We start from the raw sequence: 57,671 nt of genomic DNA on the forward strand, positions 1-57,671 counted from the left end.
GATAAGGCAGTCGCCGGGCAGCCACGCCGTTGTGGATAAGAGCTGAAAGCATCTAAGCTCGAAGCCTCTCCCGAAAAGAGGCAGCCATTCCAGTTTCACTGGACGAAGGCTCCCATAAAAGATGGGTTTGATGGAGCCGGGGTGTAAGCTAGAAGACTTCGGTCGACTAGTTCAGCCTGCGGCCACCAATCGCCTGAGATGTCGAGTCAATGTAGTGTCTGAGCGATATTTGACTGAGACACATATTGCCTCAAAACGGTGTTTGTCGCTGTATATGTTTGGTCTGTGCATGGTTAACCGTTTGTTTGTTTATGTTCAATTTAGCGGCTAATGTTTTGTGGTTTAAAAGAGGAAATCCTGCCTCTTTATTTAAAGAACCACGCGACGTCTCAGGGCAGAGGTCCCCTCCCCTTATTTAAAGGCACAATATCGCCGTTTTGTTGCTCTGTCAATCCCCCCATTCTTTATATATAGAAATGCTAAAGGTGGCGTTTTTAGCTTCTTTTTTAGACGTGTTTGCCTTAGTGTGTTCCTTTCCGGTTGTTGTTTTTTTACATTTTTCAGTAATGCTGTATATACTCTGCAAGTTGCTGTCCTAAAGCCTCGGCTTAACCGCCATCTTTCATGGTTGAAAAAGCGAATGTAACAGGTGCCACACACACAGCCATATCACTGTTTTCATGCTTAATTGTGGGTGTAAGCCTCGAGAGGTTGCAGGACTCCGACATCTCCCCCAATGTGTGCCGTTAAGGGTTTAGCATTTTTCCCTTTTCTCCTGGGAGCCTGCAGCCTCCCATCCTCCAAACACACCGGTTTTAGTGCGCAATATTTCTGGTTAAGAAACATCCCTTATTTAAACGCTAAAAAACTTGAACATGGAGAGACATACAGGTTGCAGCAAGGCAAGAACCGTGATGGCATAGGTTTTGAAGCCATTTTGATAGCCTTGTTCTTTGTTTTCGGCTTTGTAGGCTTCGTTTGTGGCGGAGTGTGGTTGTACACCTCAATGGCTTGCTGGTGCGCAACGATTTTTGTGTGGTTCTTCGTTGGTCAACGGTGCAAAGGCAAATCTGAAAAGCACACTTAAATCGCGTTTTTTGGCGTTTAACAAAAGTGATAATAGAGTGTTTGTGCCTTTGCGGTTTTATGAGTCAACCTGTGCCTGTACCGAAAAGTGAAATAAAATTCTCCCTTGCGCTCATTGCTGTACTCGTTATTGTCGTGGCTGTGAGTTCTCTTCTGATGCTTACCCCGTATTGGTATCTATGGCCTGTCATACTCGGTGTTGTTCTGGTTTTGGTTGCCTATTTTTCTGCCTTAAAACACCTTTACCGTTGCCCGAATTGCGGTGAAGAATTTCGTATAAGTGCATTGCAGGACTTTTTTGCACCGCACGGCATCAGCAGAAACCCAGACGGCGAGTTACTAGAATGGAAACTCCTTAAATGCCCTTCCTGCAGCAAAAGAGAGAAGTGCTACCGCGTAAAAAATAACCCTTAACCCGCCTGTTTAACAGTTAGCTTTTTTTACTATCATAGCGTTCTAAGAGTAGAGAGCCCAGAAGGTAGCGCTGCCAGACCAAACTTGCAAATTTGGTCCTTGTGATCATTTTGGTAGCGGCAGAGTTGCCAATTTCTGCTTTTACAAGGGGAGAACACAAAATGATAAACAATGATGAGCGCGTAGTAGTTAGAGGTCTCAAAGATGTTGCCGCAGCCGAAACCAAAATCAGCTACGTAGACTTCAATGGGTACCTTTACTATGTAGGCTACAACATCGATGACCTAGTGGGACGAGTCATTTATGCAGAAATCGCATACCTGCTGATTCATAGGCGCCTTCCAAATAAGCAGGAACTAGAAAACTTCAAAAACGAATTAATCTCAGCCATGAAGTTACCCGATGCGGTGGTTGAAAGCATAAAAAAGACTCCGAAAACCTGTCATCCCATGGATATATTGCGCACCGAGGTTTCCCATTTAGGTGAATATGACCCAGAAGGTAGCGACTTCTCCCCTGAAGCTAACTACCGACGTGCAACACGGCTTGTTGCTCAGGTTCCTGTTATTGTGGCAACTATACATCGAAGTCGCCTAAACCAGCCTGTTCCTGAACCCAAGCAAGAGTTCGGGTTTGCCCAAAACTTCCTCTACATGTTCAAAGGCGCAGTTCCTGAAGAAAGCGAAACTAACGTGTTGCATCGATACATGACGCTTCATGCTGACCACGGCTTTAACGCTTCCACTTTTGCGGCTCGCGTAACCGCATCCACTAACTCAGACATGTACAGTGCAGTAACTTCTGCTATTGGTGCACTCAAAGGTCCCTTGCACGGTGGCGCAAGTGAGAAAGTTATGGATATGCTTGATGACATTAACCTAGAAGAAGAGGTGGAAGAATACATTAACGGGTTGTTGGGTGATCAGAAAAAAGTCATGGGTTTCGGTCACCGAATCTACCGGGCGCAGGATCCAAGGACCAAGCATCTTAGAGGTATGGTGGAGGATCTTTGCCACCGCGACAGAACCTTGAGTTTGTACAATAAATGCATAAAAATCGAAGACATAGTTTTTAAGCGCAAAAAAATCTACCCCAACGTCGATTTCTATGCTGCAGTCACCATGGACGCATTAGGCGTACCTAAAGAGTTCTTCACACCCTTCTTCGCCACAGCTAGGATATCTGGCTGGGTTGCGCATGTGATTGAGCAGTATGAAGATGCGGTTCTTCTACGTCCAGAATCAAAGTATATCGGCGAATTCAACAGGCCTTTTGTTCCAATCGAGAACCGATAAAGAATCGCGGTAATAGCCGTTCAGCTTTCTTTTTCTTTTTTTGTCATTTAGCGTTTGTCGAGTTTGATTACCAAATTTAGCTTGAAATCGTTTTTTAACTGTTGTAGTGGCTGTTAGGTCGGCGGTTTCTTGTGTGGGGTATAAATTTGGTATTAGTTGGGTAACATTTGGGTAAACGCTAATATTGATTTTCCATAACGGATTCGTTTACCAACATAAAAAGGAAATAAAAAGACATGAATCAAAAAATAGTTTCAATTTTGTTACTTGCAGTTCTAGCAATCGGAACAGTGGCATCTCTGCAATCAATCAACGTCGAAGCAGCAACATCGATGAAGACTTATGCAATCTCTGACGCAATTCCTAGCACCATAGGCTTAGGTGAAGAAACTCTCCTCAAATGCGGTATCACTGAAGCATTAGCCTCCGCATCTTACGGATGGACAGGAATAAAAATTGTCGTAACAAAACCTGATGGTAAAACCGAAACACTTGGCCCCTTCACAACTGACTCAACAGGCTCAACATACACACTCTACACACCAGACCAAGTCGGCAGATACAACATTACAACATACTTCCCAGAACAGGAAATGCCAGTCGATACCTACTCAAATGAAAGAGGCTCCTATGTTTACAAAGGAACAATTATGCTTGCAAGCGAGGCATCAAGCTACTTCATCGTAACCGAAGAAGCCTCAGCAACATACCCAGGTCATGCATTGCCCTCTGAATACTGGAGTCGCCCAATCGACGCACAACTACGTGAATGGTACAGCGTATCAGGCAACTGGCTTGCCCGACCCGACAACGGCTTAGCACTCTACAACGATGACGCACCAGACACGGCACACGTACTATGGGCTCAGCAATTGACCACCGGCGGATTAACTGGCGGCGTAACGGCAGATACCCTAGTTGCTTCTGAATCTGGTGATGCATACGAAGGCAGATTCACAAATTCAGTCATACTCAACGGAATATTATACTACAACACTCAAGGCTCAGGAACATACGGCACTGTCGGAACAAACCAAATCAGAGCAATTGACTTGCACACAGGCGAACCCTTAGACTGGTACATAAACAACACTTGGTTGTCCTTCGGTCAAGCACTATACTTCGACGGCTACAACGTTGACGGCGTATACACCTACTTATGGTCAGTATCTGGCACAACCTACACGGCATATGATCCTTTTGACGGCTCTTGGGTTTATACAATGACTAACGTGCCCTCAGGCGTAAGAACCTTCGGTCCACATGGTGAAATCCTCATTTACCAATACAACTATGCAAAAGGTTGGATAGCTCTTTGGAACTCAACAGAATGCGGTCTACAGAACGCAGCAGTCGGCACACCATACCATGGTAGCTGGGCTTCTAACGTAGGTCTAAGAACCTTCAACGCCTCTTTGCCTTCATGTTATTCATGGAACGTTACAATTCCAGAAGGCACAGTCGCTTCCGGCTCATACATCATTGCACACAAATTCTACACTGAAGACAGAGTTGTCGGTATACAATACAACCAAACAAAAGTACGTGTCTGGGCCCTTGACATCAGCGATCTAGACAAATCATCAACTGCCATAACTAGCTACATATTCGACAAATGGTGGGATGCACCAACCGAATGGTACAACGGAACAAACACTATCCACTATGTCGGCGCAACAAACTACGTTGAAGACGCTACATACGGCGAAGGCGTAATCGGACTCTGGTCAAAAGAATTAACAACCCATTACGGATTCAGCGTTAAAACAGGCAAATACCTCTGGGCAACTGAATCAGAAAACTACCTAGATGCATACGGTTGGGGTAACATGGAGCACACCTGGTACTATGCTTACGGCAAACTGTACTCAGTCGGTGTCGGCGGAATCCTATATGCCTATGACCTCTCGACAGGTAACACTGCATGGACCTACAACTTGACCGATGCTTATGGTGAACCCGTCACTGGCAACAACTGGTGGGGCTGGATTGCGCTAATTGCTGACGGCAAAGTCTATGTCGGCACCTTAGAGCACTCCGCTGAAAACCCGCTGCCAAGAGGCGGCCCATACGTCGCTGTTAACGCAACCGATGGAAGTGAAGTCTGGCGTGTTAACGGTATGTTCCGTTTAACTCGCTGGGGCGGAAACAGCGTCATCGGTGACAGCATCATCGCAACCATGGACACCTACGACCAACGCATATACGCAATCGGCAAAGGTCCAACACAGACCACAGTTGTTTCACCCACATCCTCAGTTGAATACGGCAAAACCATCATAATCCAAGGCAGAGTCACAGACATCTCTCCAGGCACATCTACCACCGCTATGCAGTTGCGGTTCCCCAACGGCGTTGCAGCAGTCTCTGACGACAGCCAAGGCGGATACATGCTCTATGTGTACAAGCAATTCGAATGCCCAACCAACACAACAGGCGTTCCACTATCTATTGACGTTGTAGATGCAAACGGCAACTACCGCCACATCGGCACAACCACCAGCGATGCAAGCGGAGCATACAGCTTCGCATGGCAACCTGACATCCCCGGACAATACACAGTCTACGTAACCTTCGCAGGCTCTAACGCGTACTACGGCTCCTACGCACAAACCGCCTACTACGTCGAAGAAGAACCCGCAGCAACAGCAACCCCCACACCCCAACCACAGTCAGCAGCTGACCTCTACTTCGTGCCACTCTCTGTTGGCATGATAGTAGCAATAATCGCCATCGGCGCGATTCTTGTAATGCTGCAACTCAAGAAACGACCATAAAGGTGCAAAAAATGCAAAAAACAAATTCCCCCTCTTTTCTTTGTTTGGATCTGGCTTTAGAAGCTGGGGCTGAGTGGGCTTCTGGGTTTAAAATTACGAAGTTGCGATCGTGGTTTTCATTTTTCTTTTCTCCTTAAAGAAAACTGACCCAGAGCCTCAGCAAACCCATATTCTTTGTTAGGCTTTTAAATTTTGTTATAGAACAAGATGCCTGCTTTTTTGTCTTTCATCGTTGGGTGTTGCTTTATTGTGTGTTTTCGTTATTTTAGGTATTCAAAATGAATGCTGTGGTTAAAATTATGGGAAAGAGAGTTGTTGTTTATTTTATCAGGAATAGGTAGCATATGTAGGAGCCGACGGTGAAAACTACGCATACTCCGATTGCGGCTAATATGGCTTTTATTGAGTCACATACATGCATTTTTCCATCTCCATTTTGTTGAGATTGGTATCGTGTGAAATAATATAAGCAAAATTTCTTTTCCATACTTATATCAAAAATCGAAACTATGCCAAGCTCGGTATATGCCAACTATTTTTTGTGATAAAACAATTCCTCATTGAATGTTGTAGAGAAAGAATATGTGGTTTTGTCTTTATTTAGATACATCTTTTTGATTACTGCATACGAATTAGTAAATTAAATGAAATATAGAAAAAAATTTAGATTTTTTACTTTTTTACTGGTTATTTTTGATTATTTGTCGGATTCTGAAAAACCTTATATAGTAAAACCAAAAGACCCCTACTTCGATTCGCCAAAATCGGTGAATCTTAAGGAGAAAGAATATTTGAATTATACCCACAAACTAGCAATTTTGTTAATAGCAATATTTGTCGCTTCAATCGTAACCTCGATACCCATACTAAACATAAACGTCCAAGCAGCAACAACAATGAAAACCTACCCAATTGTCGACGCCATACCCAACCCAGTCGCAGTCGGCCAAGAAACCCTACTCAAAGCAGGCATCTCCGAAGCCCTCCCCTCCGCATCATACGGGTGGACAGGCATCACCATCACCGTTAAAAAACCAGACGGCACAACAACCACCCTGGGACCCCTAACCACTGACTCAACAGGTTCAACATACGCAACATACGTACCTGACCAAGTAGGCAACTACACCGTAACAACCAACTTCCCCAACCAAACCTACCCAATAACCTATACGCCCTCCGGAAGAACTCAACCCATCCAAGCAGGCACCATAATGCTAGCAAGCAGCAAATCCATGACCCTAGAAGTAGTCGAAGAACTCTCCATACCCTTCTATCCAGGACACGCGTTACCAACCGAATACTGGAGCCGACCCATCGACCCACAACTCAGAGAATGGTACAGCATCTCCGGCAACTGGGTAGAACGACCCTTCAACTCAGTGGTACAATTCCAAGACGATGCACCAGAAACGCCCCACATCCTTTGGGCTACCCCCTATGAACAAGGCGGCATATCAGGCGGCTTATACGACGGCGAAAACAACATAATCGCAGACATGTACGGCGGCGACGCATACGAAGGCAGATTCGCAAACGCAGTAGTCATCAACGGCGTACTATACTACAACACCCAACCAAACGGCTTATACGCGCAAGTAAGCATACCTGGAATTCAAGCAATCGACCTCCACACAGGCGAGAAACTTTGGTTCCTAAACAACACCTTCCTGTCATTTGGTCAAACGATGTTCTACCCAAGCTACAACGTAAACGGCGTCTGGAACTACCTCTGGTCAGTAAATGGCAACAACTACACCGCATACAGCACAAACGATGGCTCATTCCAGTTCATGTTCTACAACGTACCCACAGGCACAAGAATCTGGGGACCAAACGGTGAAATCCTCATCTACCAAATCAACTACGCCGCAGGCTGGATGGCACTTTGGAACTCAACCCTTGCAGGCCTACAAAACGCGGTCATGGGTCAACCCACCTATGGCAGCTGGTCTTTCGGTACCTTAGGCATGGATGCAAACGGTAGAGGCTCACGCGACGTCGGCGGTCCAACAAACCCAACTAACGCCATAGGTCAGCAGATAAACTCAGCTTTCCCAGTGACTAGATGCCTCAACGGTTCACTAGCCAAATGCTACTCATGGAACGTAACCATACCCAAAACCTTAGCCGCAAACTCTCTTAGGGCCTATGAAGGCGACAGAATCGTCGGTATTGCCTTCAACCAGACCATGGTGCGTGTCTGGGCTTTGCCACTCAATGGAATAACCGCAACAAGAAACGCATCCATAAGTTCAGGCTCAATATCGCCCATATTCGATAAGACCTGGACTCCGCCGTCTGAATGGCTCGAAGGATCAAACATACTATACTACACAGGCGCATCAAACTACGTTAAAGACCCCATCTACGGCAACGGTGTCATCGCAGTATGGTCAAAAGAATTAACAACCCACTACGGCTTCAGCCTCGTCGACGGATCTTACCTTTGGGCTACCGAACCTGAGCACTATCTTGACTTATACGGCGCAGGAGCAGGAGAACATACTTGGTACTTCGCTTACGGCAAACTCTACTCAGTTGGCCTCGCAGGCATACTCTACGCGTACAACCTCCAAACAGGTAAAACCGATTGGACATACACACTCAAAGACCCCTACACTGAGCCCGTTACTGGTGAGAACTGGTGGGGCTGGATTAGTCACATCGCTGCAGGCAAAGTCTACATCGGCACACTAGAACACTCAGCTAACAGTCCAATGCCCAGAGGCGGACCTTATGCTTGTGTTAACGCAACCGACGGTAGCGAAATCTTCCGTGTAAACGGTATGATGCGTTTGACTCGTTGGGGTGGTAACCCTGTTATGGGTGACAGCATCATCGCAGGCTACGATACATATGACCTACAAATCTACGCAATGGGTAAAGGCCCAAGCAAAATCACTGTCTCCGCTCCAAACCTCGGAGCCGCACAAGGACAAAGCGTACTCATCTCAGGCCGCGTAACCGACATATCACCGGGCACCACGGACCCACGCATTGCAATGCGGTTCCCCAATGGTGTTGCAGCTGTATCTGATGCAAGCCAAGGCCAATATATGCTCTACGTCTACAAGCAGTTTGAATGCCCAACCGACGCCACAGGTGTCCCAGTTTCCCTTGCAGTTATCGACGCTAACGGTAACTATCGTGAGATTGGCACTACTACAAGTGATGTTACTGGCTTCTACAGTTTCAGCTGGATGCCCGATATTCCAGGCAAGTACACTGTAATTGCAACCTTCGCTGGCTCTAAAGCATACTACGGCTCATACGACCAAGCAGCCTTCGTCGTAGACGAAGCACATGCAACTGCTCCTCCGCAGGCAACACCTGAACCCTCAGCAGCAGACCTCTACTTCGTACCTGGCATAGCAGGCGTAATCATAACCATCATCGCAGTCGGCGTAGCCATAATACTGCTACAAAGAAAACGCCCATAAAGCGAATACAGACACAAATCCCTCTTTTCCTTTTTTTGTTTAATTAGCCAATTCTTTTCCCGAAAGCGGATTCGAAAATTCTGCCTTTCGATAAAAACCAAATCTATTTCAAAAATGCCTAAAAAAATCAAAAAAGTGTGCTTGTTGTGTGGTTTCGGCTGGTTTGATCTATAGTGACTTTTACTGAATTATCTGACCAGTGGCGGTTTTCTTGTCAACTTGGACTTGTGTAACCCTAATTTTTACACGCTCTCTTGGCTTAGCCTTCGGCACAACAATAACGTAGCCTCGAATTCTTGACATCCCATCCCCGCTTGGGCACCTGTCGATTATGTTGACTTCTAATTCGTCTCCTACCTCGACAGGGGCAGGTTGACCAGCGTAATTTATCTTGTATTTTCCGCCTCTTACTCTTCTATGAACCATTGAGAAACCTGCTTTGGTTTATTTGATTTTGATGTTTAAAATCTTTCGAATGCTAATTTGTAAGTTTTGCTTGTAGCCGAAGGACTTGAAATTTCTGTGTTTTAATATCCGCGGTCTTTTTTGAAGGGGGTTAAGATTGTAACATTTGAAATCTCGTTAGGTATTGTCATAACAAAACGCACCCCTTGCCCACACATCCCCCGCTCCTGAACCGACCACCCATACAAGTCGCATATGCGGCGAATTAGCCAAAGCCCATACCCTGTCCCTTTGGTGGTTACACCCTTCTCAAAGAGCCTGTTTTTAATTTGGGTATCAATCCCGTTTCCGTTGTCCTCGTAGACGAGTTCGGTTGCACCTTCCGCGTTGACCTGTGCGTATACTTTAATTTCGGTGATTTTCGGCGGCCCATACTTGAGGGAGTTGTCAATCATGTTGTGGAACAGTTCAAGCAGCATCGAGTTAGCGGTGACGTTAACTTCTTCGCATTCGTTAATCACTGTGACGCCTTTGAGGTCCACAAACAACGACACAGCCTCGTCAACCATTTTGCCGACGTTTACCGACGTTAATTCTTCTGTGCCTAGTAACTCGTAGGTTTTGGCGAATTCGAGTAATCTGGCTATATTTTTGCTGATGGCTTCAATGTCTCTGAGGCAGTTGAGGACTTCAGGGTTGTCTTTTGAGCGATTCTTAGCTAAATATGCCTTGAACGTTAAGGCAGTGAGCTTGTTTCGTATGTCATGTCTGGTTAAACCGCTGGTAACGCATAACTGTTCATTTTGCACTCTGGTTTTTTCCAATGACAAATTCTGTTCCTCAAGCAGTATGTTTAGTTCTTCTCGGGCAGCCATGACCTCTGTGATGTCTTGAAAAATCAAAACATATCCAGTGACGTTTCCATCTACTGAGGTGGCTGCACCATACAGGGACACGTTGATTTCTTGCTGGTCTGGTCTTTGACGTTTGGTTTGGCATGCCACGTGCCCTGATAGGAGTTGCTGTTTTATCTGAATATTTTCTGCCATGAAGTTTTTGGGTGTGAACATGTTTATGGCGTCTTGACCTTTTATGGCGGCGGCGGAGCAACCGAATAAGCGCGTAAAACTCGGATTAACCTCTATTACGCGGAAGTTCTTGTCACATATGGCGATGGCTTGAGGGTTTTCAGAAAACAAAATCGTGTATTCACGTGATTTTTCTTGGGCTCGCTTTGTCTTGGTAAGGTCAACTATGCTTTCAACAATGTATTCCTCACCTGACACGCTGACTTTTTTGGCGAGTCTAAGAATCGGAATTTGTCTGCCGTTGTTTCGGGAGATAACTTGCTCTTCTTCGGACACTATCTGATTCCAATCTATAATTGGGCATTGACCTATTGGGGCGCAACATATTGCCGTTTGGCAAATTGTCCCGACTAGTTGTTCCCTTGTGGCGTTAAACAATTCTAAGGCGGCTTTATTGGCGGTGACGATCCTGCGCGTTGCAACCTTAATGACTATCACTCCTACGGCTCCGTTTTCATAGACTTCTCTTAGTAAACCTGTGTTTTCAAGCAGGTCATCTTTGCAGGGAGAATTCGGGTTCTGTGAGGTTGACGTAGCCATTGTTTTCACTGGTGAATGGTGTTGGGCGTGATTGAATTGGAAGTTAGGTGGGTAAATTGTTTGTGAACGCAGAATCTATCTCTAAAAAGTGTATTTTGGAGTATGGCGGGCGGGGAGGGATTTGAACCCTCGACCCCCAACTTAGGAGGCTGGTGCTCTATCCAGCCCAAGCCAGAAAATCCGAGTACCCCCCACTTGTGGAGACACAAAGGAAAGCGGCTTGAGTATCCGTACTGAGCTACTCGCCCACACCGAATGCAACTCATAAAGTCACTTAAATATACAAACCCTTCTGAAAAGCAATAAGCTAACCTCCCGTTTAGAAAGCTTAAAGCTAAGCCTCAACAACAGAACATTTGAAGAGAATGAATTCCCACATCCCAAAAACCCCTTCTGGGCAACCAAACAAACTACCTCAAACAGGTCAACCCAGTTCAGCCACCCCGCTTGAGCGATTCAAAAAGAGCATGGTTTTGGATTTTGATAAGTGGCATGACGGCATCGGATACGACTTAGACGCAATAAGGTCGGCTTCCCCAACGGAACGCGAGGCAATTGAGCAGATGCTGATCAGTCATAGTCCGCGTGACTGGCGAGACATCGAAGCCCTCGCCGAGCTGAACACGGAACGCGCCCGCCAAGCCATCAAGGAGGCGATAAGCGACCCCAACCCAGACGTTCGAGTTGCGGTAACAAGGTATGCTCCCGACTTGGTAACCGACCGAGAGCGGACCCGCTCAATCGTGGATGGCTTGCAGAACGCGGAACTCTTCGGGGGCCTCTCCCAAGTGCTCGACGACGTAGCGGAATATCATCCCCAAGAAGTTAAAGAAGCACTCATCACTGGTTTGCTGAAACGGAAGGGCGACGTGGCGGTTCTGTTTGCTGCGATGCTCTTCTACATTTTCGGCAAAGCAGACGAACCCTTTGACATGGCGCAGCGACCTTTCTTTTTGCGCTTCAACACCGAGGACAGGGCTGAGCGGGAGGCTGTTTTTCGCGAGTTGTGCGAGAAATTGGGCATCAAAGCCGAGAAATATCTGCAATAACTCTGAAGTTTTATGGGAAAAGTGCTTGCTGGAGACAAAAGTAGTGGTGCGTTTAAAAATGGATAAAAAGATGAGAGAAGCGCTTACTGTTGCGCTTGGGTCTTCTCTTCTTCTTTAGCTGGAGCCTTTTCCTCTGCAGGCGCGGCTGGTTGCGGTTTAGGTTCAGCTTTGAAGGTTTCCACAAACTTGGTTTCTGCGATGTCTGGCAGGAACTTTTGGATGTCCATGGCGATGCCGCGTTTCGCGATTTGGATGCCTTCAACGTAGAAGGTGTCTTCTGGCATGTCGATGGTTAAGTTTTTGTCTTTAACGGTGATTTTGAATTTATCTTGCTCAACTACTGGGACACGGCGGTGGATGAGGGCGCTGATTTTTTCTTCCTGTGCGTCAAGTTTCTTTGTAACTGTAAAGTCATAGATTAGGGTTCTGCCAGCCAATGGAGGATTGAAATCCAAAAGCACACGTCCTGCACCGATGGAGCGGATGGTTGCCATTTTACCTTGGAATTCGATGCGTGCACCAACGACGGGGTTGATTTCTTTAGCGTAGAGTTGCTTGATTGGGACGCGGCGGATTTTTTCTGGGTCACGTGGACCGAATGCTTTGTCGCTGGGGATTTCTATGGTTGTGGCTTTGGCGACTTCTGCTTCGAGCAGAGAGTCGTCGAGGGCTTTTAGCACCCAACCTTCGCCGACAACGACGAGTTTAGGTTCATAGATTTCTCCTTGTTTGTGGAGGTGCTCTTTTTTGGCGACTTCTTCTTGTGTGGTGTCGAAAACTTCGTTTGTTTCTTTAACTTTAGCGACATAATCGATTAGTATGAAATCTCCTTTTTGTAGGGTCATCTTGAAATCTTCCTTTGTATATTCGGGGAAGGTAGAGCTTCAAAGGAGCATAAAAACTTTTATCCCTAACCGTGGAATTTGAGCCGTTTTTGGGCGGTTACTGCTTGTTTTATCTGTTTTTATGGGTTTGTTTCCGCCTTTTTCTGCAGTGGTGGGTGCAGTTGAGGTTTTTCTTTAGGCCCCCTTTTTAGCGTCGCATACGAAACCCTAACCGCATGGGCTGCTGCTCTGCAGTCCCTCTCCCCTCCCTTATATATGCGGGACTTGCTTTAGGAGCGGGGAACCTTCAGTTTTACTCCCAAAATTGCCCATCGATGACACAATCAATAAAAGCCGCTTTTTGTGGTTTACTTCCTCAAATTGGTGCTAACCTTGAAGGCTCTCGTCGTTTATGGTACACGCTGGGGCGGCACAGTTGACGTCGCCCAAACCATCGCCAAAGCATTAACGCAGGAAGGCTTCTCAGTGGACGTTGTGGACGCCAAACAGAACCCGCAAAACATCGACGGTTACGACTTAATTTTAGTCGGAAGTGGACTGCGGGCGGATAAGTGGACTAAAGAGGCGCAAAGTTTTCTGGAAACCAACGCCCCCACGCTTAGGACCAAGAAAACCGCGTTGTTTGTAAGTTGCTCTATGGCTGACCGAAAAGATGCGGGCTACGAGGTGGGCAAAAAACGTTACCTCACCGATATCGCTGCGCAATACGGTTTGACACCGATCTCTTTGGGTTACTTCGGTGGGTTGATGGATTTCAGTTACAGCCACGGTTTACTCGTTGACATCATAGTGCGGGTTAATCGGCGGAATCTGCGCAAGAACGGTTTAGACACAGCCAAAGTCCATGACACCCGCGATTGGGCAGCCATCGAAACATGGGGCAGAGAAACCGCCAAGCTCGCTTTAGGGTGAGTTATGGTTAGGCTTTAATTATGTGAAAATAGTTATTAACAAGAAACATGTACGCATAGCATACAATAACTTAACCCTGAGGAAAGTAACATGAACACCAGCAAAAAACTATCACTTCTAACATTGGTCACTTTACTGGCGCTTTCCATGTTTGGCTTATTCGCCAACCCAGCAACCGCCGCCGCACAATTCACAACCTCCATAACGGCCACCAACCCCACAGTCGGCGAATCAGCCACCTACACCTTCACTGTGACCAACACGGGCACCATAAACATAGCTGCCATAAATGTGACTGTGCCGCTGGGTTATGTTGATGTGGAAAATGTGGCGTTGACTCAGCAACCCCCCGCTCAGACATGGGCTATAAGCTACAGTTCCCCAGAAGAATCCAACTCTGGAGTAATAATGCTTGTTAACCAAACAGGCGGGGGCTTAGCCAATGGACAAACTATCCAGTTTACGTTTAACGCCGTCAACGCTCAGGTAGCAGGAAACTATGTCTGGAGCACTAAAGCCTTTACCTCAGGCGATTCGTCCCCTTCAACTGTGGACACATCTTACACTCTTCTTATTACTTCACTGTTGCCTGCTCTTGCGATTTTAGGTATCGCCGCAGGTATTGCCTTCCTGAACAGTGGCATTAACAGAGTTTTAATCAACTACTTTATCGGCTGGGAACAATATCGCGTTATGCAAAAAGAGATGGCGGAGTTCCGCGCCGAAAGCATGGCTGCCGCACGGTCAGGCGACAAAAAGCAAATGGAGAAAATCAAGAAAAGGCAGTCTCAAATTAACAATATGCAGGCAAAAATGATGAAACCACAAATGCTACAAATCGGCATCTCCTTCGTTTACTTAATCGTATGGTTCATCGTTTTGATTCCCACTTTCCAGAGCAAAAGTATGGCTTACCTCCCCGGAGTAGGCCCAATCCCAGTTGCATGGCTATACCCCATATTCTCAATATTCCTCGGGCTGTTAGCTTCCAGAATAATCGGTATAATGCCCATAGATCAATAAACTCATAAAACTGGATGACAAAGCAATGCCTAAACCCACCCAAACCTCGCCACCAACCAAAACAACGGTAATCTGCATCTCAGGTATGGCTGGGACAGGCAAAAGCACTCTTTCTAAAAAACTTGCAGAAAAATACGGGCTCCGCTACTACTCGGGCGGAGATGCCTTAAAAGAACTCGCCAAACAGGAAGGCTACGACACAACCGTTGAGGGTTGGTGGGAAAGCCCCGTTGGCCTCAAGTTCTTACAGGAAAGAGTCAACGACCCCAAGTTCGACAAGGCGGTTGACGATAAACTCTTGGAGTACGCTAAGCAGGGCAATGTGCTTTTGGATAGTTGGACTATGCCTTGGCTGCTCAAAGGCGGCTTCAAAATCTGGCTGGAAGCCTCTTTCGAGAAGCGGGCCACACGTGTTGCTCAAAGGGACAAAATGACAAAAACCGAAGCCATTCAAGTGTTGCAGGAAAAAGAGGGGCGAACAAAAGCCATCTATAAAGCACTCTACGGGTTCACTTTGGGCGAAGACTTGTCGCCGTTTGATTTTGTTTTAGATACAGATAATTTGAATGCTTCTGAAGTGTTTGAGGTTCTTTGTCGTGTTTTAGAAAACGTTGTTCTCTGTAACCCAGAGAATTGATTTTGAAATAGAACTATCTTATATAGAAGTGTTCCAGACGTTTTAAAAACCAAACTGGTAGAAAAGCGTTTTTCCCGGATCGAATTGGGGTTAAGGGGAGAGGAGAGAGTGGATATCATCAAACGGTTAGTTATGATTCTAATGTTAGAATTGACTGCTTTGAGTGTGCTTGTTACCTACTGTTGGGTTGATGTCCAATCAGGCGCAATACTGACAATATTCAACATCTTATTTTTTTCGTTGTTCTCTCAATTAAAAGGTGACCTCTGCCTAAAACTTTCACTCTTAGTAGTAGGCAACGTCTTCGGTTTGATCTGGAGTTACAGTTTCCACATGCTATTTCTCTATGCCAGAACATACGAGGTAGCTTCAACAACCACATTACACACAATCTACACCATTTTGTACCCGTTGCTGAACGCTTTTTGGGTTATCGCGTTTTGGTCTCTAAGTTCCACCGCTTTGCATAGTGCTAGAAACCTGCGCTGGGTGACCTATGTTGATTGAAGTTGTTGAGTTTTTGTTTGTTTTTTTGCTTGCTATTCTGGTGGCTTACCTTGTGAGACACAACATATTCACTTTCACGGTTCTGCGCAATGCTAACAGCACTAAAAAAACCGAAAGCACACCCGTTGCAAAGTTTGAGCCTACAGTAAGCATCCTCATCCCTGCAAGAAACGAAGAAAACGTCATCGGACGACTACTACGGCGACTAACCGAGTTAACTTACCCCAAAAAGAAACTGCAGGTGATAGTCATAAACGACGCTTCAACCGACCAAACCGGAAAAATAGCCAGCGACTTCCACAAAAAATATCCATACATAGAAGTCATCCACCGCGACAAAAAAAGCGGAGGCAAAGGAAAATCCGCCGCCATGAACCACGGGTTTAGCAAGGCAACAGGAGAAATCATCCTCTGCTTCGACGCCGACTATTACCCTCAACAAGACATAGTGGAACGGCTCACGGCTCCTTTCGTTGACCCTAAAGTTGGGGGCGTGCAGGGTAGAGTCGTGGTTTTGAATGAGCCGCAAAACATGATTACCCGTCTGATAGCGTTGGAGCGTGTGGGCGGCTACCGTGTTGATCAAGAGGCAAGAGACAACTTGGGCTTAATAGTGCAGTTTGGGGGGACAGTGGGTGGTTTTCGGCGTAGTGTGCTTGAAGCTTTGCATGGCTGGGACGAAAGCATGCTCTCAGAAGACACTGACCTCACTTTGCGCACTTACCTTGCAGGCTATAAAATAAAGTATGAAGTCACTGCCGAATGCTACGAGGAAGCGGTGGATAACTGGGGGGCTTATTGGAAGCAGAGGTACCGTTGGGCTAAAGGTCACATGCAATGTTTCTACAAGCACATCTGGAAGCTTTTGGCAACAAACAAATTGACCTTTATACAGAAAGTAGATGGGCTGCTTCTGTTAAGTGTCTACTTCTTGCCAACTATCGTTTTGTTTTCTTTCATACTTGGTTTGTTTTTGCTTTTGCAGTTGCCTGCTGAGGGTTACGGGTTAGCTTTTATAGGTCTGGTTCCTGTTTCCTGCTACAGTTTTGTCGGCAACTTTGCCCCGTTTTTTGAAGTCGGCGTCGGATTATATTTAGACGGCCGAAAAAGGAGTCAATGGCTTCTCCCACTCTCGATTCTAACGTTTGGTTTTAATCTGTCAATTTGTGGTCTGGCATATTTGAATGTGACAATGGATAAAATTAGGCGCAAGAAAAAACATTCGTGGGCTAAAACCGTTCACTCTGGTAGCGGAGACCACTACGTTAACCGATTAATAACGGTAGGCGAACAACTTGAGCAGTGATATCAATGTTATACAAATGTTTGTGGCGGGGTTAGCTGCTTTTTCGTTGATGTTTTTGCCCTCGCTGGTGGAGCTTATGTACCCTAAAGATGCTGGTCCAAGAGTGATATGTGGAGGCAGCGAAATCGTAAACCTGATGCACCTCGCGAGTTTGGAGGAAAACTATCGCTTAGACAGCTTAGAGCAGAAAAAACTTTCTGGCGCATTGGGGTTCCTTCCGAATCTGGAGCAGTTTATTTGAAGAGGTACTTGGCGTTTCTCCACTGGTCACCGACAAGCGAGACGAGTCCTTTGGGGCTGCCATACATAGAGTAAGCCACATAGCAGAGGTAGTTGCACTGCGTGCAGTCATGGTACATTTTTCGCAGTTCCTTAAACTCTTGGCTCTTCCACTTTTTGGGCAAATCGAAAATTGAACCTGCAAAGTTGTGGTTGTGGCACCCGGAGATGCGACCTAAATGGTCAACGACTAAGAAGAGGTTTAGGGCTTGGCATTTCCAAGTGCGTTCCTCTTTTTCCATATAGAGACTCCGCAGAGCCCTAAGCAAGCCTTTTGTCATGAGTATGTTTTTGTTGGTTTTCATCATAACCATGATTTCATCGCAGAGGTTCACCATGGCTTGTTTGTCTGTTATGACGAATTCATCGTTGGCTTTACCTATCCGGAAAAGTTGTTTATCATCTACTGAAGTGTCATAGGAGTAGAGACAGTACCAAACTGGGATGCCCTTTGCTGTAAAATGCTTAGTTATATCCACGATTTCGTAGAGGTTCTTCTGTGAAATGGTAGGAGTAACGGCGACTCTGATGCCCTCTTTCTGCAAGGTCTCAACCGCATGCAACGCATTCTTCAACGCTCCGGGCACAGCTTTGATGGCGTCGTTCTTTGCTGCGTCCAAGCTGTCGATTGATATCGCAACAAAATCCACTTTGCGCAACGCATCAAGCTTCTTTGCCGCCATACTGCCGTTATCGTAGACTGTTGTGACGAAGCGGTCGGCTGCGTAATCGAGAATTTCAGCAATGTCAGGACGCAGCAGGGGGTCTCCGCCAGAGATGACCAACTCCACGATCCCGGCTTCTTTTAGGATGTCGAGGCCTTTTTTGATTTCTTCAGTGGAAAGCTCGTTTTCGTCCTGCTCTTTCCAGACGTTGCAGCCTACACAACGGTAGTTGCATTTTCTTGTGATAAGCCACTGCGCGTGGTGGGGTTTGCCGGGAGTCATTGAACGTCGTGCTATGGATGCTGCTTTTTTCCAACCTGAAGTCAAACTGTTCGTCACGTGCCGCTAATTATGCTTAGAAGTATTCAGAAAGCGACTATAAAAACAATTACAAGAATCCCTCCCTAATTATGGCTTAATATAGAAGCAGACCACACCACAATAATTGCAGAAAAACCAATGCCATACGAGCAAACCTACTTTACCAAATGCAAATACCCCAAAAAACAACAATTGATCGAACGCCACGTACTGGAAGTCCTCAAATGGGCAAACCAAACCTTCCAAATCAACCTCTTAAACGGCAAAGGCAAACGTGCGTTAGATGTCGGTTGCGCTCTAGGCTTTACCAGCCGGGTGCTGTTGGGGTTGGGATACGAAACTTACGGAGTGGATATTTCAAGTTGGGGCGCAAAACAAGCCAAACTAGCGGGCGGCGGCGAATTTTTGGTCTGCGACGCCCAAACAGCTCTACCCTTAAAAACTGAAGCATTTGATTTGGTGACTTGCTTTGATGTATTGGAACATATGTCTGATCCCGAAAGGGCACTTTTAGGTATGCTTGAAGCCTGCAAAGACACACTTGTCTGCACCACACCCAACCGAAGAGTAGAGAAACCCCTCCGCAAACTGCTCTGCGACTATGACCAAACCCACATCAGCACCAAAACCCCCAAAGAATGGCAAACCGCCGCAGCCCAATTGCCTGCCCAAAGCCGCAGGGTTGAGGCGTTCTATGATTTGGCTGTGAGGTTTGGGGGCAAGCTGTTTTTTAAGTCGTTTAGCCTTCCAACGTATGGATTAACGGTTAGGATAGCTATCAGGAAGTGACTGCGGTGGGGGAATCTGTGGATGTTGTGTTGCTGACTAAAGACAGCGAACGTGTCCTCAGGCGATGCGTAGAATCTATCTACCGAAACGTTCCCGTCGCGCAACTAATCGTGGTGGACGGCTACTCCAAAGACAACACGCTCCAAATCATCACTGAATTCGACAATAAATACCACAACGTCAAAGTCGTCATGGACCGAGGCAACCGCGCCACCGCCCGCCAAAAAGGCATAGAGCACGTCACCGCGGAGTGGTTTCTCTTCGTAGACAGCGACGTGGTGCTGTGTCGCGACTGGTATAAAAAAGCCCAAAAATATATCCAACCCGACGTCGGCGCCGTGTGGGGCATAGAAGTCTGGTCTACAATAACAAACCCCAAAACCCTGCGCCTCTTTTTGACGACAACCCGCAAGATTTTTGAGGTCCGCGGCGGAACCCACGACACCCTCATCCGCACTAGCACAATCAAAGACATCAAAATCCCGCCTGACCTGCATGTGTTTGAGGACTCCTACATTAAAGACTGGATCGCGGGCAAAGGCTACCGCGTGGTCGCCTGCTACAGCCCATTTTGCATCCACTACCGACCTGAGCAAGTGTGGACACTGCGGGGCAGCTTAGGTTTAATCGCGGAAGCTTTCGAATACGGTAGTCCGCAGTTGATTAGCAGGTTGCTGTTGGCTTACGGTTTCTACACTGTGTACTCAGTTTACCAGATGCTTAATTCCTGATTGGGGCGGGTTTTGGGTTTAGGTTTTTAAGCGCACCTTGCCATAGTTTGCTAAGGATTACTTTGAGGGAACCATCCGAAGTCGACGTGGTCATTCTGACAAAGAACAGCGAGCATTTGCTCGCTAAATGCTTGGGTTCAATATACCAAAATGTGCCCGTCAAAAACCTCATCATAATTGACGGCTACTCCACAGATACAACCCTCAAAATCCTCGAGCAATTCAACCGCAAACACCACAACATCCAAATCCACCAACTCAACGGCTCCCGTGCCAAAGCGCGCACCGAAGGCATCCGCAAAGTCACTACCGACTGGTTCCTTTTCGTTGACAGCGACGTGGTACTGTGCCGGGACTGGTTTAGGAAGGCAACTGGGGATTTAGCTGAGGGGGTGGGTGCGGTTTGGGGTTTAAACGTGGATTTGTTGCCTAATGTGAAAAACGGGCGTGTTTTGAAGTTGCAGAGTATGGTTGCTCGGCAATGCTTCAAGCTGCGTGGAGGGATGCATGATACCTTGATTTTGCGTAAGGCGGTGGAGGGCATCGTGATTCCTGAGGCGCTTCACGCTTATGAGGACGCTTACTTGGTGCAGTGGATCGAGGAACACGGCTATCGGGCGGTTATTGGTAGCGGCATCTATTGTCTGCATTGTAAGCCGCCTGAGAACTGGAACCTCAAAAACGGCGTAGAACAAGCCATCGTCGAGTTACGCTGCGGACTGCTATATTCACACATTTTCGAGTACATGGTGTTCTATCCAGTGTTCTTCCTCTACTGGGGACTGCAGCTGCCGCTCAACGGATTTAGAAATGGTTCATCGCGATAATGCTATCCAGAGGTGGTCTGAGGTTGGTCTTGGCAGCATCTCCGCAGACTCATCTCCATGCACAAGGATGCGTTTGTTGGGGTTGGGGTTGAATTCGCCGATGATGTTTGAGTAGATGTGCTCGCGGCTTAGGTTGTTGACGATGTTGTCTGCTTCCGCTGGGTCCGCAGCGATAAGGAGTGCGCCTGAACTAATCAGTTGGAGCGGGTCGATTTCGTAGAAGCGACAAATTTTTGCAGTTTCGGGTTCCACTGTGATTTTCTCTTCCAAAACCCTCACCCCCAAACCCGCCGCATCCGCCAATTCGTGTATGCCGTTTAAGACTCCGCCCTCAGTTGGGTCATGCATCGCGTGCACGCCGCCCGCGCGGTAAGCGATTAAGGCGTCTTTGACGACGCTGATTTGACTGTAAAAATGCTTAGCACCCTCAAGAACCGCTGGCGAAAACACCTTTTTCAACTGTTCTTCGCGGTCTGTTGCTAAAATCGCGGTGCCCTCTATGCCTGCGGTTTTGGTTAGGATGATCTTGTCGCCTGCCTTGGCGCCTGCAGCCGTGACATATTTGCCTTTCTCCGTTAAACCCACTGTGCAGCCCACCACAATCGGGTTAGCTAAGCCGGGGGTGGATTCGCAGTGGCCGCCAACTATGGCTATGCCGAGTTCTTTTGCGGCTTGATGCATCTGTGTGCTTATGGTTTCAACGATTTTGCTGTCCGCACCCGAGGGCAGCATGATGCAGCTAAAGAAGAACGCGGGTTCCACGCCGAAGGTGGAGACGTCGTTAGCGTTGATGTTTATGGCTTCCCAACCGATGCGTTCCACGGCGCCCGTTATGGGGTCCATGGAGACGATGGCGTGTTTGGTGCCTACATCTATAATTGCGCCGTCCACACCTGCCGCTGGTCCGAGAACAACTTCGCTTCGGTCTGCGCCGAGATTTTTGAAGACAACGTCTTTTAGGATGTCTATGGGAATTTTTCCAGGTGGCAGCTTCATGACTTATTCTCTGTTAAAGGTTGCTTTTAAGTTGTGGGAAAACCTTCAAAACCGCAATCATCACTGGAACTGCAATAACCAAACCGATGAGCATCTGGATGAAGTTGAAGGGCACCTCAACCAACGCCAGCGCTAGTGGATAACCCAGTATAAGAGTTTCGTAGAGCAGATATCCAGCAACCATCTCTAAACCGCCCACTGTAACCGCTATGGTGGCGCTCAACGCGATGCTTTTGGTTCTGTGATAAATCTTCCCCATCAACACTCCAACTATAAGACCTTCCACAGCTTTTATGGTAAATGTACCTGGAGCGAATTGTGCCGCGACGAGGGCATCTGCGATTGTAGCTCCTGCACCTGCCGCTGCCCCAACCAGTGGACCAAAAAGCAGGGCCGCTATATAGATGAGGGTTTCGCCGAGGTTGAAGTAGCCGCTTGTCGCGGGGATGGGAATTACAAAGAGCAGGGTTGCTACTGCAACAAGCGCCGCGAATACTGCTGCCGCTGCGATTTTGAAAGCGGTTGTTTGATCGTGTTTCGGTGTGTGTTGCGGTTTTTGTGCTTCAGTCATCCCTATCACGCTGTTATTTTCTTTGTGCAATAGATGTGGCTCCAAAATAAAAACACCAACGCTTCTCTGCCTACTACAACAGCCCAAGCCTTAGTGCTGCAGAGGTAGGGGAAAATTCTAAATCTTAGTCCAACCAAATATTTGCTGTTGATGATTATGAGTGTAAAAGAAGACCCGATTAAGCTCCACAAAGACGCTAACGCCTTAATGGAAAACGGCAAATACGCGGAAGCTCGCGACCTCTTCGTCAAGGTCGCCGAACTCTACTACAAAAATCAAAACTATTTTGGCTCCGCAGAAATGAACTATAAAGCAGGCGAATGCAGCTTTAAACTAAAAGAGTACCAAAAAGCAGTTGAACTCTTCACAAAATCCGCAGACGTCTCCTTCGCCAAGGGCTTTGACCGCTACGGGCTCAGCGGTCTTGAAAATGCACGGGACAGCCAAAAAGAGCTGGGTAACACCGCAGAAGTTGAGGCACTCAACGCAAAAATCGCGGAGATCAAAAAGAAACTGGAGCCTCCAGAAGAAGAATCAACGTTCTCTGTGTTTGGTTAAAACCCGCTTGAACCGCGTTTTTTTGGTTCTGCCTTTTTCTTTGCTTATGCCTTTTTTGAGCGTATCTCTTAGCTGGGGCAATCGTTTTTGGTTTGGCTTTGCGTGATTGCAAGTAAACTTGTACCTCGCTTATAGCAAGGCTTAAAACGTGAAAGCCCATTTTTATTCCAACCCAGTTGGGCGAGTAGCTCAGTACGGATAGAGCATCAGCCTTCTAAGCTGAGGGTCAAGGGTTCAAATCCCTTCCCGCCCGCCATACAATCAATTTACTTTTACAAGTTAATTCTGGATTTTCTTTGTTATCAAGACTGGCAAACTTGACCTTAACACTTCACCATCACCCCTTCAACCATAAAAATAACAAATGGCAGGTCAAGTTTCTGTAACAGGAACCATTTTGGCTGTAATTACTGTTAGTGACTTACAAGGTCATAGCGGCAAAAGTCATCCTTTAGATATTTACGCGCCCAATCCATCTCCTATAGTATCCGAGTTTCCCAAAACTGTGCTATTGAGTACACTCTTTGCTGCTGTAAGTCTACTTATATCGATTGGCGGGCGAAAGCTAACAACGATAACTATTTCAAACTAGTTTTAGCACTGTCACTTTTTTCTTCAGTCGATAGTAGAAAAATACGTTTACAATTACCATCATGATGAATATCATCAGTGGGTAGTTTGGTATCGGATAGGGTAAGGCGGTTGGTATTGGGGTGCCGCTTGGATTAAGTGGATATTCATAAAATATTTGGGTGCCTACACTGACCAGTTTGTATCCTGTTATTCTTAAAAGGATTAGTTCGCTTGTGGCAAAAAGAAGTGTCACCATTACCAAATTGAAAACGATGATAATAGATGTATACGTCTCAGTCTTCAATATTACTTTGCTCATCGCTGTTCATCTGTATGTTTTCTCTTTTTAAATACACAATCAAGACGGCATTTCCAACTACGGCGAAGATGAATACAGGTATTGGCCAGTTTAGAATGTCACTGCGCGCATAGGTGGGGGTTAATTCTATCGGCCCAACATAGCGTGTGTCGATGGTTAGGCTTATTTCTCCTACTACTTCTCTTCGTTGCTCTATGGAGTACAAGACAAACTGGTTTGATAGTAGTAGCAAAAAAGCCGTTAAAACATTGAAGGCAATGATGTAGGTTACCTTTTTGGTTGCCATAATTACTATTCGCTGTTATTTTAATATAAAATTAAACTGTTGTTTGGTTGTTTTTACTGTGCGTTTGGGGTTTCAAAGTGAAGTTGTCTGTTTGTTTTTCAATTTCAGTTGATAAACTTTTGTTTAACTTTAATTAAATTAAAGTTTATAGGGTTGGATGGATAATCCACCACTAATGGGGACATGCATGAAAACACCAACAAAAACCGAACAAACCTCACTATCTCATCTGAAATCAGCCTTTTACAAACTCGCAACCAGAGGTCACTTACGTTGAAGAAACCTATCATAGCCTTTATCCTTGCAGCATTGATCCTTGCCTCCTCTCTTTATGGCGTCTACAGCCTGATTTACATGGCATCCCCTTCTACATCATCCCCTCCGCTATCCAACTCAACACCCACCCCTACACAAACCCTGCCAACGACAGCTCCAACACAATCTGCGACATCAAACCCAGCAGCCGCGCCCACAACACCACCAACCAAGACACCTGAATCTACCACATCGTCAAGGTCAACGTCTTCGTTTTATCCGATTGAAACAATTATCACTGAACAATCGCCATCATATGTTATTATAAAAGATGTATACGGCAACGATGTCAATGTCACCCTTCCAGTGAACCGTGTTGTTTCCATTACCAGTGGTGTTACAGAAATAATCTACGCAATCGGTGCAGGAGACAAAGTAGTGGGCCGCGATTCATATTCTGTTTTTCCTGATGCCGCCTTGCAAGTGCCCATCGTGGCGCAATCCTCCGCAAGCCCAAATACGGAACTAATAGTAGACTTAAAACCTGACCTGATAATTGCGGACACTATGCTAAGCAACAGCACTAAAGCCTCTCTTCAAGCATACCTCGGTGTGCCCGTGCTCATCCAAAGTGCAACCCAATCCGACCTTGTTGTGCCATTGGTAAAAGCCCTCGGTGCAGTTATGCAAAAAGAGCAGACCGCACAAGAGTTGGTTAATTTTATGAATGGTGTTACTAATCTTGTTGCAGACCGCCTCAAGAATCTGTCAGAAAGTCAGAAACCCCTAGTTTACTATGAATGGAATAAGGCTTGGTATAGCACTAGCAGTTTGGGTTTGCCTCATCAAATGATCGTTGACGCTGGCGGGATCAACCTCGCTGCAAATGGGACCGTAGCTTATCCGACTTTGAGTCCTGAATATGTTTATGAACGCAATCCAGACAAAATCATCCGTATTTTAAGCGACAAAGCCCACAACATCACGGACTTTCAAGTTCTCCGCCAAGAGGTAATGACCCGCACTGGATTGGTTGGAACAAAAGCAGTCCAAAACCAGGAAGTATACATTCTGAGCAGCGCTTTACGAACGGGGATACGAAACCCCATTGGTTTGCTGACTATGGCTAAATGGCTCCATCCGACCCTCTTTGCCGATGTAGATCCGGTTGCGTTGCATAGTGAGATGATTCAAAAATTCTTTAAAGAATCCTTGACGGGAACATATTCGTACCCCTAAATCTATGAAACCCCGCGCGGCAGCTACGAGATTTCCCCTTTTTATTTGAATTTCTACCGATAAAAAAACTAAACACTGGGACTTGCTGGATAGCGACCTAAAGCTTCCAAAATCTCTTCGCTTGTGGTCTTTTTGCCCACGTTGCGTACAAAATCTGAGGCTGCGACTATGCCTACGAGCTTGTTTTGTTTTAGTACGGGGAGTCGGTGGATTTTGTTTGTGGACATGACTCTGGCAGCTTCTTTGAGAGACGTTTCGGGTTCAACGGTTATGACGGTTTTAGTCATGACTTCAGTGATTTTTTGGTCTAAGGGTGCCCGTTTTGCCACGATTCTTCGCACTATATCGCGCTCGGTGAGTATGCCGACGGGGAATCCCTTGATGACTACTACTAGGCAGCCTAGTCCTTTTTGGGTCATGAGTTCAGCTGCTTCAAAAACGGTTTTGTTTGCTTCTATGGTTACGACGTCTTTGGTCATGATATCTTTGACTTGCGGCATAGGCTTTCAAGCAAAATGATGGTTGTTTTATTCATAAAAGGTTTATTATCTGCTTTGTTTATATGGCGAAGGTTCAAAGGCTTTCTTGGTTGCATTTTAATTATATTTAAATAGATAAAAACTGTTGAAAAATATCTTGCTTTATGTATAATTTGTACTTTTTTACAGGCTATTTGGTGACATGTTATTTTTAATATTGAAAAACCTTATAAGTTTAAGCGCTACCTCTCTAGGCTATAACTTTAAGGAGAAAAAGGAAAAATTGAACACAAAAAGTAAAACCATAGCTATTTTCATCTCAGCAATAATGCTCATATCCATAGGAGCATCAACATTGCTACCATCCGCATCCGCACGCGAAAACATCCCAACCTACGCTTACGTCGCAGCCCTACCCGACCATGTCGGCGTCGGTCAAGAAGTCATGATCTACATGTGGATCGACAAACTCTTTCCAAACGCGGACATGGACAACGACTACAGATTCCACAACTTTAAACTCGTTATAACAAAACCAGATGGATCAACAGAAACTAAAACATGGGAAACCATTTGGGACACAACATCCAACCAGCAACTAAAATACGTCCCAACCATGAACGGAACATACCACCTAAACTTCACCTTCCCAGCACAATCCGTTTCAGCAGTATCACACCTCCCTGGCGCCACTGAAAACGACACCTACGCAGCAAGCACAGCCTCAACCACCTTTACAGTCTCAGAAGAACCAATCCCCAGCGTAATCGACACATACCCCTTGCCATCAGAATACTGGACTCGCCCAATCTACGGTGAGAACAGCATCTGGTACTTGATTTCCTCTAACTGGCTTGGAACAGGCGCACCAGGTTATGGTGGCTTTGCAGGCACCTACAACTATGGTGGCAACAACATGATGTACCCAGCCGACGCAGTCGGACCCGAAACGGCCCACATCATGTGGACCAAACCCCTCCAAAGCGGAGGAGTAGTTGGTGGAAACAACTTCAAGGGCTACGAAGGAAACACATACTTCGAAGGCTCAGCATACCTACAACGTTTCACAAACCCAATCATAGTCAACGGCAAACTATACTACACTGAACCAGTCTCATATCTGTCTCCAAGCGGTGGCCCAACCAAATGTGTTGACCTGCGCACAGGACAAGTATACTGGTCAAGAACAGATGTACCTGCACTTTCGCACGCAATAATCTTCGACGCAGAAAACCCCAACCAACACGGTGTCTACAACGCATTGCTTGTAGCTCAATCCGGTGGCGGTTGGACAGGTCTACCTACAACTTGGCGTTTCTTTGACGCAGACACAGGTAACCCACTATTCAACGCAACCAACATTCCCTCAGGCAGAAAAGCCATGGGTCCACTCGGTGAGTACCTAATCTACAACACAATGTCCCAAGCAGGAAACTACGTTGTTAGACAATGGAACTCCAGTAAAATGTGGACTTGGACAGACACACCATCAGTTACAACTGGTGACGCAAGCACAGCCGCAAGGTTCGACTGGGTAAAACCAATCACTTACAACGGTGCAAACTGGACCACACCCTTCACAGTTGTCGAAGCATACTACGACGACATAATGCTATGTTACAACGGTACCTTACCATCAACGGGCTCTAACTTCTTCTTCGGCTCAACAGAAACCTACAAAGAATACACTTACTTCGCAGTTAACCTAAACGCTTCAAAAGGCACCATAGGCAACATCCTCTGGATGAAAAACTACCTGCCCCCTGTCAACGCAACCATACTCCAAGCAGGCGTTGACCCAGTTAACCGCGTATTCGTAGAAAACGTTCGCGAACTCAACGCTTTCATCGGCTACAACCTAGACACTGGTGCAAGAATCTGGAACACTCTGGAATATCCACAGACCGCCATGGACTACTATGGTAGCCCTGCTTCAGGCAGTTTAGCTAACATGTTCGCATACGGCAAAATGTACAGCAGTGCATACGCAGGTATCGTTTACTGCTACGACACAACCAACGGCAAGCTACTCTGGACCTACGGCAACGGTGGCCCAGGCAACAGCACCGATGGTGGCTTAGACGTTCCAGGACGCTATCCAACCTTCATCAACGCATACGGCAACGGAATAATCTATCTAGTTACTACAGAGCACACAATCGAAACTCCTCTCTACAAAGGTTCACTATTCCGTGCAATCAACGCAACTACAGGCGAAGAAGTCTGGACACTCAACGGTTACGTAGGTGAATTCATGACTAACAGCTACGCTATTGCAGACGGCTACGCAACTTGGTTCAACGGCTTAGACAACCAAATCTACAGTGTCGGCCGCGGTCCAAGCGCAATGACTGTCTCAGCACCCAACCTAGCCGCACAAGCAGGTCAAAAAGTTGTAATCCGAGGCACAGTCACCGACATATCCGCAGGCACAACACAAAGCGAACAAGCAGCACGTTTCCCCAACGGCGTTCCAGTTGCATCTGACGCCAGCATGAAAGACTGGATGGGCTATGTCTATCAACAGAAGCCATGCCCAACTAGCTTCACAGGTGTCGAAGTAACCATAAACGTCCTCGACGCAAACGGTAACTACCGCTCAATCGGAACAACAACAACCGACGCATACGGAGTCTACTCACTCTCGTGGCTACCTGACATTCCAGGTGACTACAGAGTAATCGCTACATTCGCAGGCACTAAAGGCTACTGGCCATCCTCAGCAGAAACCAGCTTCACAGTCTCTGAACCAGAACCATCCGCAACCCCCATCGCAACACCAGAACCAACCGCAGCTGACCTATACTTCGTGCCCGCAATCGTTGGCTTATTCGTAGCAATAATAGTTGTTGGTTTACTACTAGCATTATTGTTGCTCAGAAAACGCCCATAAACCAAGAATAAATGCAAACCATTTATTCTCCCCCTTTTTAATTTTTTTAATTCTGTTTCTGTGTTACTGCAAATCTACAACCACATACCAATAAATCACGCAGTCAATTGACCTTCTAAACAGGTAACCAAACTCTTTTCAGTGGTAAATGTCTCCATGAAGGCTCAGTTGTGCACCCGAATCGACAAAATCGAAAACCACCCCCTAAAATACACAACCCACCCAACCCCCCAACCTCAAGTTGACCAAGTGTTCATCAAAGTTCAAGCCTGCGGCGTATGCTACAGCAACCTACACATGATAGAGGGAGAACTCAAACAATTCGGTGTACCCAGTAAACTGCCCATAATTCCTGGTCATGAAGTCACAGGTGTGATAGAAGAAGTCGGTAGCCAAGCAAGAGGTTTCGAACGCGGTGACAGAGTCGGGGTGCAGGTGCTCTGGAAAACAGATGGAACCTGCGAATACTGTCTTTCAGGACGAGAAAACCTCTGTTTAAACCGCCAAACAACAGGCGAAGTCGTGGACGGTGGATACGCGGAATACATGGTAGCGCCTGCCGCTTTTGTTCATAGATTACCTGACAATTTGGGGTTTGACGAGAGCGCTTCCCTGTTTTGTCCTGGAATAACTGCGTACCATGCGGTGAAGCGGGCAAATGTGCGGGTGGGGCAGAAGGCGGCAGTGATTGGAATCGGAGGCGTTGGGCACATGACTTTGCAATTCGCCAAGTTGGCCGGGGCGGAAACCATAGCGGTAGACACTTCCGAGACTAAGCTCAAGTTGGCACAAGACATTGGCGCAGACCACTCTCTGACCGCGATGGAACTTGACGAGTTTATCCTGAAAACAGGGAGACCCGACATAGTTATGGTTCATGCGCCTTCGCAGCAAGCGGTTGAGCAGGCCATGCGAATTGTTAAGCGTGGCGGCACGGTTTTGATGGGCGTCTGCGGCAATGTAGCTGTCCAGTTTCCAGAGGAGTACTCTATCGTCGGCAGTGTTATTGGTACGCGGCAGGAGATGAATGAGGTTCTCAGGTTGGCGTCTTTGGGAAAAGTCAGAGTGGACTGGAACAGTTACCGCCTTAGTGAAGCGGAGGATGTGCTTGTTAAGTTGAAGCAGGGCAAAATCGTGGGAAGAGCAATATTGGTGCCATGATTTTTTTAAAATGCAATTTTGCTGGAAAGCTTTAGAAAAGTTTCTAATCTGCGAAATATTTTGATTTACTTATCGTCGAACCGGGTTTAGAATTAAGTTTAAATCACCATTCTGAATACCTTTCTGGATTAAAGGTGCGCTCTGATGCTTTCGCTGCTAATTAAGACCCTCGGTTTGGTTTCTATTGTTTTAAGTTTGGTACTAGTTTACTTATTTTTTAAAGTCTACAGTACTCAGCGCTCAGTCATTTTACTAGGTCTTCCATTAGGCTTCTTGTTTTTGTCCGTGTCTTTCATCTTTTTAGGTATACACCTATTTTTTTATACAATAATTGATACTTTTTCAAGTTCTGTGATGTGGCTACGTGTAACTACACAGACTTGCGGTTACTCTTTTATCGCTTTATCATATTTTCTAAGTGGTCATTCGCAAAAACGCACAACACACAACCTTTCATCTCTTGCCATCGGATCAATTTTATTGATTGCATCTGTTTTTGGTGTTTTACTCGCAATTTATCCTTCTGGATTGGTATCTGTCTACTCCTACAATTTATTATTCACCGTTGCCAACCTCTGTTTGATCTCCTACATTCTTTTCTTCATCATCAGACGCTTGGAATCGGCTACAGAAAATATAGCTCTCCTCATCAGTGCACCCGTAGCTTTTGCTTTCTTATGGTTGGGACAATTTTCTTTTTTAATCACTAAATTGGACGGCGGTGATGCTTCCTTGATAGGTTCACAAATTGCTCCAATTATTGGTCTAACAATTTTGATCCGAATATATTACCTAAATAGTAAGAGGTGCCACGTACCCGTTGACGACCAGCAAACGCAGTAAAGTCGAAATTTACTCGGCTATACTTGACGGTCTATGCCGAGAAGGCGGTAAACTGGGAAGAGCGAGCCCGACAAGAGTAGCGCATCGCGCCAACATTCCATATGACCGTTTTCAAAAGATTATGGAGCATTTCTTTGAGTTAGATTTGGTTAGTCGAACGGAGGCGGGTCTTTTAATCACTCCGAAAGGACTGAAATGTTTGGAACAGTTTAGAAAATCTAAGGCGTTTCTCAGGAGTATGGGTCTATCGGTCTGAGTTCATATTGGAAAATGTTTTCAAAACTATTGAAATTTTTATCTCTTTGATGTGTAAAAAATAATTTTATTGAAAGTTTAACACTGATTAGATTACAATTTTTTACCTAGTAAAATAATTTTTATTCACTTGTCGTTCATCGAATTTAAATACATTCTCTATTGCTTTGAGGATAGGCAGATCTGCATTTCAAAAAATAGCTGACTGCCTAAAGGAGAAAAGAAATGCAAATAAAAAAATCAATAAAGGAGAAATAAAAAAATGCAGATATTTCGAAAAAAAACCATAATCAGCATATTTATGGTATTTGCTCTATTGATGATCGCTACACCTCTTGTGCTTTCCCCAACTGCTTCCGCTCATACACCAGGCTGGAATATTCCAACTTATGCGTACCTTGCCGTTTCACCCAATCCCTACGGAATTGGTTCAGCTCAACCTTTGCTTATCGTATTCTGGATTAACGTTGCACCTCCAACCGCAGCAGGTAGTACAGGCGATAGATGGCGAGGCTTTACAGTAGACGTTACAACTCCATCAGGCCAAGTTAATCACTTCGGTCCAATCACTTCTGACCCAACAGGTTCAAGCTTTTTGCAATACACACCTACAGAGATCGGAAACTACACTGTCTTCTTTAGTTTCCCTGGACAAAACCTAAGCCGCACAGGTCCCACAGGTTTAGTCGGTCCAGACAGCATATACGTTGGCGACTACTTTATGCCCAGCAATACAACGCTAACATTCACTGTGAACGATACCCCTACCTCTTACTTCCAAGAAGCACCCTTACCCGGAGCCTACTGGGAACGACCGATTAACGAAAACAACCAATTCTGGTCTGTAATCGGTGGACACTGGTTAGGCCAAAACGAATATGGCGCAACCTACTTAAAATACAACCCATACGGTCGAGCTCCAGACACAGCACACGTTATGTGGACCTATCCCCTGACTTGGGGCGGAATAGTTGGAGGAGATCATGCAATCAACGATTATATGAGCTTCTATTCTGGCAGCCAATACCAACTTAAATTCACTAACCCAATAATCATGTACGGAATCTTATACTTCAGTCTCCCAGTAAACAACGCAATTCAAGGAAACGGAGTCACAGCAGTAGACTTACGGACAGGAAAAACATTGTGGACTAACCCCGCTCTCACATCAGTAACTTTTGGGCAACTATATGATTACGAATCTCCAAACCAACACGGAACTACCGGCAACTATCTATGGTACTCTGGAACCGCAATTGGAACAGGAATCACCAACCCCAACCAGACTGCGATAAATGAATACATAGGTGCTACAAGCTTTTTAGGCGCAACTTACGACAAGAGTCTCGGTGCAGTTCCCGCAATTAGCAGCCCCACACAAGCAGTTAACGCCGCCGGCAGTTGGATTGCAGTTGACCCACAAACCGGTAAATTACTGTTCAACGAAACAAACGTTCCAACAGGAACACGCGCGTACGGTCCACAAGGAGAATGGCTAATCTACAACATTGGTCGACCAGCCACTGCAACTGGCACAACACCCTTCACATATCTATGGCAATGGAATAACACTAAACTCCCAGGGAACGACGTAGCTGGAGGAATCTCTCAATGGCTTCCGGGCATCACAAACTACAACATGAGCACCGCATACGACTGGAACGTAACGTTGTCACAACCGCTTTATCCAACGCTTACGACGATAGGCGCCACTGGTGGCTTCGGTGGTTCTGCGTCATTTAACGCCACAACAGGTTTATACACAAACAACCCAACAATACTCAGAGTTTTCCCAGGTAACGTAATCTTTGGTCAAAGCTCAGGACTTCAGCAAACACCCGGAACAAGTTCAGGCACATGGGGAACCCCAGATCCATACGTGCTATGGGCAATCAACCTCAATTCATCAAGAGGACAAATAGGCCAAGTGCTGTGGCAAAAGAGTTATCAAGCTCCTGCAGGAAATCTGACAGTTTGCATCGGACCAGCTGACGGAGAAACCAACGTAGCAACACTCTACTACCGAGAAACTATGCAATGGGTGGGTATTGATTTGCTTACTGGCAACCAGATATGGGGACCAACCGCATCCGAAACGCCTGCTTGGAACTTCTACACAGGAACCACAGGACTTACAAACCCCATCGGATTAGGCTATGGCCACCTCTACGTAGCAGGATACGGAGGAATACTTAGAGCATACAACCTTAAATCAGGACACATAGACTTCACCTATGGCAATGACCCCAATGACCCAAGAAATAGCACTTATACCGTAGAAACAGCTTATGGAACATACCCAACTCAAGTAGCTGCAATCGCCGACGGAAAAGTCTACCTAGTCGAAGAAGAACACTCATTAAACGCTCCCGCATACCACGGTGCAAAGACACGTTGTGTTAACGCAACTACTGGCGAATTGCTATGGGAAATGTATGGTATGAGCTCCTGGCAAGAGCAAGCTGTAGCTGACGGCTACTACGTATGGTTTAACATGAACGATCAAAGAATCTACTGCATTGGTCCCGGACCAAGCGAAACAACGGTAACTGCTTCTCCATCAGTGACGGCACAAGGCAATAGCGTAATGATCACGGGTACAGTCACAGACCAATCACCAAATCAAGACCTTAAAGGTACCGCAGCTATCTCAGACCAAGACCAAGGCAGATGGATGGACTACATGGTAACAAAAACAATAGCTGAGCCAACAGACGTAAAAGGTGTCCCTGTCACTTTAACAGCTCTAGACCCCAACGGCAACCTAATTTACATTGGTACCGTTACAAGTGACCAGAGTGGCTTATTTAAGAAACTTTGGACTCCTGAAGTTCCTGGCGAATACACTATCTATGCAAAATTCGAGGGTTCTAAATCTTACGGCGGTTCATCAGCAACAACTGCTATTGGTATTACAGAGCCACTTGCAACACCTGCACCTACTGAAGCGCCACCAGCATCAATCGCAGACATGTACTTCATTCCAGCAATTGCAGGTCTCTTCGTCGCAATCATCATAGTTGGTCTGTTGACAGTCTTGATGGCTAGAAAACGCCCATAAAACAACATAAACAATTTCCCTTTCTCTTTTTTATGTACCTTTTTCAGCAAATTTTTCGTCTCTAAATTAGGGTAACGAAACCTATTTCCCTAATCAGCCCATACCATACCAAAGGTGCACTTGATGGATCGAAGCGACTACCTAAAAGAACCCGTAAACCACATAAAAATCCAGAGCCCAATGACCGTCGACCAGCTTATGCAGCAATTCAGCAACTCAGGCTCGTTTGGCGCTGGGAGACTGGCGGCTGCATGTGACACCTACGAGAAGATGCTCAAAGACCCCGAATGTACCGTGTTTCTGGGGTTATCAGGCGCTGTGGTTCCCGCTGGTATGCGCACCTTAATCACAGACTTAATTCGCAACCACCTTGTCGATGTAATCGTAAGCACTGGTGCTTGTATGGTTCACGACGCCATAGAAGCCATCGGCGGACACCACTACAAGGGCGGCTGGGCAGTCAACGACCAAGAACTCTACAAGTACCACCTGTTCCGTATCTATGACCTCTTTGTGCCTGAAGAGGACTACGTTAAGCTCGACTTCAAATTCTCAGACATATACACCGACATCGCACGCGAACGCAAAGGCGAAAGCTTAGGTTCAGACGAATTCACCCACGAAATCGGCAAACGCTTAGAAGACAAAAACTCGATCCTCCGCGCGGCATACGAGGAAAACGTGCCCATCTTCCTTCCTTCGGTGCGTGACTCAGAATTCGGTTTCATCCACTGGCTCCACAGCAGCCAACAACAAGACCCAAAAGCCGTGCTAAAACTCGACGCCTTCAAAGACGTTCCAACAATCTGCGGTATATGCGCCGATTCACCAAAAAACGGCATGATAATCATAGGCGGCGGAGTCCCCCGCAACGCCATCCAATCCTCCACCTTAGCCTCCAAAAAAGGCCTCGACTACGCCGTCGTCATAACCATGGATCGACCCGAAACAGGCGGCTTGTCAGGCTCCACTTTAGAGGAGACGGTAAGTTGGGGCAAAATGAAAGGCTCCGCAGACCACGTCATGGTCATCGGGGAGGCGTTGATGGTTTTCCCGTTTGTGGTGGCTTCGGTGACTGAGCGGCTCGGCAAAGACTTTAAACGTCAAGGTTTTTTACAGAGAACTAAACAGGCAAATAAGGGAAAAACACCATGAGCGGCGGCGAAGGAGAATTCTGCGGTAACTGTGACGGACACAACTGCTACGATTATCCCTCCAAAGTGTTCTGCAGCACCCGGCACGCAAAAAACTTGGATCCAATCGTGGACACGCTTTGGCGTTGCGAAAGCTACAACCGAGTCAGCCAAGAATGCTACTGTGTGCGGGAAGCGCAGAAAGCTAAGAACAGCGGTAAAGAAACGTAACGGTAAAGTTATAAAACCGCGCGTCGATGTCTGTTTGTTTGCAGCCCAGTGGTGTAGTGGTCAAGCATAGGGGCCTCTGGAGCCCTTGACAAGAGTTCGAATCTCTTCTGGGCTACCATTCATCTTTTGCACTTGTAAAACCTAATATTTCTTTTAAGTAACTGAGTAACTTATTGTTGGCGAATTGGTTGACTGCTCAAACTTGCCATCTGCCAGATGGACGCAAACTCGCATACACAACCGTCGGCGAAGGTTACCCTGTGGTGTACTTTCATGGAACTGCCAGTAGTCGCCTCGAAGTGTTGCTTCTCCAAAAACTCGCAGAATGCGGTTTGAAGCTTATCGGTGTGGACCGACCCGGGTATGGTTTATCCACCTATAAACCTCGAAAAAGCCTCTCTGACTTTAACGGCGACTTGAACTGTTTAGCTGATGCTTTGGGGCTGGAAAAGTTTGCGGTTTTAGGCTGGTCAGGCGGCGCCGTATTCGCATTGGCCTATCTAGCAAACAACCCACACAGAGTATCCAAAGCCGTTGTAGTCGCTGCACCCTGCTTACCCTTCGACGTTTCAACCGCCCACAACACACCCCTCGCCAAACATCTGATGAGGTTTCCAAAAATCGGAGAATTCGCCATGCGTCACCTCAGCCGCCAGCTGCTCAAAGCGAACGGTAACCCACAAGCATTCTTGAAAACCCCGCAAGGCAAACAGTTGCTCCATGGCTGTTCAAAAACAGATTTAGCTTTCCTCCATGACCCATCTTGGGTTGGGCTGATGTACCAATCTATGGCTGAAGCATTCCGACAGGGCAACGGTGGAGTAAGAGCCGTGGTCGAGGAGCATCAGCTGTTCATGAAACCTTGGACGTTGTCTTTCGAAGCGGTTGGCGAGGGCCAATTGTGGATTTGGCACGGTTCCGACGACAAAACTTGCCGAGTCGAAAACGCCTACGAGCTTGCGCGGTCGGTGCCTTCGGCGCGGTTGGAGATTTTTGGGGGTGCTGGACATTTTGTTATGTTTGAGAATCTGGGGCGTTTGGGGCAAACTCTATTATTGCCTTGTGGGAATGCATAGGTTAAGGTGGTTTGATATGGCTGATTTGAAGGGTTGTCCGTTTGGGCAAGACATAAAGAATGATTGTAAAAACTGTGACTACGGTGATACTAACCATTTTGATGCGGCGACTGGGCAATGTGTTAAGCGTTAGTTTTTTAGGTTTTTTGTTTGTGTGTTTGCTGTAGGTATTTATTCAATTTTGGTTTATTGTTGTTGGTTTGGGGTTGATTTCCGTTAAATTTATAAGCAATGGATGGATTATCCATCCAATACAGGTGAATTGCGCGAGCAAGCTCTGAGTGGTTTCTGCCCCTGCTCAGCAGTTTGCTCGCATCTATCATAGATCGCCCAAGGCGAAGCCTGTCGGGGGTGCCGGTTATCCTGGGCCGGTTGCCCCTTTTTGATTTGCGTTTTCTGGCGGGGTGTTTTTTTGAAAGGTTGGGTTTTTGTTTGGTTGGTTTTATTCAACTTAGTTTGTTCAACTTGAGATTAACTTTTGTTTAACTAAGGTTTATAAGTTTTTGTTGGATAATCCAACCAACCGTGGAGACTGAACAATTGGGCAACAAAACCATCTACCCCTTCAGCGCCATAGTCGGCCAAGAAAAAATGAAAACCGCACTAATCCTAAACGTCATCAACCCCAAAATCGGCGGCGTACTCCTCAGAGGCGAAAAAGGAACAGGCAAATCCCTAACCGTCCGCGCCCTAGCCAACCTCCTACCAGAAGTAGACACCATCGCTGATTGCCCCTTCCACTGCGACCCCACCCACCCCAAAGACGCCTGCGACGCATGCAACGCCAAAATCGCGCGCGGAGAAAAACTCATGGTCACAAAACGCCCAGTATCGGTTGTAGAGTTGCCCGTCGGCGCCACTGAAGACCGCCTCGTAGGCACAATCGACATAGAGAAAGCCATCAAAACTGGCGAAAAACACTTTGACCCCGGCATCTTGGCGCAGGCAAACCATAACCTCCTCTACATAGACGAAGTAAACCTCCTCGACGACCACCTCGTAGATGTCTTGCTGGATGCTGCAGCGATGGGAGTAAACTATGTAGAGCGCGAAGGTGTCTCTTTTAGTCATCCTTCTCAGTTCGTTTTGATTGGCACGATGAACCCTGAAGAGGGTGAACTTCGACCACAGTTGCTTGACCGTTTTGCCCTTTCCGTTGAAGTTAAAGGCATACCCTACAAAGAAGCCCGTGCTGAAATTGTGCGGCGCCGCATTGCTTTTGAAAGCGACCCAGTCGCCTTCATCGCTGCTCAAAGAGAGAGTCAAGAGCAAATGCGTCAAAAAATCGTTTCCGCTACCAAACTTTTGCCTAAGGTAGTCTTATGCGGTGAACTGCTTGATCTTATAACACAAATTTGTACCGACTTCGCCGTTGACGGGCACCGTGCAGATATCGCTATGTACAAGACTGCCTGTACGCTTGCTGCTTTCAAGGGGCGGGTTGATGTTACCGAAGAAGATGTCAAGGAAGCAGCTGAGTTTGTGCTTCCACATCGTCAGCGAAGGCAGCCTTTTGAGGAACCCAAAATGGAGCAGCAGCAAGTCAATGAAAGCATTGACCGATGGAACAAGAATCAACAAACACTGCCCAAAGAAAATGACGTTTCCCAAAATCCTGATGATTCACCCAGTGAACAGCAAGAACCTACAAAAGAACAAATTTTTCAAGCCGATAAACCCTACGCCGTTAAGCCTTTGACTACCCCTGTTCTTGACGAAATCCAGCGAAACGGCTCAGGAAGACGGTCAAAGACTCTTAGTGATTCAAAAAAGGGCCGCTACGTAGCAAGCATGATTCCCAAGGGAAAAGTTGCCGATTTGGCTTTTGATGCAACCCTCCGCGCGGCGGCACCTTTTCAGAAAAGACGAAGAGAGGAAAGAAACGATCAGCAAACAGCCTTTTTGATTGAACGCAGCGATTTGCGTGAAAAAGTCAGAGAAACAAAAATGGGTAACTTGATTCTATTTGTGGTTGATGCCAGCGGCTCAATGGCGGCAGAAGAGAGAATGAGCGCCACAAAAGGTGCCATTCTTTCTCTTCTGCTAGATGCCTATCAACGACGCGACCGCGTGGGTCTCATTGCGTTCCGTAAAGACAACGCCGAACTGGTGTTGCCGCCGACCAATTGTGTGGAGTTGGCAGAAAAATACTTGGCTAAGCTTCCTACAGGCGGAAGAACTCCGCTGGCTCATGGTCTAAGACTGGGTTTAGATACAGTTAAGTTTTGGAACAAAGACGGCAAAGACATACCTTTGCTTGTGTTGGTTTCCGATGGCCGCGCAAACGTTAACCTCAACGGTGGAGACCCTGTTGAAGAAGCAAAACGGATTGCCCACCGTATAGGTTCTGAAGGAATCCAAACCATCGCTGTTGACACTGAGAAGGGTTTTCTGAGTTTTGGTTTGGTTAGGCAGATTTCTGAGGCTATGGGCGGTAAATATCTGCGTTTAGAAGAGTTAAGTGCTGCGCCGATTGTGTCTGCTGTTCGTGAGAACTTGTTTGATGATTATAGGATTTTTTTAGATAATCCTGTTAGGAGGTGAAACATTTGAAGAATACAACAATTATAGCTGCAACCTTCATTGTTGGAATAATAATCATTGCATCCATCTATGGCGTTTACAGTCTATACAGTCCAACTTCCTCTTCCTCATCGACTTCCAACCCCACAGTTAATCCAACTGCTTCTCCGACAGCCACTGAATCACCCACCTCAACGGCGACTATCAAACCAACAACTAAACCCACAACATCATCCAACACACAAACCAGTTCAACCAGTTCCACGCCAACTCCAACTCCTGCTCCAACCGAAGTAACAGTTACCGACGGCGCAGGAAACACCATGACTATACCTCTCCCAGTAACCAGAATAGCTGCTCTTGACGGCGGCATAGCAGAGATTCTATGTGCCATGGGCTGCCGAGATTTAATTGTTGGGCGTACGGATAGTTGCACGATGCCCCCGTCAATTCTAAGTGTTAAATCATATGGGGAAAATGATTATGCACCAAACGTAGAAGCCCTGATAACACTTGACCCAGACGTCATATTTGCCAGTTCAATGCTACCATACAACCCCACTGCTTATCAGCAACTCAAGAATGCAGGCATCCCCGTCTACATCATCGACACAACCACACCCGAACCGACAAATCCTTCAAAGTTAACCAAAGATGAACTCTACGCGCTAAGCACCCCTATAGATTTCACGTGCGGCTTAATGCAGAACTTTACCAAAATCGTCGGTCACCAAACTGAAGTAGACTCATACGTTAAATGGGCGCAAAACTACAACAAAATCGTTAAAGACCGCATATATGCTTTGACGCCTTCTCAGCAAGTTAAAACCTACCTTGAATGGTACGGTTACGGTCGAACTTTCGTTACGGCTAGTGTTTACCAAGCTGGCGGAATTAACATTGCTGAAAACCAAACAGTTTACTCCCCTACACTTAGCACTGAATTTATCGTTGAACAAAATCCTTCTGCGATAATCGTGCTTATCGCAAGTCCGTCACATAACATAAACGACTTTATCGCCGCAAGAAACGACGTGTTAAACAGAACCTCGCTTCAGAATGTTGATGCAGTTAAGTATGGCCGGGTCTACGTCTGCGACTTTTACGCCAGAAGCGGTGTACGATGCGTAATCGGCTACCTCTACTGGGCAAAGTGGCTTCAGCCAAGCCTATTCTCAGACATAGACCCAGCAATAGTGAATCAGGAGCTTAATCAAAAGTTTTTCGGAACCGCAATTGCAGGGACGTTTGCTTATCCATGACCACAAAAGCTGAACTGACAAAACTCTACAATAAAGGCAAGAAGCGCAAACTTCTTGCAATTTTCTCTGTTTTTATAGCAATAATCATAGTTGTGCTTATCGCGATTAGTTTCGGCGCGGGTTCACCTCGGCTACCCGAAGCTCTACAAGTCATTATTTCAAGGACTTTTCCATTCTTAAACCTCGATCCAGGGTCACCTTTAGCTCAAACTATAATCTGGGACATACGCTTTCCCCGCATCGTAATGGCTTTGATAGCTGGAGCAGGTCTCGCAGCTGCAGGAGTAACCATGCAAGGTGTCCTGCGCAACCCCCTTGTATCCTCTTATGTTTTGGGGATTTCTTCCGCAGCAGGTTTCGGCGCCGCTTTAGCCATAGTTTTCGGAATAGGAGTTGTTTCTTTTGTCGGTGGATACTTGGTTATCGGTAATGCTTTCATTTTCTGCTTGCTTGCCATGGTAATTGTTTATTCGATTGCTCGCTTAAGGGGAATGTCCTCGGAAACGGTGATCTTGGCAGGGGTCGCTGTTGGTTTCCTCTTTTCTGCCCTCTTATCTTTGATTCAGTATATATCACCCGATAATAACGCGGTAACCGCGATAGTTTTCTGGCTTTTAGGCGGCCTCTACACGGCGACATGGGAAAAAATCCTGATCTGTCTGCCTATAGTTTCGGTGACGATGATTTTGATGATGACTCAATCTTGGAACATCAACATTATGAGCATGGGTGAAGATGTGGCAACAAGTTTAGGCGTCAACTCTAAACGCGTCCTAACCGTAAACATGCTGCTAGAAACCATCGCGACCGCCAGTATAATCGCCTTCACAGGAATCATAGGTTTTGTGGATTTAATAGCCCCACACATCGCACGTATGCTGCTGGGTAGTGACCACCGATACCTTATCCCTTGCAGTATCGGCATGGGTGCCTTGATGCTTCTGGCATCCGACACAGTGGCGCGGCTGATCATTATGCCCACTGAGCTTCCTGTGGGTATTTTAACGTCTCTATTGGGTGTCCCGTTCTTCATTTACCTTTTAGTGAGTAAACGGAGGAGATCATTCGGATGAAATTATGCATAAACAAACTAACCTTTAGCTATGGTCCAATCTCTATCCTCAAGGATGTTGAATTCGAAGTCGGATTAGGCGAGGTGCTCAGCATCGTTGGTCCCAACGGTTCAGGCAAAAGCACCTTGTTAAAATGCATCAACCGAATCCTAAAAACCAAACATAACACCGTGCTCGTTGACGATCAAGACACCTGCAAAATGAACCTCAAAGAGCTATCTATGCTTATGGGGTATGTGCCCCAGAGTTCCTCAAGCACGTTTCCCTTCACCGTTTTCGACGTCGTTTTGATGGGAAGAAAACCCTACATACACTGGAACATAAGTGAACGGGACAATGAAATCGTTGCTGAGATGCTGGATTACCTCGGTATCGGTCACCTTGGGATGCGTCATTTCAACGAGCTCAGCGGTGGTGAACAGCAGAAAGTCATTATTGCTCGTGCTTTAGCTCAGCAGCCTAAACTCATGTTACTCGATGAACCTACCAGTTCGCTTGACATTAAGCATCAGTTGGAGATTCTCTGTATGCTTAAGAGTTTAGCGAAGAGTAAGGAGCGTTCTGTTATTGTTTCTATGCATGACTTGAATTTGGCAAGCAGGTTTTCTGATCGTATGCTTATGCTAAAAAACGGCTGCGTATACGCCTTGGGCACCCCTGAAGAGGTTTTAACCGAGAAAAATATCGAAGCCGTGTACGGAATTAAGGTGAATGTTTCAAGCTCTTTTGTAGGTAAACCCCAAGTTACTCCAGTGATAAACGAAGTTGACTTTTTCTCAAACACAAAACTAACGCCAGTGTTAGAACAAAAAATTTGACGAGGAAAACACCTATGCCGAAAACAAAAATCGCAATCGTAACAACCATCCCCACTGACGCCATACCCGCCATAGAAGCAGCAAAAACAATTAACAAAAAAAACCCCAACACCATCGAACTTTGTCTGCGCACTGGCGGAGACTTCCGAGACTTTGGCACATTAGACGAATTCATAAACTTCGCAAAGACCGCACACATTGTGATTGTCCACTTGATGGGTGACTTGCCAGAGTTAGAAAAGCTGGTTGAAGCACTAAAAACCGCCAAGGTGCCGCTTATGGTTTCCGCTTCGTTTTTCGGCGCCAAAGACTACAACAAGTACTCCACGGTGGAAGCGGAGGACCGCAAAAAAATCTTTTTCTACCTCAACTACGGCGGAAAAAAGAACTTCACAAACCTCATGTATTTCCTCATGAGCCGCTTCACAGGCGCCAGTCACGACTTTGAGGAACCGACCAAGCCGCTGTGGGAAGGCATCTACCACCCAGGTTTCTCCCACCTCCCAACACTTACAGAATATATTGAAAAGAAATTTGATCCTAAACGGGTAACCGTGGGCTTATGGTTCCACCAAAGCCACTGGCAAGGCGGCAACACAAGCTTCATCGACCACACCATACGCGAAATCGAAGCTCAAGGTGCAAACGTTTTGCCTGTGTTTTTCAGCGGTTCAAAAAACCCCAAACTCGGCATTAACGGTTTAGAATGGGTTATTGACAATTTCTTCCTAAAAGACGGCAAACCCATCATCGACGTCGTGGTGAGCTTGTTTTCTTTCTCTTTTTCCACTTGTCTCTCTGGCGCAGACGCATCTTTAGTCCTCAAAAAACTCAACGTACCCATAATCAAAGCCATCCTCACTTGCAACACTGCTGAAGAATGGCGGGACTCAATTCAAGGCTTAAGCGTAATGGACATACCTGCCAACATCGCGATGCCTGAATTCGACGGCGCCCTGATTACTGTGCCCATTGCGGCTATGGATTGCTGCCAATTTAATTCCACTACAGGAACGCGACTAATCAAGTATGAACCCATTGCTGAGCGCACCCAGAAACTGGTCAGTTTAGCCATTAACTGGGGTAAACTGCGGCGTCTACCTAACAGCGAAAAAAAAGTAGCCATAATCTTCCACAACTATCCTCCAAGAAATGACACGATAGGGCATGCGTTTGGATTGGATTCTTCTGCTTCTGTTATGAACATTCTTGAGGCATTGAAGAAAGAAGGGTATATGCTTGATTTTATGCCCGAGAGCAGCCAGAAGCTAATGGACACCATAATCAACGGGTTAACCAACGACCGTCGATGGGCAAGCCCTCAAGAACTCTCAGACCGCGCCTTAGACAAAATCCCAAGCGAAGAGTACGCGAAATGGTTCGATGAGTTACCCTTAGATGTCTCGGACAAGATGGATCAGGACTGGGGGGTGCATCCAGGCAAACTTTTCGTCTTCAACGGCAAATTGCTTGTCGCTGGAATAATAAACGGCAACGTCTTCATCGGGATGCAACCGCCACGTGGGTTCATGGAAACCTCCGCTTCAAGCCTCTATCATAGCCCAGACATATCAATGCCCCACCATTACCACGCCTACTACCGCTGGATACGTGACGTATTCAAAGCCAACGTTATCATGCACATCGGCACACATGGCACCCAGGAGTGGTTGCCTGGTAAATCTGTAGGTTTATCGCGTAGCTGCCAATCCGACATAACCATCGCAGACATGCCAAACATTTACCCTTATGTGCAAACAAACCCCGGCGAGGGCACTCAAGCTAAACGTCGAGGCTACTGCTGTATCATAGAGTACTTGGTTCCCGCTATGCATAACGCTGACTCCTACGAGGAGCTCGCTAAACTTGAAGTTCAACTGCAAGAGTACTATCACGCTAAAACGGTTGACCCAGATAAAGTAGCTGTTCTGCAAAAGTTAATCTGGGAAAACGTGGTTCAAGCAAAACTGGACCAAGACTTAACAGTAACCCAAGAAACAGCATATGCAGATTTTGACTCTTTTTTAGAGAAACTCCACGCATACATCAACGAGTTATCTGACGCGCAAATTCGTGACGGCCTCCACATCTTAGGCGAAGCCCCTACTGGTCTCCGCTTAGATGAATTCCTATTTACGTTGACACGGTTAAGCAACGGGTCTGTGCCTTCGCTTCGAGAGGCGCTTGCGGAGTTGAAAGGCTACGACTACGAAGACCTGCTTGTACATAGAGGCAAACTCAACAGCGACGGGAAAACTAACGGCGACCGACTCAAAGAACTAAACGCATTGGCTCTTGAGCTTATTCGGAGGTTTCATGCTGAAAACTTTAACACTCAAAACATCCAAAAAATCATCATTGAAGTTCTCGGCAAAGACAGCTTCAAAATCCACAAATGCCTCTCATACGTCGGACTCTTTCTGGTTCCAGCCCTTAACGCTACTTCAGACGAATTAACAAACACTATCTCAGCTTCTTCAGCTCACTACGTACCGCCTGGGCCTTCTGGTTCAGTCACGCGAGGTATGGCGGATATTTTGCCGACAGGCCGAAACTTTTACTCCGTAGACCCACGGGCAGTTCCCACCCCTGCATCTTGGGAGGTAGGAGTAGCCTTAGCAAACGCGTTGATTGAACGCTACCAAAAAGAAGAAGGCAAGTGCCCTGAGAACGTGGGCATCGTGATCTGGGCAACTGATACTATGAAAACCAAAGGCGACGACATCGCAGAGATCCTCTATTTGATGGGCACTAAACCTGTTTGGGAAGGCTCCAGTGGCCGTGTCGTCGGCGTCGAAGTTATTCCAATTGAAAAGTTGAATCGCCCCCGAATCGACGTTACTGTACGTATAAGCGGGCTTTTCCGTGACACCTTCCCCAACGTTGTTCATCTCATCGACGATGCTGTCAGGTTAGTTGCAAGCCTAAAAGAGCCCTCCGAACAGAACTTTATAGCAAAACACGTAGAGACAGAAGTCAACGAACGCGCCGCAGAAGCCATAGATCCCGCTAAACTTCGTGAGGAGGCCTGCTACAGAATCTTCGGTGACCGCCCCGGCGCTTACGGTTGTGGGGTCAGTGAAGCTGTAGATTCGAAGAATTGGAAGGAGCAAAAAGACCTAAGCGACATTTACGTCAACTGGGGAAGCTACGCCTATACGCGCAAAACTTACGGCCTTCAAGTGCCAAAGAAGTTCGAGCGTAGATTAAGCAAAATCAACGTAACCGTAAAAAACCAAGATTCACGTGAATATGACATTCTAGACGGGGACGACTGGTACGACGCACATGGCGGAATGATTAACGCCGTAAAAGTCATCGGAGGAAAAGCTCCCCGCTCTTACTGCGGCGACAGCTCTGACCCCCGCCGAGTCAAGGTCAGAAGCACCGCGGAGGAAACCTGCCACGTTTTCCGTAGCCGTCTCCTCAATCCTAAATACATCGAAAGCATGAAGCGGCATGGCTACCAAGGCGCTGCGGACTTGTCTAGAAATGTGGATTTTGTTTTCGGTTGGGATGCCACCGTCGAGGTTGTTGAGGACTGGATGTATGAGGCTTTGGCTAATAAATACGTGTTAGACAAGGCGATGCAAGAGTGGCTCAAAGACGTGAATCCTCATGCCCTTCAGAACATGGTGGAGCGGCTTTTGGAAGCTATTGAACGCGATATGTGGCAAGCGTCTAAGGAAATGAAAACTGAGCTTCAGAAGCTCTATCTAAACGTGGAAGGCTTGCTTGAGGACGCTAACGAAAAAGTAAACAACCAAAAGGAGAAGAAACAATGATTCAAGCTGTAACGAAATTTAAAGAAAACAAGTTGAACCTAAAACTAAAAGAAGCCAACGCAAGAGTAGTTTACCACAAATACGACGGCACACAGCTAAACACTACCCTTGTTTCTTTTAGCGAAAAAAGACGTGTACTCTCAACGTTAGACGGTATAAAACGCGTAAACAACGTTGCCAACGTGTTTGTCCCAGACCCCTTATCAGGTAACATAATGACGCTGCAGAAGTATGCCCAGTTCGTAAAGCGCCTACCTGCCACCTTAGGTCTCCGTCTCAGCAATCTAACTTTCATGAGCACCGCAGTTAACATGGAAAAAGTAGCCTTCTGTGAAAAAACATACGAAGACTTTCATGTCTGCTGCATAGCAACAGGTGGTGCAAGAAACAATGCTCTTCGCATGGGTGTAGATGAAGGGCAATGGGTCGAGAGGGCAACTGGTTTTCAGCCTAAACTTGGAACAATCAACATCATTCTTCTGACCAATGTCACTTTGACTTGGGGCGCCATGGCGAGAGCCATAATGACAGCTACTGAAGCCAAAACCGCAGCACTTCAAGATCTAGACTACCGAAGCACTCCCACGCCTCAGGTTCAGGCAACGGGCACAGGAACAGACAACATGATCGTTGTCTCCGGCGTAAACCCCAACATAGTCATCAGTCACACTGGTGGACACACCAAAATGGGTGAATTAATCGGTTTCACAGCAAAACAGGCTGTGACAGAAGCCCTAAAGAAACACGACAATCCAGAGGAGTAACATAGCGTTGAACAATTTTATCTACACAGAAAATTTAACCAAAAGCTACGGCAACATCAAAGCAATCGACAATTTAGATTTGCAAGTTGAGCGGGGCGAAATTTTCGGTTTCCTTGGACCTAACGGTGCAGGAAAAACCACCACCATCCGCGTTTTGACCACCCTTACGCGCCCTGACAGTGGTTTTGCATCTGTGGACGGGTTCGACGTGAGGACTGAGCCTGCAAAAGTAAAGAAAGTCATAGGGGTAGTGCAGCAGCATCTAAGTTTAGACCGTGACCTTTCGATTCGGGAAAACATGGAATTCCACGCTCGAATACACCACCTTGAATCTTCGAAACGCAAAAAACGCATAGCTGAATTGCTTGAATACGTTGAACTCACCGAATACGCTGACAAAATGGTGGACACTCTCTCAGGAGGCATGAAAAAGAAAGCCGCTATCGTCTGCAGCTTGCTACATGAACCTAAACTGTTGTTCTTAGACGAACCAACCGTAGGTTTAGACGCCCAAGCCCGCCGCCGCCTCTGGGACTTTATGCGCCGTTTAAACAGTGACGGCACAACAATTTTTCTTACAACCCACTACATCGAAGAAGCAGAGGTTCTATGTAACCGTGTTGGAATCATGCATCACGGGCACCTAATCACTGTAGGTAAACCAACAGAGCTTCGAAAAAAGCTGGGTGCCGTAGCAGTTGAAACGTTAGTCAACAATAAAGAAACCCGCTGTGAATTCTTCCAAGACCGAGAAACCGCCAACAACTACGTTCAAAAGTTACCCCCCGATGCAGCCACAGTAATCATCCGTGACACAAATCTTGAAGATGTCTTTATTGAGCGAACAGGTGAAAAGGTGGGGGGCTCTTGATGATTACCAATTTCTTCAGCGACGTATACGCTGTTCTCTGGGTAGACCTCCGTAATATGCGCCGCCACTGGAAATCAACCATCGCAACCAGTTTGGTGTTGCCGCTTTTGTATTTGGTTGCTTTCGGGTACGGGTTAGGTCAAGGCGTCAACGTTGACGGCGTATCTTACCTTGCTTTCGTCATCCCCGGTATAGTTGCGTTAACAGCGTTTTCGATTAGTTTTAACGGTGCTGCATCTAAGCTTCAGGTTGACAAGTTCTTCTACAAGAGCTTCGATGAGTTGTTGATGTCTCCTGTAAGTTCCTCCTCAATCGTCATCGGAAAAGCCCTAATAGGTGTACTTAGAGGCTTGATTAGTGCACTTGCCATATTCGCAGTCGGTTTCGCTCTCGCTCCAACATTGCAGGTAAGCCCATTGTTCTTTCTGATGCTGCTGTTGTCCTGTTTTGTGTTCGCATTATTCGGTGTACTCATAGCGTTCATTATCAATTCCCATCAGGGCATGAGCACCTTTAGCACAGTGGTGATTTTACCCATGACTTTCTTGTGCGGCACCTTCTTCTCGCTAAGTCAACTGCCCGACGTAGCCAAAGCCGCCCTCTATTTTCTACCCCTAACCCACGCAAGCAACCTACTGCGTGCAACAGTTCTGGGTTACTCTTTTCCATGGATCTCCCTTGTGGGGTTGGTTGCTTTCGGATGTGTCTTCTTCGCGGGATGCATGTTGGCTCTGAAAAGATCCAGTGTATGAAAAGTTGATGAGATGATGAAAAGTGTAAAGTGGTTAAATGAGAAACCAACTAACGCCATCAGCATAAAAAAACAAAAGCCCTCTTCAATCTTTTGTTCTTTATATAAGGGAGGGGGGGTAGCTGCTGAGACGTCGCGTGATTCCAGCAGGTGCGGATACGGAAGCGTATGCGGTTGGTGATCTGTCCGTAAAAAGAAAATAACCTCTAACCACAATATGATGTTATGAACGTTACCTTGATTGGAATGTCTGGTGTAGGGAAAAGTCGTATAGGGCTGCTTTTGGCTGAAAGGTTGAATTACCGTTTCATCGACGTGGATAGAATAATCGAGGAAGCAAAAAACATGCGTTTGCAGGATTTGGTTGATTGTTTGGGTGATGAGCGGTTCTTGGAGTTAGAAGAGAACACTGTACTGAGCTTAGAAGGGGTTAAAAATTCAGTTATCGCTTCTGGCGGCAGCTCGGTTTATTCAGAGCGTTCTATGGCTTTTTTGAAGAGCATCTCTACGGTTGTGTTTTTGGATGCTTCTTTAGAGGAGATTAAGCGGCGCACTCCAGATTTTTCTGGCAGAGGCATCGTTGGCTTGAAGACGAAGGGTTTGGAGCAGGTTTTTTTGGAGCGCCAACCGCTTTATCGAAAGCATGCAGACATAACGGTGGATGTGTCTGGAATCAGCGATGAGGCTGTGGCAGAAAAGGTTATCAAGGCTATTAGCAAAGTACCCAACTAACTTTTTGGGGTTAACTACAACAAAGCTCCTTCTCGTCATCTTTTTAGGTCGCACAGTTTGGCGATTGCAAACGGCACTACCATTTCTTCTTCACTTAAGCCGCCATGTTGACCCAAAAAATCGATTTTTCTCCCGTCAGGCCCCTCAAACCAAACCGCTTCTTTTTTGTAGGGGAGAATCAACAGGTTTCCTGCTCTTTCAATGAACTCTGGGTTTGCATCTCCCACGCCGAACAAGCCGTTTTGGATGGCTTCCTTTGTTTCTAAGATTTGGGCTTTTTTGCCTATTTTTTGCGATAGGGCTTGTTTTGTTTCGGCAAGTTTTTCATCTTTGATGTGGAGAAATATGTCTCGTGGACCGCCTGTGGGCAAAATCCTTTTTCGGTTTTTCCCAAATGCCCTGTTCAGCAACGGGGCTGCTTCTAAATTTTGGTACGTGGTCTGGTTTGGGTCAACTTGGACTGCGCCGTGATCAGCTGTTATTAGGATTAACGTTTCACTGGCAGATTCTGCGTTGATTTTCTCAACCAGCTCTTTTTGGAGCAGGTGACTGATTGATTGCAGTTCAGCGGTGAATTCTGCGCTTTGTGGACCATACTCATGAGAAATTGTGTCTAAAGTTTCTAGATGCACAAAAAAGTAGGCGCTGCCTTTGTTTTTCTCTATGTTTTTTCTTAATTTGACGATGGCGTCAGATGTTTTTAGGGTGGGAACGATTGTGCTGCCCTCGAAGACCAGTTTTGTACAGGCATTAGAGGCGTTGGAGGTATGCATGTGGGTGAAGGTTTGGATTCCTTCTTGGGTTAGCGTCTGCTGGATGTTTCTGCCCTTAAACATGATTTTCGGGTCGAATCCTTCTTCAACCAAGTTTCTTTTCTTTGCATCGATACGTTCGAATCGGAGTGCATTGACTACTCCGACTTCTTTTAGGTAAATGAAATACTCGAAAAGCCCATGTTCCTGTGGTGTTAACCCAGTGTTCAGGGTTGTTAGGGCGTTTGTGGTTTGGGAGGGGTAGACGCTTGTTAAAGGATAAACTTCGCCTTTGCTTGTGAGGTTGCTCAAAAAACGGTTTTGCTCGTGGTGTCTGAGGAATTGGTTGAATCCTAAACCGTCAACCACTATTAACGCTACTTTGTTAATGTTCTTGGAATTCATGTTTACTTTGTTTTTAAGCGGCGACTGGTATTTTTTTGGTTCAAATATGTTTAGGACTATTTTAGGTATGTTCAAAATGCAGTTCTTAGCATAGTTTGGGAATACAAAACCTGTCTCTTTGTTTTGCATGAACTCCGTTTGTAAGGTCAGCATCAAGTCGCCTGTATTGTTGAGGCTGTTGGTTTTACTGTTAATAAAGTTTGATTCAACGTGGATTAATATTCGGTTGAATGGGCAAGCTTATTTGAACACTATTGAATATTTGTTACTATACTTTGTGTAGTTTTCTATTCGAGTAGTCTCCATGGGTCCTCAACACCTAACCCATCATCCTTTTGCTGTGCCCTTGTAACCTGTTTTTGGGCTTTCTGAACAGATATCTTCACCAAAACGCCTTCGCTCAACTGCTCTGCTTGAACAAGGTCTCTGGGCAACGCCACCACAAGTTGATCGCCGACTCTTCTGGTCTTAACCAAATATTCACGCATAAGCTTCACTGCAGTTTTTTACGCACAGGGCATAAGCTTTAGAAACCAAAAATACTTTTAGACACATATCTAACCCTATATTGGCTGTGGATTTAGAATGCAGAAAGTGTGGGAAGAACTAAAAAACATCGAAGCCCAAGCTGAACAAATCCAAGCAGACGCCAAAGAGAAAGCCAAAAACATCACCGCTCAAGCCCAAAAAGACGCTGAAACGCTCTTAGCAAACAGCCGCACTTACGCCGCGGAGGAATCCCAGAAACGCTACGCAGCCGCCATCGAAGAAGCCAACCAAACCCGCCTCAAACTGCTGGAAAAAACTGACCAAGAGTCAGCTACACTAAAAGTCAAAGCCGAAAAACGCATGGATAAAGCCGTTAAAGCTGTTGTTGATGCGGTGCTAGAGGAAAACTAGATTTGCAGACAACCAAGTATGCTTTGGTTCTTCCAAAAATCGGCGCCGAGAGAAGCCTCTTTTTAGGTGAAAATAAAGTTAAAGCGTTAGCCGAAAGTAAAACGGTCGCTGACTTTGTCTCGCAGCTTCGGGACACGCCTTATCAGGAACAGATTTCGCGGTTATCTGCTCCGCTTTCTGGACGTAACCTTGAGCGTGCTTTCCGAGAGAATTTAATTGAGACTTACCTGAAAATCACAAAGTATGCTCCTGAACAAGCAAACCGCTACCTCAACGTGTATCTGTCGCGGTTTGAATCCGAAAACGTTAAAACCCTCATTAGAGCCGCCCACGCTAAGCTCCCGTCTGAGCAGCGGCTTGCAAGGCTTTACTTGCAAGTAGAGCGTTACTTTGACAATTTTGAGGTGGTGGAGGAAGCTGCCAAAGCATCCAGTATTGCGGGGGTTGTTCAAGCCTTTAAGGGCACAGAATATGAATCCGCTTTGAATCTGGGGTTTAAGAGCTTCCAAGAAACAGGCTCAACCACCACTATGGACGTTTTTGTTGACACTTTATTCTACGAAAAGCACTTTTCTGCGTATCAAAGTTTACCCCGAAGAGAGAAGCGCCACGCGTACTTTTACGCCAGCATCCAAAACGACAGCTTCATCCTGCTTACCTTGTTGAGAGGCAAAAACCTCAACTACGACCCCAACTGGCTAAGACTCGCGGTACCTCACTGCTTCTTTAATCTTGAAAAGAAACAAGTCGAATCCATCGTTTCTGCTTTAAACTTTGAAGCAGCCTACAAAATCGTTGAAGACAGTTACTACGCGAAATACTTTACGCGCAGAGAGACGCCTGAAGAAACAATCGCCCAAGCTGAAAAAGCCTTCCACACTGCGATGTTGGCGCGTGCAAAGAAAAGCAGAATTCGAGAAATCTTTAACATCGGTTCAACCTTGGCTTTCGTTACGCTCAAAGAAGCTGAAGTATACAATTTGACTGCGATTAGTTTAGGTGTGGATGGCGGCATGTCGCCTGAAGCGATTAAAGAGCGCCTTCTGTTTTAGGCGTTTTGTTGCTTGTTGGTTTTTTCAATGTTAAGGTGGTGTGGCTGAAGTTTTGTTTGAAGGGGTTAAATTCTGTGCCTGTTCCGCCGTAGAATTTGCTAAACCACTCGTAGAAGTGTAGTCTGAGGGTGTGGATGAAGACGATTAAGCCTTCCAATGCTATGATCGCGAGGTTACCGAAGACTATGACTACTCCTGCAATGATGAAGCCTATTGTTGTAGGCGAAGTGGGCGGGTTGATGAGTTCTGCAACGGTGTAGGTCACCAGCAACAGTGCCCAGTGAGCCATAAGCAACGCGAGTATGCGGCTGTAGGAGATTGTGTTACTGAGTAAGCGTGTCAAGAAGTCTCCGCCCTCAAAAAGCCTGCCTGTGAAGGTGTCTTGTTCGGCGTGTTCTCCTGCGTGTTGCGCGTGAGGTTTGCCCAATTCGGGCATTTTTGGTTTAGCCGCCATAAGCATCAGGGGTTTGCCTGCAACCATTATTATGAATGGAATTAGCGGGGCAAGTATGGGTCCGCTCAGCCAGAGGGCGAAATCGAGTCTGCAGGTGACGATTAGGTAGACGCCGCCGAGGTAGAACGCAATTTTGGGTAACGCGGTTAAGAAGGCGTCAGCGTAGTTGTGTTTGACGATGTAGTTTGCCATTTCTATGGCTATGCCGCTGACGATTTGCACTATGCCGATGCAGAGACTGAAAATGAGGAATTCAAACACCCCGTCTCCGTGGAAGGGGCTAAACCATAGTGGCCCCCACGTCGGGTTTAGTTTAGATAGTTCTATTCCAAAGAACTCGCCGAAAAGCAACCCTGCAACGCATGCAGCTGCACCGCAGGCCGCCATAATCCAGCAGACGTTTTTCATGCCTTGATTGCCTTTTATGAGGCTGCCCACGATTAAGCCGCCCAGTAACAGTACCAAGCCGTGGCCTAAATCGCCGAACATCAACCCGAAAAGAATCGGGAATGAGATTGCGATAAAGGGGGTGGGGTCTAATTCGTCGTATGTGGGTAATCCGTAGAGGCGGGTGATTACTTCAAAGGGTTTGACGAAGCGATTATGCATGATTTTGGTGGGTGGCGCTTCCAGGTCTTCGGCTGGGTCGTTAGCCAAAACCAGCGCTTTGCCCTCCATCTTTGCGTTGACGGTTTCGGTTAATTGTTTGAATTTGTCCTGAGGCACGTAGCCTTTGATGGTTGCCAATCGTCCTGACTGTAGAATCTTTTGTTCAGCGTTTAAGAGTACTAGTATGTTTTCGCAGGTTTCCTTCCAAGACGCCAGCTTGTCCTTGTTTTCTTCGCCAAGCTTTTTCAATTCATCTTGGATTTCCTTTTCTTTTTCGCTGTTCTCTTTAAGACGACGTTTTACCTCCTCTAAGGCTTCGCTGACATTCTGCGGCAACTCTGGGGGAATCTGAAAAGGTTCAGCATGATAAGTTCGCAGAATCCTTTCCACTTCCTCTTTATTTTTGGTTGGCGCCGCAACAATAAGGAAGCACTCGTCCTCGGTGAGGTGGCTTTGACGGATAAAGAGCGGTAAGCCTGTGATGGCTAGCTGGAATGGTTCGCAGTTTTTGATAGGCATGCTTGCGAAGACGACGTAGACAAGTTTCAGGTTCTCAACCGTTGCCATGTCAGCGCCTGCATTTTCCATGGCTGAGAGCATTTTTCTTAGGTGGTTTAGTTCTGCATTTTTTTCTTTGAGGGCATTTAACTGAGCGTTTTTTGTTTCGATTTCGCTTTTGAGGTTTAGAATGCTTTGGCTGGTGTCTTCTAAAAGTGACTGCCAATTATCCGCCGTCACGTTCACTTTGACGGGTTGGGTGGCTTTGAAAATGTCTAGAAAGCTGCCTTTTTCCACCACCAAAAGTTTAATCAGCCCTTCCACGTCGAGGAGCCGCTCTTGAACCTGCTGGATGTGTTGGTTATTTTCCGATAAGCTTGTGTTTTCTTGCGCCGAAGGTTCAATGTGGAATTCGCCGAAGGTGTTCAATGTTTCCAACATTGATTCGACATCTTTTTTGACACAGATAATAGATGCCGAAGTCATTCTTTCGGGTCGCAACATTTTTAACAGTTATTTTGAATTTGCTAACAAGCATTTAAAGTTATATTAGTGATGGCATGATTGGTTACGTGATAGGCGACGGCGACATAGTCACTGGCTTTAGGCTGGTCGGGGTCGATGGCGTTGAAGTTGCCTCCGTAGACGAAGCTAAACAAGCCCTATACAAAGCGTTGGCGTTAAGCGACGTCGGAATCATAGTCATCAGCCAAGCATACTCCACCGACCCAGCGATACGTGACCAAATCGACAAGGTCAGACAGGAACGCATAACCCCCCTCATCGTTGAACTCCCTGGAAGCCGAGGGCAATCAAAATACATTCCCATATCGAGCACCATCAGTAAAATCTTAGGTATCAAAATCTAGAGGTATATTGATTGAGTGTTAAAAGTGGCGTTGCAGCGATTGCAGACGAAGTGTTAGGCGACGTTCAGAAAGAAGCTGAAGCCATCCTCTCTGCTGCTGAAAGTCAAGCAAAAGAAACCCTGCGCAAGGCCAAAGAGCAAGCCGACCGCTCCTTCCACGCCACGGTTGCTGAAGCCAAAGAAAAGGCGGAGGCTGAAAAACGCAAGAGGGCTTCTGTTGCTGAAGTTGAAGTAAGAAATCGCTTGCTAAAAACTAAAGAAGACCTCGTGGATGAAGCCTTCGAGAAAGCTTTGGTGGAGCTTAGGGGTTTTGTTGAAACCGACAAGTATCAAGCATACCTCCTCGACCTCATCGAGAAAATCGCTAAAAAGATGGATCAAAAAGTTCTCGTGGTGGAAGTTAACGCTAAGGACAAAGCTTTGTTAACCCAAGAAAAGTTAAAGAAGACCTCAAATAAACTTGGCGTTGAACTCAAAATTTCTAAAGCAACTCCAAATTACCTCGGGGGCTGCAAAGTTCAGTCGGAAGACGGAAAAATCGTCTACGACGGCACCCTCGACAATCGCCTCGCGGAACTCAAACCGCAGCTGCGGGCGAAAATCGCAAAAACCCTCTTCGGAGAAGAAACAAAAGATGGTGTCTAAAGGAAGCGTTATACGAGTAGCAGGCCCAGTCGTCGAAGCCAAAGGCCTCCACGACGCTGTTATGCATGAAATGGTTGAAGTCGGCAACGCCGGTTTAATCGGCGAAATCATCCGTCTCGAAGGCGACTACGCCACAATCCAAGTCTACCAAAACACCACTGGACTAAAACTAAACGAACCCGTCTTGGGCACAGGCAGCCCGCTGTCCGTCGAGTTAGGGCCAGGACTTTTAGGCAACACCTTCGACGGCATCCAGAGGCCACTGGAAACCATACGTCAACTCACAGGCCCCTTCATAAAGCAAGCACGCGGAGTCACAGCGTTATCAAGAGAAAAAAAATGGGCATTCACTCCAAAAGCAAAAGTCGGCGACAAGGTTTCAGCAGGCGACATCTTGGGTGTAGTGCAGGAAACCGATCTGGTGGAACACCGCATAATGGTTCCGCTGGGCCTGGAGGGCAAAGTTGTGAAAGTAGCCAAACAAGACGACTACACCGTGACAGAAACCATCGCCACATTGGAAGCCAACGGCGCCAAAACCGACGTGACTATGCTGCAAAGATGGCCAGTCCGTACACCTCGACCGCACACGCGGCGGCTAGCCGCTTCAACTCCGTTAATCACGGGGCAACGCGTAATCGACACGTTTTTCCCCATAGCCAAAGGTGGAAGCGCAGCCATTCCCGGTCCCTTCGGCGCAGGCAAAACCGTCACCCAGCAGCAACTCGCCAAATGGTCAGACGCAAACATAGTTATCTACGTGGGCTGCGGGGAACGCGGCAACGAAATGGTCGACGTGCTGGATACTTTCCCTAAACTGCTTGACCCAACCACAGGGCACCCCCTCATGGAGCGCACAATCCTAGTTGCAAACACCAGTAACATGCCTGTTTCCGCACGTGAAGCCAGCATCTACACAGGCATCACACTCGCAGAGTACTACCGCGACATGGGCTATGCCGTCGCGTTGATGGCTGACTCCACCAGCCGATGGGCAGAAGCACTTCGAGAAGTCTCAGGCAGACTCGAAGAAATGCCTGCCGAAGAAGGCTTCCCAAGCTACCTGCCCTCTCGCCTCGCCGAATTCTACGAGCGCACAGGCGTCGTTGAAACCTTAGGCAGCGACAAGCGGGTGGGCTCAATCTGCGCCATCGGAGCCGTTTCACCCCCCGGCGGAGACTTCTCAGAACCCGTCACGCAGCACACTAAACGCTTCACCCGCGTCTTTTGGGCACTCGACGCAGAATTGGCAGATGCAAGGCATTATCCGTCGATTAACTGGATGGCAAGCTACAGCGGCTACATCGCCGAACTCGCAGGCTGGTGGCACAATAACGTTGATGAGAAATGGAACAGTTACCGCGAGGAAGCCATGCGCATCTTGCAAGCAGAAGATGAGCTGAAAAACATCGTTAAACTCGTCGGCCCCGAAGCGCTCCCAGACAAGCAGCGCCTGATTCTGGAAACCGCCCGCATCATCCGCATCGCTATCCTGCAGCAGAACGCGCTTGATCCCGTTGACACTTACTGTTCTCCGCAGAAGCAGTTTAAGATGTTAAAAATAATCGTGGACTTCCATCACTTAGCAGAAAACGCCGTCACTAAAGGTGCGCCAATCTTCAAAATCACCGAGCTACCCATAACAGAGGACATTATGCGTATGAAAAACAGCATCCCAAACGACAAACTTGAGGAGTTGGATTTGCTGGATAAGAAGATGTATGATAACTTTGCAATGTTGGAGGCCACGTTGAGGTAGAAGTTTATGGCAGGCATCGGCTTAGAGTACAAGGGATTATCTTCAATTTCAGGGCCCATCATAGTCGTCGAAAACGTCCGCGACGTCGGCTACGACGAACTAGTATCCATCAAAACCCCCGACGGCGAAACCCGACTAGGCAAAGTCATCCAAGTCACCCAGAAAGCCGTCACCGTACAAGTCTTCGAAGGCACCACAGGGCTCTCGCTCTCCCAAACCCGCACCCGCTTCCTCGGTCGACCGCTGGAAGTGCCAGTTTCCTCGGAAATGTTGGGTCGAGTC

Annotated in this window: 49 protein-coding genes, 3 tRNA genes and 1 rRNA gene (1 of these 53 running past the window's edge); 40 read left to right on the plus strand and 13 right to left on the minus strand. The window is 46.7% G+C overall.

Going from position 1 to position 57,671, the window contains the following annotated elements; genetic code table 11:
• From NWE96_09400 to NWE96_09415, 4 genes are all read left to right on the plus strand, one after another.
• Positions 1-209, plus strand: a 23S ribosomal RNA gene (locus tag NWE96_09400); the annotation flags it as partial.
• A gap of 1,452 nt (positions 210-1,661) precedes the next feature.
• A complete protein-coding gene (locus tag NWE96_09405) occupies positions 1,662-2,795 on the plus strand; it encodes a citrate synthase (GenBank protein MCW3984195.1) in 1,134 nt (377 codons plus the stop codon).
• Positions 2,796-3,031: 236 nt separating this feature from the next.
• Positions 3,032-5,572: a hypothetical protein gene (locus NWE96_09410; GenBank protein ID MCW3984196.1), complete on the plus strand. Its 2,541-nt coding sequence runs from the start codon at positions 3,032-3,034 to the stop codon at positions 5,570-5,572.
• Positions 5,573-6,390: 818 nt separating this feature from the next.
• Positions 6,391-9,015, plus strand: a complete 2,625-nt coding sequence (locus NWE96_09415; GenBank protein ID MCW3984197.1) for a carboxypeptidase-like regulatory domain-containing protein — start codon at positions 6,391-6,393, stop codon at positions 9,013-9,015.
• Positions 9,016-9,195: 180 nt separating this feature from the next.
• On the opposite strand, the gene NWE96_09420 is transcribed toward NWE96_09415, so the two are convergent.
• The 3 genes from NWE96_09420 to NWE96_09430 all read right to left on the minus strand — a co-directional run bounded on the left by NWE96_09420 (position 9,196) and on the right by NWE96_09430 (position 11,296).
• Positions 9,196-9,441 carry a TRAM domain-containing protein gene (locus NWE96_09420; protein MCW3984198.1) on the minus strand — a complete coding sequence of 82 codons (246 nt, stop codon included), beginning with the start codon at positions 9,439-9,441 and terminating at the stop codon, positions 9,196-9,198.
• A 101-nt stretch (positions 9,442-9,542) separates the two neighbouring features.
• On the minus strand, positions 9,543-11,048 hold the full coding sequence (locus NWE96_09425; GenBank protein ID MCW3984199.1) for a PAS domain-containing sensor histidine kinase: 1,506 nt from the start codon (positions 11,046-11,048) through the stop codon (positions 9,543-9,545).
• A gap of 103 nt (positions 11,049-11,151) precedes the next feature.
• Positions 11,152-11,296: transfer RNA gene (locus tag NWE96_09430), tRNA-Arg, on the minus strand.
• A 117-nt stretch (positions 11,297-11,413) separates the two neighbouring features.
• Here NWE96_09430 and NWE96_09435 point away from each other — a divergent pair.
• Complete coding sequence (locus NWE96_09435) at positions 11,414-12,097, plus strand: HEAT repeat domain-containing protein (GenBank protein MCW3984200.1); 684 nt, start codon at positions 11,414-11,416, stop codon at positions 12,095-12,097.
• A gap of 83 nt (positions 12,098-12,180) precedes the next feature.
• Here NWE96_09435 and NWE96_09440 read toward each other — a convergent pair whose 3' ends face one another.
• The gene (locus tag NWE96_09440; protein MCW3984201.1) at positions 12,181-12,942 is read right to left on the minus strand and encodes a peptidylprolyl isomerase; all 762 of its coding nucleotides are present in this window, start codon (positions 12,940-12,942) and stop codon (positions 12,181-12,183) included.
• 372 nt (positions 12,943-13,314) lie between these two features.
• On the opposite strand from NWE96_09440, the gene NWE96_09445 reads away from it, so the two are divergent.
• From NWE96_09445 to NWE96_09470, 6 genes are all read left to right on the plus strand, one after another.
• Positions 13,315-13,854 (plus strand): flavodoxin domain-containing protein, encoded by a 540-nt coding sequence (locus tag NWE96_09445; GenBank protein MCW3984202.1) that lies wholly within the window; start codon positions 13,315-13,317, stop codon positions 13,852-13,854.
• Between the two features lie 90 nt (positions 13,855-13,944).
• Positions 13,945-14,877, plus strand: coding sequence for an EMC3/TMCO1 family protein (locus tag NWE96_09450; GenBank protein ID MCW3984203.1), 933 nt, complete (start codon positions 13,945-13,947; stop codon positions 14,875-14,877).
• A gap of 25 nt (positions 14,878-14,902) precedes the next feature.
• On the plus strand, positions 14,903-15,514 hold the full coding sequence (locus NWE96_09455) for a cytidylate kinase family protein (GenBank protein MCW3984204.1): 612 nt from the start codon (positions 14,903-14,905) through the stop codon (positions 15,512-15,514).
• Positions 15,515-15,622: 108 nt separating this feature from the next.
• Positions 15,623-16,021, plus strand: coding sequence for a hypothetical protein (locus NWE96_09460; protein ID MCW3984205.1), 399 nt, complete (start codon positions 15,623-15,625; stop codon positions 16,019-16,021).
• The gene (locus NWE96_09465) at positions 16,011-17,327 is read left to right on the plus strand and encodes a glycosyltransferase family 2 protein (protein MCW3984206.1); all 1,317 of its coding nucleotides are present in this window, start codon (positions 16,011-16,013) and stop codon (positions 17,325-17,327) included. Before NWE96_09460 ends, NWE96_09465 begins: the two co-directional genes overlap by 11 nt.
• Complete coding sequence (locus tag NWE96_09470) at positions 17,317-17,568, plus strand: hypothetical protein (GenBank protein MCW3984207.1); 252 nt, start codon at positions 17,317-17,319, stop codon at positions 17,566-17,568. Before NWE96_09465 ends, NWE96_09470 begins: the two co-directional genes overlap by 11 nt.
• Here NWE96_09470 and NWE96_09475 read toward each other — a convergent pair.
• A complete protein-coding gene (locus NWE96_09475) occupies positions 17,561-18,598 on the minus strand; it encodes a radical SAM protein (GenBank protein ID MCW3984208.1) in 1,038 nt (345 codons plus the stop codon). The genes NWE96_09470 and NWE96_09475 overlap by 8 nt on opposite strands.
• A 132-nt stretch (positions 18,599-18,730) precedes the next feature.
• Here NWE96_09475 and NWE96_09480 point away from each other — a divergent pair, with 132 nt between their 5' ends.
• From NWE96_09480 to NWE96_09490, 3 genes are all read left to right on the plus strand, one after another.
• Positions 18,731-19,381, plus strand: coding sequence for a class I SAM-dependent methyltransferase (locus NWE96_09480; GenBank protein ID MCW3984209.1), 651 nt, complete (start codon positions 18,731-18,733; stop codon positions 19,379-19,381).
• Positions 19,382-19,386: 5 nt separating this feature from the next.
• Positions 19,387-20,112, plus strand: coding sequence for a glycosyltransferase (locus NWE96_09485; protein ID MCW3984210.1), 726 nt, complete (start codon positions 19,387-19,389; stop codon positions 20,110-20,112).
• Positions 20,113-20,174: 62 nt separating this feature from the next.
• On the plus strand, positions 20,175-20,939 hold the full coding sequence (locus NWE96_09490; GenBank protein ID MCW3984211.1) for a glycosyltransferase family 2 protein: 765 nt from the start codon (positions 20,175-20,177) through the stop codon (positions 20,937-20,939).
• Here NWE96_09490 and NWE96_09495 read toward each other — a convergent pair.
• A complete protein-coding gene (locus NWE96_09495; GenBank protein MCW3984212.1) occupies positions 20,928-21,935 on the minus strand; it encodes an AIR synthase family protein in 1,008 nt (335 codons plus the stop codon). The genes NWE96_09490 and NWE96_09495 overlap by 12 nt on opposite strands.
• Positions 21,936-21,948: 13 nt before the next feature.
• A complete protein-coding gene (locus NWE96_09500) occupies positions 21,949-22,506 on the minus strand; it encodes an ECF transporter S component (protein MCW3984213.1) in 558 nt (185 codons plus the stop codon).
• Between the two features lie 156 nt (positions 22,507-22,662).
• On the opposite strand from NWE96_09500, the gene NWE96_09505 reads away from it, so the two are divergent.
• Together NWE96_09505 and NWE96_09510 are read left to right on the plus strand one after the other, a co-directional pair.
• Positions 22,663-23,064: a tetratricopeptide repeat protein gene (locus tag NWE96_09505; protein ID MCW3984214.1), complete on the plus strand. Its 402-nt coding sequence runs from the start codon at positions 22,663-22,665 to the stop codon at positions 23,062-23,064.
• Between the two features lie 178 nt (positions 23,065-23,242).
• Positions 23,243-23,320: transfer RNA gene (locus NWE96_09510), tRNA-Arg, on the plus strand.
• A 327-nt stretch (positions 23,321-23,647) separates the two neighbouring features.
• On the opposite strand, the gene NWE96_09515 is transcribed toward NWE96_09510, so the two are convergent.
• The gene (locus tag NWE96_09515) at positions 23,648-23,956 is read right to left on the minus strand and encodes a hypothetical protein (GenBank protein MCW3984215.1); all 309 of its coding nucleotides are present in this window, start codon (positions 23,954-23,956) and stop codon (positions 23,648-23,650) included.
• On the minus strand, positions 23,931-24,242 hold the full coding sequence (locus tag NWE96_09520) for a hypothetical protein (GenBank protein ID MCW3984216.1): 312 nt from the start codon (positions 24,240-24,242) through the stop codon (positions 23,931-23,933). Before NWE96_09520 ends, NWE96_09515 begins: the two co-directional genes overlap by 26 nt.
• A 273-nt stretch (positions 24,243-24,515) precedes the next feature.
• Between NWE96_09520 and NWE96_09525 the strand changes: the two genes are divergently transcribed.
• Positions 24,516-25,736 (plus strand): ABC transporter substrate-binding protein, encoded by a 1,221-nt coding sequence (locus tag NWE96_09525; protein MCW3984217.1) that lies wholly within the window; start codon positions 24,516-24,518, stop codon positions 25,734-25,736.
• A 68-nt stretch (positions 25,737-25,804) separates the two neighbouring features.
• Here NWE96_09525 and NWE96_09530 read toward each other — a convergent pair whose 3' ends face one another.
• Complete coding sequence (locus tag NWE96_09530; GenBank protein ID MCW3984218.1) at positions 25,805-26,236, minus strand: CBS domain-containing protein; 432 nt, start codon at positions 26,234-26,236, stop codon at positions 25,805-25,807.
• A 262-nt stretch (positions 26,237-26,498) separates the two neighbouring features.
• Between NWE96_09530 and NWE96_09535 the strand changes: the two genes are divergently transcribed.
• The 17 genes from NWE96_09535 (at position 26,499) to NWE96_09615 (ending at position 49,447) form a co-directional block, all read left to right on the plus strand.
• Complete coding sequence (locus NWE96_09535; GenBank protein MCW3984219.1) at positions 26,499-29,108, plus strand: PQQ-binding-like beta-propeller repeat protein; 2,610 nt, start codon at positions 26,499-26,501, stop codon at positions 29,106-29,108.
• Between the two features lie 156 nt (positions 29,109-29,264).
• On the plus strand, positions 29,265-30,269 hold the full coding sequence (locus tag NWE96_09540; GenBank protein MCW3984220.1) for an alcohol dehydrogenase catalytic domain-containing protein: 1,005 nt from the start codon (positions 29,265-29,267) through the stop codon (positions 30,267-30,269).
• A 144-nt stretch (positions 30,270-30,413) separates the two neighbouring features.
• Positions 30,414-31,112 (plus strand): hypothetical protein, encoded by a 699-nt coding sequence (locus tag NWE96_09545; GenBank protein MCW3984221.1) that lies wholly within the window; start codon positions 30,414-30,416, stop codon positions 31,110-31,112.
• 517 nt (positions 31,113-31,629) lie between these two features.
• The gene (locus NWE96_09550) at positions 31,630-34,428 is read left to right on the plus strand and encodes a hypothetical protein (protein MCW3984222.1); all 2,799 of its coding nucleotides are present in this window, start codon (positions 31,630-31,632) and stop codon (positions 34,426-34,428) included.
• Positions 34,429-34,551: 123 nt separating this feature from the next.
• The gene (locus NWE96_09555) at positions 34,552-35,583 is read left to right on the plus strand and encodes a deoxyhypusine synthase family protein (protein ID MCW3984223.1); all 1,032 of its coding nucleotides are present in this window, start codon (positions 34,552-34,554) and stop codon (positions 35,581-35,583) included.
• Complete coding sequence (locus tag NWE96_09560; protein MCW3984224.1) at positions 35,580-35,792, plus strand: hypothetical protein; 213 nt, start codon at positions 35,580-35,582, stop codon at positions 35,790-35,792. Before NWE96_09555 ends, NWE96_09560 begins: the two co-directional genes overlap by 4 nt.
• Positions 35,793-35,834: 42 nt before the next feature.
• Positions 35,835-35,910 (plus strand) — tRNA-Gln (locus NWE96_09565).
• 70 nt (positions 35,911-35,980) lie between these two features.
• A complete protein-coding gene (locus NWE96_09570) occupies positions 35,981-36,868 on the plus strand; it encodes an alpha/beta hydrolase (protein ID MCW3984225.1) in 888 nt (295 codons plus the stop codon).
• A gap of 540 nt (positions 36,869-37,408) precedes the next feature.
• Positions 37,409-39,412 carry a putative cobaltochelatase gene (locus tag NWE96_09575; protein MCW3984226.1) on the plus strand — a complete coding sequence of 668 codons (2,004 nt, stop codon included), beginning with the start codon at positions 37,409-37,411 and terminating at the stop codon, positions 39,410-39,412.
• Positions 39,413-39,417: 5 nt separating this feature from the next.
• A complete protein-coding gene (locus tag NWE96_09580) occupies positions 39,418-40,653 on the plus strand; it encodes an ABC transporter substrate-binding protein (protein ID MCW3984227.1) in 1,236 nt (411 codons plus the stop codon).
• A complete protein-coding gene (locus NWE96_09585) occupies positions 40,650-41,726 on the plus strand; it encodes an iron ABC transporter permease (GenBank protein ID MCW3984228.1) in 1,077 nt (358 codons plus the stop codon). Before NWE96_09580 ends, NWE96_09585 begins: the two co-directional genes overlap by 4 nt.
• Entirely contained in the window at positions 41,723-42,544 is an 822-nt protein-coding gene (locus NWE96_09590) for an ABC transporter ATP-binding protein (protein MCW3984229.1), read from the plus strand. Before NWE96_09585 ends, NWE96_09590 begins: the two co-directional genes overlap by 4 nt.
• A gap of 14 nt (positions 42,545-42,558) precedes the next feature.
• A complete protein-coding gene (cobN, locus tag NWE96_09595; GenBank protein MCW3984230.1) occupies positions 42,559-46,329 on the plus strand; it encodes a cobaltochelatase subunit CobN in 3,771 nt (1,256 codons plus the stop codon).
• Positions 46,326-47,093 (plus strand): adenosylcobinamide amidohydrolase, encoded by a 768-nt coding sequence (locus tag NWE96_09600; protein ID MCW3984231.1) that lies wholly within the window; start codon positions 46,326-46,328, stop codon positions 47,091-47,093. Before cobN ends, NWE96_09600 begins: the two co-directional genes overlap by 4 nt.
• A gap of 7 nt (positions 47,094-47,100) precedes the next feature.
• Positions 47,101-47,964, plus strand: coding sequence for an ABC transporter ATP-binding protein (locus NWE96_09605; GenBank protein MCW3984232.1), 864 nt, complete (start codon positions 47,101-47,103; stop codon positions 47,962-47,964).
• A complete protein-coding gene (locus NWE96_09610; GenBank protein ID MCW3984233.1) occupies positions 47,964-48,716 on the plus strand; it encodes an ABC transporter permease in 753 nt (250 codons plus the stop codon). The genes NWE96_09605 and NWE96_09610 overlap by 1 nt, the downstream gene beginning before the upstream one ends.
• 245 nt (positions 48,717-48,961) lie before the next feature.
• Entirely contained in the window at positions 48,962-49,447 is a 486-nt protein-coding gene (locus NWE96_09615) for a shikimate kinase (protein MCW3984234.1), read from the plus strand.
• 35 nt (positions 49,448-49,482) lie between these two features.
• Here NWE96_09615 and NWE96_09620 read toward each other — a convergent pair whose 3' ends face one another.
• Both NWE96_09620 and NWE96_09625 read right to left on the minus strand, forming a co-directional pair.
• A complete protein-coding gene (locus tag NWE96_09620; protein MCW3984235.1) occupies positions 49,483-50,757 on the minus strand; it encodes an alkaline phosphatase family protein in 1,275 nt (424 codons plus the stop codon).
• Positions 50,758-50,891: 134 nt separating this feature from the next.
• Positions 50,892-51,092 (minus strand): hypothetical protein, encoded by a 201-nt coding sequence (locus NWE96_09625; protein MCW3984236.1) that lies wholly within the window; start codon positions 51,090-51,092, stop codon positions 50,892-50,894.
• 97 nt (positions 51,093-51,189) lie between these two features.
• Between NWE96_09625 and NWE96_09630 the strand changes: the two genes are divergently transcribed.
• Together NWE96_09630 and NWE96_09635 are read left to right on the plus strand one after the other, a co-directional pair.
• Entirely contained in the window at positions 51,190-51,504 is a 315-nt protein-coding gene (locus NWE96_09630; protein MCW3984237.1) for a hypothetical protein, read from the plus strand.
• A 2-nt stretch (positions 51,505-51,506) separates the two neighbouring features.
• On the plus strand, positions 51,507-52,556 hold the full coding sequence (locus NWE96_09635) for a V-type ATPase subunit (GenBank protein ID MCW3984238.1): 1,050 nt from the start codon (positions 51,507-51,509) through the stop codon (positions 52,554-52,556).
• On the opposite strand, the gene NWE96_09640 is transcribed toward NWE96_09635, so the two are convergent.
• Positions 52,534-54,621 (minus strand): hypothetical protein, encoded by a 2,088-nt coding sequence (locus NWE96_09640; protein ID MCW3984239.1) that lies wholly within the window; start codon positions 54,619-54,621, stop codon positions 52,534-52,536. The two genes, NWE96_09635 and NWE96_09640, sit on opposite strands and share 23 nt — an antisense overlap.
• A gap of 56 nt (positions 54,622-54,677) precedes the next feature.
• Here NWE96_09640 and NWE96_09645 point away from each other — a divergent pair, with 56 nt between their 5' ends.
• The 4 genes in view from NWE96_09645 to NWE96_09660 are tightly spaced (at most 11 nt apart) and all read left to right on the plus strand, a layout consistent with a single transcriptional unit that may run on beyond the window.
• Complete coding sequence (locus NWE96_09645) at positions 54,678-54,986, plus strand: V-type ATP synthase subunit F (protein MCW3984240.1); 309 nt, start codon at positions 54,678-54,680, stop codon at positions 54,984-54,986.
• A gap of 11 nt (positions 54,987-54,997) precedes the next feature.
• Positions 54,998-55,630, plus strand: a complete 633-nt coding sequence (locus NWE96_09650) for a V-type ATP synthase subunit E (GenBank protein MCW3984241.1) — start codon at positions 54,998-55,000, stop codon at positions 55,628-55,630.
• Positions 55,620-57,389: a V-type ATP synthase subunit A gene (locus NWE96_09655; protein MCW3984242.1), complete on the plus strand. Its 1,770-nt coding sequence runs from the start codon at positions 55,620-55,622 to the stop codon at positions 57,387-57,389. The genes NWE96_09650 and NWE96_09655 overlap by 11 nt, the downstream gene beginning before the upstream one ends.
• A gap of 6 nt (positions 57,390-57,395) precedes the next feature.
• Positions 57,396-57,671: the 5' portion of a V-type ATP synthase subunit B gene (locus NWE96_09660; protein ID MCW3984243.1), read on the plus strand. Its footprint extends 1,122 nt past the window's final position; 276 of the gene's 1,398 nt are visible here — the first part of the coding sequence; it begins with the start codon at positions 57,396-57,398; its stop codon lies off the right edge, out of view.

It is taken from the genome of Candidatus Bathyarchaeota archaeon, from assembly GCA_026014685.1.
In the GTDB taxonomy this organism is placed as follows: Archaea; Thermoproteota; Bathyarchaeia; order Bathyarchaeales; family Bathycorpusculaceae; genus Bathycorpusculum.

Coding starts and splice junctions, on each gene's coding strand:
- NWE96_09405 (MCW3984195.1), top strand. CDS start 1,662: ATGATAAACAATGATGAGCGCGTAGTAGTTAGAGGTCTCAAAGATGTT.
- NWE96_09410 (MCW3984196.1), top strand. CDS start 3,032: ATGAATCAAAAAATAGTTTCAATTTTGTTACTTGCAGTTCTAGCAATC.
- NWE96_09420 (MCW3984198.1), bottom strand. CDS start 9,441: ATGGTTCATAGAAGAGTAAGAGGCGGAAAATACAAGATAAATTACGCT.
- NWE96_09425 (MCW3984199.1), bottom strand. CDS start 11,048: ATGGCTACGTCAACCTCACAGAACCCGAATTCTCCCTGCAAAGATGAC.
- NWE96_09435 (MCW3984200.1), top strand. CDS start 11,414: ATGAATTCCCACATCCCAAAAACCCCTTCTGGGCAACCAAACAAACTA.
- NWE96_09440 (MCW3984201.1), bottom strand. CDS start 12,942: ATGACCCTACAAAAAGGAGATTTCATACTAATCGATTATGTCGCTAAA.
- NWE96_09450 (MCW3984203.1), top strand. CDS start 13,945: ATGAACACCAGCAAAAAACTATCACTTCTAACATTGGTCACTTTACTG.
- NWE96_09455 (MCW3984204.1), top strand. CDS start 14,903: ATGCCTAAACCCACCCAAACCTCGCCACCAACCAAAACAACGGTAATC.
- NWE96_09465 (MCW3984206.1), top strand. CDS start 16,011: ATGTTGATTGAAGTTGTTGAGTTTTTGTTTGTTTTTTTGCTTGCTATT.
- NWE96_09480 (MCW3984209.1), top strand. CDS start 18,731: ATGCCATACGAGCAAACCTACTTTACCAAATGCAAATACCCCAAAAAA.
- NWE96_09495 (MCW3984212.1), bottom strand. CDS start 21,935: ATGAAGCTGCCACCTGGAAAAATTCCCATAGACATCCTAAAAGACGTT.
- NWE96_09500 (MCW3984213.1), bottom strand. CDS start 22,506: ATGACTGAAGCACAAAAACCGCAACACACACCGAAACACGATCAAACA.
- NWE96_09505 (MCW3984214.1), top strand. CDS start 22,663: ATGAGTGTAAAAGAAGACCCGATTAAGCTCCACAAAGACGCTAACGCC.
- NWE96_09515 (MCW3984215.1), bottom strand. CDS start 23,956: ATGAGCAAAGTAATATTGAAGACTGAGACGTATACATCTATTATCATC.
- NWE96_09520 (MCW3984216.1), bottom strand. CDS start 24,242: ATGGCAACCAAAAAGGTAACCTACATCATTGCCTTCAATGTTTTAACG.
- NWE96_09530 (MCW3984218.1), bottom strand. CDS start 26,236: ATGCCGCAAGTCAAAGATATCATGACCAAAGACGTCGTAACCATAGAA.
- NWE96_09540 (MCW3984220.1), top strand. CDS start 29,265: ATGAAGGCTCAGTTGTGCACCCGAATCGACAAAATCGAAAACCACCCC.
- NWE96_09545 (MCW3984221.1), top strand. CDS start 30,414: ATGCTTTCGCTGCTAATTAAGACCCTCGGTTTGGTTTCTATTGTTTTA.
- NWE96_09550 (MCW3984222.1), top strand. CDS start 31,630: ATGCAGATATTTCGAAAAAAAACCATAATCAGCATATTTATGGTATTT.
- NWE96_09555 (MCW3984223.1), top strand. CDS start 34,552: ATGGATCGAAGCGACTACCTAAAAGAACCCGTAAACCACATAAAAATC.
- NWE96_09560 (MCW3984224.1), top strand. CDS start 35,580: ATGAGCGGCGGCGAAGGAGAATTCTGCGGTAACTGTGACGGACACAAC.
- NWE96_09585 (MCW3984228.1), top strand. CDS start 40,650: ATGACCACAAAAGCTGAACTGACAAAACTCTACAATAAAGGCAAGAAG.
- NWE96_09590 (MCW3984229.1), top strand. CDS start 41,723: ATGAAATTATGCATAAACAAACTAACCTTTAGCTATGGTCCAATCTCT.
- cobN (MCW3984230.1), top strand. CDS start 42,559: ATGCCGAAAACAAAAATCGCAATCGTAACAACCATCCCCACTGACGCC.
- NWE96_09600 (MCW3984231.1), top strand. CDS start 46,326: ATGATTCAAGCTGTAACGAAATTTAAAGAAAACAAGTTGAACCTAAAA.
- NWE96_09610 (MCW3984233.1), top strand. CDS start 47,964: ATGATTACCAATTTCTTCAGCGACGTATACGCTGTTCTCTGGGTAGAC.
- NWE96_09615 (MCW3984234.1), top strand. CDS start 48,962: ATGTCTGGTGTAGGGAAAAGTCGTATAGGGCTGCTTTTGGCTGAAAGG.
- NWE96_09620 (MCW3984235.1), bottom strand. CDS start 50,757: ATGCTGACCTTACAAACGGAGTTCATGCAAAACAAAGAGACAGGTTTT.
- NWE96_09625 (MCW3984236.1), bottom strand. CDS start 51,092: ATGCGTGAATATTTGGTTAAGACCAGAAGAGTCGGCGATCAACTTGTG.
- NWE96_09630 (MCW3984237.1), top strand. CDS start 51,190: ATGCAGAAAGTGTGGGAAGAACTAAAAAACATCGAAGCCCAAGCTGAA.
- NWE96_09640 (MCW3984239.1), bottom strand. CDS start 54,621: ATGTTGCGACCCGAAAGAATGACTTCGGCATCTATTATCTGTGTCAAA.
- NWE96_09645 (MCW3984240.1), top strand. CDS start 54,678: ATGATTGGTTACGTGATAGGCGACGGCGACATAGTCACTGGCTTTAGG.
- NWE96_09655 (MCW3984242.1), top strand. CDS start 55,620: ATGGTGTCTAAAGGAAGCGTTATACGAGTAGCAGGCCCAGTCGTCGAA.